The organism is Streptomyces sp. NPDC031111 (assembly GCF_055570675.1).
The window spans coordinates 55,177-112,847 of sequence record NZ_JBVIGS010000020.1 but is presented as its reverse complement, the minus strand read 5'-3'; the positions used below and the strand labels follow the sequence as shown (position 1 = coordinate 112,847).

Annotated in this window: 51 protein-coding genes, 1 pseudogene and 1 riboswitch (1 of these 53 running past the window's edge); of the genes and pseudogenes, 22 read left to right on the top strand and 30 right to left on the bottom strand. The window is 72.3% G+C overall.

The features are described from left to right. The 9 genes from ACZ470_RS32810 to ACZ470_RS32770 form a co-directional block, all read left to right on the top strand. Positions 1-176 carry the 3' end of a carbohydrate ABC transporter permease gene (locus ACZ470_RS32810; protein WP_468433156.1) on the top strand. It extends 721 nt beyond the left edge of the window, so only the last 176 of its 897 coding nucleotides appear in the window; its start codon lies beyond the left edge, outside the window; the stop codon is at positions 174-176. Further along, a complete protein-coding gene (locus ACZ470_RS32805; RefSeq protein WP_468433154.1) occupies positions 173-1,354 on the top strand; it encodes a Gfo/Idh/MocA family protein in 1,182 nt (393 codons plus the stop codon). The genes ACZ470_RS32810 and ACZ470_RS32805 overlap by 4 nt, the downstream gene beginning before the upstream one ends. After that, a complete protein-coding gene (locus tag ACZ470_RS32800) occupies positions 1,351-2,196 on the top strand; it encodes a DUF6807 domain-containing protein (protein WP_468433152.1) in 846 nt (281 codons plus the stop codon). Before ACZ470_RS32805 ends, ACZ470_RS32800 begins: the two co-directional genes overlap by 4 nt. Further along, positions 2,193-3,719, top strand: a complete 1,527-nt coding sequence (locus ACZ470_RS32795) for a glycoside hydrolase family 43 protein (RefSeq protein ID WP_468433150.1) — start codon at positions 2,193-2,195, stop codon at positions 3,717-3,719. Before ACZ470_RS32800 ends, ACZ470_RS32795 begins: the two co-directional genes overlap by 4 nt. Positions 3,720-3,792: 73 nt before the next feature. Next, a complete protein-coding gene (locus ACZ470_RS32790; protein ID WP_468433148.1) occupies positions 3,793-5,154 on the top strand; it encodes an ABC transporter substrate-binding protein in 1,362 nt (453 codons plus the stop codon). 123 nt (positions 5,155-5,277) lie between these two features. Next, complete coding sequence (locus ACZ470_RS32785; RefSeq protein WP_468433146.1) at positions 5,278-6,072, top strand: rhamnogalacturonan acetylesterase; 795 nt, start codon at positions 5,278-5,280, stop codon at positions 6,070-6,072. 33 nt (positions 6,073-6,105) lie between these two features. Beyond that, positions 6,106-7,440, top strand: a complete 1,335-nt coding sequence (locus tag ACZ470_RS32780) for a pectate lyase family protein (protein WP_468433145.1) — start codon at positions 6,106-6,108, stop codon at positions 7,438-7,440. Positions 7,441-7,520: 80 nt separating this feature from the next. Beyond that, positions 7,521-8,633, top strand: coding sequence for a pectinesterase family protein (locus tag ACZ470_RS32775; RefSeq protein WP_468433144.1), 1,113 nt, complete (start codon positions 7,521-7,523; stop codon positions 8,631-8,633). Continuing rightward, a complete protein-coding gene (locus ACZ470_RS32770; protein ID WP_468433142.1) occupies positions 8,630-9,706 on the top strand; it encodes a dienelactone hydrolase family protein in 1,077 nt (358 codons plus the stop codon). The genes ACZ470_RS32775 and ACZ470_RS32770 overlap by 4 nt, the downstream gene beginning before the upstream one ends. A gap of 7 nt (positions 9,707-9,713) precedes the next feature. Here the strand turns inward: ACZ470_RS32770 and ACZ470_RS32765 are convergent. From ACZ470_RS32765 to ACZ470_RS32750, 4 genes and pseudogenes are all read right to left on the bottom strand, one after another. Further along, positions 9,714-10,778, bottom strand: a pseudogene (locus ACZ470_RS32765) (glycoside hydrolase family 43 protein); the annotation flags it as partial. Between the two features lie 310 nt (positions 10,779-11,088). Continuing rightward, entirely contained in the window at positions 11,089-11,919 is an 831-nt protein-coding gene (locus ACZ470_RS32760) for a pectate lyase (RefSeq protein WP_468433140.1), read from the bottom strand. Positions 11,920-12,004: 85 nt separating this feature from the next. Beyond that, positions 12,005-12,862: a hypothetical protein gene (locus tag ACZ470_RS32755; RefSeq protein WP_468433138.1), complete on the bottom strand. Its 858-nt coding sequence runs from the start codon at positions 12,860-12,862 to the stop codon at positions 12,005-12,007. Continuing rightward, a complete protein-coding gene (locus tag ACZ470_RS32750; RefSeq protein ID WP_468433136.1) occupies positions 12,859-13,464 on the bottom strand; it encodes a SigE family RNA polymerase sigma factor in 606 nt (201 codons plus the stop codon). The genes ACZ470_RS32755 and ACZ470_RS32750 overlap by 4 nt, the downstream gene beginning before the upstream one ends. 268 nt (positions 13,465-13,732) lie before the next feature. Here ACZ470_RS32750 and ACZ470_RS32745 point away from each other — a divergent pair, with 268 nt between their 5' ends. Continuing rightward, the gene (locus tag ACZ470_RS32745) at positions 13,733-15,184 is read left to right on the top strand and encodes an NCS2 family permease (protein ID WP_468433135.1); all 1,452 of its coding nucleotides are present in this window, start codon (positions 13,733-13,735) and stop codon (positions 15,182-15,184) included. Between the two features lie 80 nt (positions 15,185-15,264). Here ACZ470_RS32745 and ACZ470_RS32740 read toward each other — a convergent pair whose 3' ends face one another. The 6 genes from ACZ470_RS32740 to ACZ470_RS32715 form a co-directional block, all read right to left on the bottom strand. Further along, positions 15,265-16,722: a peptidoglycan D,D-transpeptidase FtsI family protein gene (locus tag ACZ470_RS32740; protein WP_468433133.1), complete on the bottom strand. Its 1,458-nt coding sequence runs from the start codon at positions 16,720-16,722 to the stop codon at positions 15,265-15,267. Positions 16,723-16,817: 95 nt separating this feature from the next. Beyond that, positions 16,818-17,480 carry a response regulator gene (locus ACZ470_RS32735; protein ID WP_468433131.1) on the bottom strand — a complete coding sequence of 221 codons (663 nt, stop codon included), beginning with the start codon at positions 17,478-17,480 and terminating at the stop codon, positions 16,818-16,820. 41 nt (positions 17,481-17,521) lie between these two features. Further along, entirely contained in the window at positions 17,522-18,772 is a 1,251-nt protein-coding gene (locus ACZ470_RS32730) for a sensor histidine kinase (RefSeq protein WP_468433129.1), read from the bottom strand. After that, entirely contained in the window at positions 18,769-19,797 is a 1,029-nt protein-coding gene (locus ACZ470_RS32725) for a hypothetical protein (protein ID WP_468433127.1), read from the bottom strand. The genes ACZ470_RS32730 and ACZ470_RS32725 overlap by 4 nt, the downstream gene beginning before the upstream one ends. Positions 19,798-19,878: 81 nt before the next feature. Then, positions 19,879-20,352 carry a GNAT family N-acetyltransferase gene (locus tag ACZ470_RS32720; RefSeq protein ID WP_468433125.1) on the bottom strand — a complete coding sequence of 158 codons (474 nt, stop codon included), beginning with the start codon at positions 20,350-20,352 and terminating at the stop codon, positions 19,879-19,881. A 3-nt stretch (positions 20,353-20,355) separates the two neighbouring features. Beyond that, a complete protein-coding gene (locus ACZ470_RS32715; protein ID WP_190161842.1) occupies positions 20,356-21,129 on the bottom strand; it encodes an IclR family transcriptional regulator in 774 nt (257 codons plus the stop codon). Between the two features lie 142 nt (positions 21,130-21,271). On the opposite strand from ACZ470_RS32715, the gene ACZ470_RS32710 reads away from it, so the two are divergent. The 4 genes from ACZ470_RS32710 to ACZ470_RS32695 all read left to right on the top strand — a co-directional run bounded on the left by ACZ470_RS32710 (position 21,272) and on the right by ACZ470_RS32695 (position 25,459). Further along, complete coding sequence (locus ACZ470_RS32710; RefSeq protein WP_468433123.1) at positions 21,272-22,801, top strand: aldehyde dehydrogenase (NADP(+)); 1,530 nt, start codon at positions 21,272-21,274, stop codon at positions 22,799-22,801. A gap of 108 nt (positions 22,802-22,909) precedes the next feature. After that, positions 22,910-23,518 carry a DUF1349 domain-containing protein gene (locus ACZ470_RS32705; protein ID WP_468433121.1) on the top strand — a complete coding sequence of 203 codons (609 nt, stop codon included), beginning with the start codon at positions 22,910-22,912 and terminating at the stop codon, positions 23,516-23,518. Between the two features lie 82 nt (positions 23,519-23,600). After that, complete coding sequence (locus ACZ470_RS32700) at positions 23,601-24,311, top strand: DsbA family oxidoreductase (protein WP_468433120.1); 711 nt, start codon at positions 23,601-23,603, stop codon at positions 24,309-24,311. 95 nt (positions 24,312-24,406) lie between these two features. Then, on the top strand, positions 24,407-25,459 hold the full coding sequence (locus tag ACZ470_RS32695; protein ID WP_468433118.1) for an aminotransferase class V-fold PLP-dependent enzyme: 1,053 nt from the start codon (positions 24,407-24,409) through the stop codon (positions 25,457-25,459). Between the two features lie 74 nt (positions 25,460-25,533). Here ACZ470_RS32695 and thpD read toward each other — a convergent pair whose 3' ends face one another. The 5 genes from thpD to ACZ470_RS32670 all read right to left on the bottom strand — a co-directional run bounded on the left by thpD (position 25,534) and on the right by ACZ470_RS32670 (position 30,288). Further along, positions 25,534-26,430, bottom strand: coding sequence for an ectoine hydroxylase (thpD, locus tag ACZ470_RS32690; RefSeq protein ID WP_468433116.1), 897 nt, complete (start codon positions 26,428-26,430; stop codon positions 25,534-25,536). A 6-nt stretch (positions 26,431-26,436) separates the two neighbouring features. After that, positions 26,437-26,835 carry an ectoine synthase gene (locus ACZ470_RS32685; RefSeq protein ID WP_468433114.1) on the bottom strand — a complete coding sequence of 133 codons (399 nt, stop codon included), beginning with the start codon at positions 26,833-26,835 and terminating at the stop codon, positions 26,437-26,439. Between the two features lie 35 nt (positions 26,836-26,870). Further along, positions 26,871-28,142, bottom strand: a complete 1,272-nt coding sequence (gene ectB, locus ACZ470_RS32680) for a diaminobutyrate--2-oxoglutarate transaminase (protein ID WP_468433112.1) — start codon at positions 28,140-28,142, stop codon at positions 26,871-26,873. A 68-nt stretch (positions 28,143-28,210) separates the two neighbouring features. Continuing rightward, positions 28,211-28,717, bottom strand: coding sequence for a diaminobutyrate acetyltransferase (gene ectA, locus ACZ470_RS32675; RefSeq protein ID WP_468433110.1), 507 nt, complete (start codon positions 28,715-28,717; stop codon positions 28,211-28,213). A 470-nt stretch (positions 28,718-29,187) separates the two neighbouring features. Further along, positions 29,188-30,288, bottom strand: coding sequence for a pyridoxal-phosphate-dependent aminotransferase family protein (locus ACZ470_RS32670; protein WP_468433109.1), 1,101 nt, complete (start codon positions 30,286-30,288; stop codon positions 29,188-29,190). A 182-nt stretch (positions 30,289-30,470) separates the two neighbouring features. Between ACZ470_RS32670 and ACZ470_RS32665 the strand changes: the two genes are divergently transcribed. From ACZ470_RS32665 to ACZ470_RS32645, 5 genes are all read left to right on the top strand, one after another. After that, positions 30,471-31,322 carry a transporter substrate-binding domain-containing protein gene (locus ACZ470_RS32665; protein ID WP_468433107.1) on the top strand — a complete coding sequence of 284 codons (852 nt, stop codon included), beginning with the start codon at positions 30,471-30,473 and terminating at the stop codon, positions 31,320-31,322. A gap of 4 nt (positions 31,323-31,326) precedes the next feature. Then, a complete protein-coding gene (locus tag ACZ470_RS32660) occupies positions 31,327-32,163 on the top strand; it encodes an amino acid ABC transporter permease (RefSeq protein WP_468433105.1) in 837 nt (278 codons plus the stop codon). Next, positions 32,160-32,951 (top strand): amino acid ABC transporter ATP-binding protein, encoded by a 792-nt coding sequence (locus tag ACZ470_RS32655; RefSeq protein ID WP_468433103.1) that lies wholly within the window; start codon positions 32,160-32,162, stop codon positions 32,949-32,951. Before ACZ470_RS32660 ends, ACZ470_RS32655 begins: the two co-directional genes overlap by 4 nt. A 21-nt stretch (positions 32,952-32,972) precedes the next feature. Further along, the gene (locus ACZ470_RS32650) at positions 32,973-34,064 is read left to right on the top strand and encodes an amidohydrolase family protein (protein WP_468433101.1); all 1,092 of its coding nucleotides are present in this window, start codon (positions 32,973-32,975) and stop codon (positions 34,062-34,064) included. Between the two features lie 154 nt (positions 34,065-34,218). Further along, positions 34,219-35,136 carry an SCO1860 family LAETG-anchored protein gene (locus ACZ470_RS32645; RefSeq protein WP_468433099.1) on the top strand — a complete coding sequence of 306 codons (918 nt, stop codon included), beginning with the start codon at positions 34,219-34,221 and terminating at the stop codon, positions 35,134-35,136. A 213-nt stretch (positions 35,137-35,349) separates the two neighbouring features. On the opposite strand, the gene cobC is transcribed toward ACZ470_RS32645, so the two are convergent. The 6 genes from cobC to cobM are packed head-to-tail and all read right to left on the bottom strand — an operon-like array spanning position 35,350 to position 41,607. Next, entirely contained in the window at positions 35,350-36,417 is a 1,068-nt protein-coding gene (cobC, locus tag ACZ470_RS32640) for an Rv2231c family pyridoxal phosphate-dependent protein CobC (RefSeq protein WP_468433097.1), read from the bottom strand. After that, a complete protein-coding gene (locus tag ACZ470_RS32635; RefSeq protein WP_468433095.1) occupies positions 36,407-37,312 on the bottom strand; it encodes a sirohydrochlorin chelatase in 906 nt (301 codons plus the stop codon). Before ACZ470_RS32635 ends, cobC begins: the two co-directional genes overlap by 11 nt. Then, complete coding sequence (locus tag ACZ470_RS32630) at positions 37,309-37,896, bottom strand: precorrin-8X methylmutase (RefSeq protein WP_468433093.1); 588 nt, start codon at positions 37,894-37,896, stop codon at positions 37,309-37,311. Before ACZ470_RS32630 ends, ACZ470_RS32635 begins: the two co-directional genes overlap by 4 nt. Beyond that, positions 37,893-39,575 carry a precorrin-3B C(17)-methyltransferase gene (gene cobJ / locus ACZ470_RS32625; protein WP_468433091.1) on the bottom strand — a complete coding sequence of 561 codons (1,683 nt, stop codon included), beginning with the start codon at positions 39,573-39,575 and terminating at the stop codon, positions 37,893-37,895. The genes ACZ470_RS32630 and cobJ overlap by 4 nt, the downstream gene beginning before the upstream one ends. Beyond that, a complete protein-coding gene (cbiE, locus tag ACZ470_RS32620) occupies positions 39,572-40,792 on the bottom strand; it encodes a precorrin-6y C5,15-methyltransferase (decarboxylating) subunit CbiE (RefSeq protein WP_468433089.1) in 1,221 nt (406 codons plus the stop codon). Before cbiE ends, cobJ begins: the two co-directional genes overlap by 4 nt. Then, positions 40,789-41,607, bottom strand: a complete 819-nt coding sequence (gene cobM, locus ACZ470_RS32615; RefSeq protein ID WP_468433087.1) for a precorrin-4 C(11)-methyltransferase — start codon at positions 41,605-41,607, stop codon at positions 40,789-40,791. The genes cbiE and cobM overlap by 4 nt, the downstream gene beginning before the upstream one ends. A 96-nt stretch (positions 41,608-41,703) precedes the next feature. On the opposite strand from cobM, the gene ACZ470_RS32610 reads away from it, so the two are divergent. Further along, complete coding sequence (locus ACZ470_RS32610; RefSeq protein WP_468433085.1) at positions 41,704-42,432, top strand: ZIP family metal transporter; 729 nt, start codon at positions 41,704-41,706, stop codon at positions 42,430-42,432. Positions 42,433-42,449: 17 nt separating this feature from the next. On the opposite strand, the gene cobI is transcribed toward ACZ470_RS32610, so the two are convergent. The 9 genes from cobI to ACZ470_RS32565 all read right to left on the bottom strand — a co-directional run bounded on the left by cobI (position 42,450) and on the right by ACZ470_RS32565 (position 55,264). Continuing rightward, positions 42,450-43,181, bottom strand: coding sequence for a precorrin-2 C(20)-methyltransferase (gene cobI, locus ACZ470_RS32605; RefSeq protein WP_468433083.1), 732 nt, complete (start codon positions 43,179-43,181; stop codon positions 42,450-42,452). Then, entirely contained in the window at positions 43,178-44,614 is a 1,437-nt protein-coding gene (locus tag ACZ470_RS32600; RefSeq protein WP_468433081.1) for a cobyrinate a,c-diamide synthase, read from the bottom strand. Before ACZ470_RS32600 ends, cobI begins: the two co-directional genes overlap by 4 nt. Further along, positions 44,608-45,207 (bottom strand): cob(I)yrinic acid a,c-diamide adenosyltransferase, encoded by a 600-nt coding sequence (gene cobO / locus ACZ470_RS32595; RefSeq protein ID WP_468433079.1) that lies wholly within the window; start codon positions 45,205-45,207, stop codon positions 44,608-44,610. The genes ACZ470_RS32600 and cobO overlap by 7 nt, the downstream gene beginning before the upstream one ends. After that, positions 45,207-47,210 carry a putative cobaltochelatase gene (locus tag ACZ470_RS32590; RefSeq protein WP_468433077.1) on the bottom strand — a complete coding sequence of 668 codons (2,004 nt, stop codon included), beginning with the start codon at positions 47,208-47,210 and terminating at the stop codon, positions 45,207-45,209. Before ACZ470_RS32590 ends, cobO begins: the two co-directional genes overlap by 1 nt. Further along, complete coding sequence (cobN, locus tag ACZ470_RS32585; protein ID WP_468433075.1) at positions 47,207-50,860, bottom strand: cobaltochelatase subunit CobN; 3,654 nt, start codon at positions 50,858-50,860, stop codon at positions 47,207-47,209. Before cobN ends, ACZ470_RS32590 begins: the two co-directional genes overlap by 4 nt. After that, positions 50,857-52,368: a cobyric acid synthase gene (locus ACZ470_RS32580; RefSeq protein ID WP_468433074.1), complete on the bottom strand. Its 1,512-nt coding sequence runs from the start codon at positions 52,366-52,368 to the stop codon at positions 50,857-50,859. Before ACZ470_RS32580 ends, cobN begins: the two co-directional genes overlap by 4 nt. Then, the gene (locus ACZ470_RS32575) at positions 52,365-53,306 is read right to left on the bottom strand and encodes a cobalamin biosynthesis protein (protein ID WP_468433073.1); all 942 of its coding nucleotides are present in this window, start codon (positions 53,304-53,306) and stop codon (positions 52,365-52,367) included. The genes ACZ470_RS32580 and ACZ470_RS32575 overlap by 4 nt, the downstream gene beginning before the upstream one ends. Before the next feature lie 122 nt (positions 53,307-53,428). After that, positions 53,429-53,566, bottom strand: a riboswitch (cobalamin riboswitch). Between the two features lie 181 nt (positions 53,567-53,747). After that, positions 53,748-53,969 (bottom strand): hypothetical protein, encoded by a 222-nt coding sequence (locus ACZ470_RS32570; protein WP_468433071.1) that lies wholly within the window; start codon positions 53,967-53,969, stop codon positions 53,748-53,750. Positions 53,970-54,010: 41 nt separating this feature from the next. Further along, positions 54,011-55,264, bottom strand: a complete 1,254-nt coding sequence (locus tag ACZ470_RS32565; protein ID WP_468433069.1) for an inorganic phosphate transporter — start codon at positions 55,262-55,264, stop codon at positions 54,011-54,013. A 264-nt stretch (positions 55,265-55,528) separates the two neighbouring features. On the opposite strand from ACZ470_RS32565, the gene ACZ470_RS32560 reads away from it, so the two are divergent. Next, positions 55,529-56,245, top strand: a complete 717-nt coding sequence (locus tag ACZ470_RS32560) for a class II aldolase/adducin family protein (RefSeq protein ID WP_468433068.1) — start codon at positions 55,529-55,531, stop codon at positions 56,243-56,245. Positions 56,246-56,424: 179 nt separating this feature from the next. Then, positions 56,425-57,552 carry an alpha/beta hydrolase gene (locus ACZ470_RS32555; protein ID WP_468433066.1) on the top strand — a complete coding sequence of 376 codons (1,128 nt, stop codon included), beginning with the start codon at positions 56,425-56,427 and terminating at the stop codon, positions 57,550-57,552. Positions 57,553-57,671 lie beyond the last annotated feature (119 nt).

The following is a 57,671-nucleotide window of genomic DNA, read 5'->3' as shown; positions in this document are numbered from 1 at the left end:
ACCAGGAGAAGCAGACCATCCCGGTCGGCCTCAACACCCTGATGAGCGCGGACAGCGTCGACCTCGGCGCCCTCGCCGCGGGCGGCATCATCGCGGCCGTCCCCGTCGTGATCGTCTTCGCCTTCATCCAGAAGTGGCTGATCACCGGATTCAGCGCGGGGGCGGTGAAGGGATGACGGAACCTCGGACCGCCCCCGGCACACCGCTCCCCGTCGTCCTCGCCGGCGCCCGCGGCCACGGCCGCTGGCACGTCGAGAACATCCGCCGGCTCCAGGAGAGGGGACTCGTACGGCTCGTCGGAATCTGCGAGCTCACCCCGCTCACCGAGGACGAGTTCGGCGGCGAACTCCCCGAGCAGTCCGCCGACTTCGGCGCGCTGCTGGACTCCACCGGCGCCCGGATCGCGGCGATCTGCACCCCGATCCCGACCCATACCGACCTCGCCCTCGCGGCGGCCGAACGCGGCGTGCACATCCTGCTGGAGAAGCCGCCGGCGCCGTCGTACGCCGAGTACCGGCGGATGGCCGACGGGGTCGCCGCGGCCGGGGTCGCCTGCCAGATCGGCTTCCAGTCGCTCGGCTCGCACGCCCTGCCGGCGATCCGCGAGCTGGTCGCCGAGGGCGCCGTCGGCCGGGTCGTGGGGATCGGCGGGGCCGGTGCCTGGGTGCGGCCCGAGGAGTACTTCCGGCGGGCGCCCTGGGCGGGCCGGCGCCGGCTGAACGGCGTCGACGTCGTCGACGGGGCGCTCACCAACCCCCTCGCCCACGCCGTCGCCACCGCGCTCGCGCTCGCCGACAGCACCCGCGCCGAGGACGTCGCCGGCATCGAGACCGAGCTGCTGCGCGCCAACGACATCGAGTCCGACGACACCTCCTGCGTACGGATCACCACCGCACGCGGCGGATCGGTCACCGTGGCCGCCACCCTGTGCGCCGAACGGGCCGACGAGCCGTACGTCCTGGTGCACGGCACCAGCGGGCGCATCACCTTCTGGTACAAGCAGGACCGCGTACTGCTCCAGCGCGCGGACCACGGCCCGGAGGAGACGCTGTTCGACCGCACCGACCTGCTGGAGAACCTAGTCGCCCACCTCACCGACGGGACCCCCCTGCTGGTCACCCCCGAGGACACCGGCGCCTTCATGCAGGTCGTCGAGGCGATCCGCGAGGCCCCCGACCCGGCCCCGCTGCCCGCCGGCGCCTGGCGGCGCGTCCCCGGGGAGAACCGCCGCGTCGTGCCCGGCATCGACGGCCTGGTCGCGGCCTCCGCCGACACCCTGTCCCTCTACTCCGAGCTGGGCGCCCCCTGGGCCCCGCCCGCCCACCACCTGCCGAAAGAGGTGAGCACCCGATGACCGGCAACGACTCCCTGGTCCTGCGCGTCGCGGGCCGGCCCGTCGGCCGGTACGTCACCCGGCCCGAACTGCCGGCCCGGCTCTCCCCGCGGCCGTACCTGCACCCCGTCACCACCCTGGCCGGCACGGCGGTCACCGAGCTGAGCCCCGCCGACCACACACACCACCTCGGCGTCGGTGTCGCCGTTCCCGACGTCGAGGGGCACAACTTCTGGGGCGGACGCACCTACGTCCGCGACCAGGGACCCACCGAGCTCGACAACCACGGCTCCCAGCGGCACACCGCGTTCCAGCTGCGCGACCCCGACGGCTTCGTCGAGGAGCTGCGCTGGGTCGCCGCGCCGGGCGAGCTGCTGCGCGAGCGCCGCACCGTCGCCGCCACCGAACTCACCGACACCGCCTGGGCGCTGGACTTCACCTTCTCCCTCACCAACGTCACCGAGGGCCCGCTGTCCATCGGCAGCCCCGCCACCAACGGCCGCCCCGGAGCCGCCTACGGGGGCTTCTTCTGGCGGGCCCGCAAGGAGGACACGGCACCGGACGTCTTCACCGCCGGCACCGAGGGCGAGAGCGGGGTCCACGGCCACCGCGCCGACTGGCTGGCGCTGGCCGGGTCCACCTGGACCCTGGTCTTCGCCGGGGCCACGGAACCCACCAGGCAGGACCCCTGGTTCGTCCGCACCGCCGAGTACCCGGGCGTCGGCTCCTCCCTCGCCCACGACGCGCGGCTGCCCCTCCCGCCCGGCGAGACCGTCGTCCGCCGCGTCGTCACCGTCGTCGCCGACGGCCGCCTCGGCCGGACCGAGGCCGCCGCCCTGGTCCGCAAGGCGGTGAGCCCGTGACCGCCGAACAGACCGACCTCACCTACCGCAACCCGGTCCTGAACGCCGACTGGTCCGACCCGGACGTGATCCGCGTCGGCGACGACTTCTACCTGACCGCCTCCAGCTTCGGCCGCGCCCCCGGACTGCCCCTGCTGCACTCCCGCGACCTGGTCAACTGGACCCTCGTCGGCCACGCCCTGGAACGCCTCGAACCCGAGGCCGAGTTCGCCGTGCCCCGGCACGACTGCGGCGTCTGGGCCCCGTCCCTGCGCCACCACGACGACCGGTTCTGGATCTTCTGGGGCGACCCCGACCAGGGCATCTTCCAGGTCAACGCCCCCGGGATCCGCGGCCCCTGGACCCGGCCGCACCTGGTGAAGGCCGGCAAGGGCCTGATCGACCCGTGCCCGCTGTGGGACGACGAGACCGGCGAGGCGTACCTCGTGCACGCCTGGGCCAAGTCCCGCAGCGGCGTCAAGAACCGCCTCACCGGCCACCGGATGCACCCCCACGGCACCGAACTCCTCGACGAGGGCAAGGTGATCGTCGACGCCGACCGCATCCCCGGCTGGTTCACCCTGGAAGGACCGAAGCTCTACCGGCACGACGGCTGGTTCTGGATCCTCGCCCCCGCCGGGGGAGTGGAGACCGGCTGGCAGGGCGCCTTCCGCTCACGCGGCTTCTTCGGGCCGTACGAGGAGAAGGTCGTCCTGGAGCAGAAGGACACCGACGTCAACGGCCCCCACCAGGGCGGCTGGGTGCGCACCCCGTCCGGCGAGGACTGGTTCCTGCACTTCCAGCAGCGCGGCGCGTACGGCCGTGTCGTCCACCTCCAGCCGATGAGCTGGGGCCCGGAGGGCTGGCCGGTGCTCGGCGAGGACGGCGCCCCCGTCAGCGGGCACCGCCGCCCGGAGCTGCCGCCGCAGCGGTCCGCCGCGCCCGCCACCGACGACGACTTCCCCGGCGGACGGTTCGGCCGCCAGTGGTCGTGGACGGCCAACCCGCAGGAGGGCTGGGCCACCCAGCACTCCGCCGACGGGCTGCGGCTGACCTGCGTCCGCTCCGCCGGCGCGCACGACCTGCGCACCCTGCCCCATGTGCTCACCCAGCGGCTGCCCGGCCTCCCGTGCACCGTCGAGGTGGAGCTGCGGCTCGACAGCGAGGAACCCGGGGCACGCGCCGGGCTCGCGGTCCTCGGGGACGCGTACCGCTGGATCGGGCTCCAGCGCGGCGCGGACGGCACGGCGCACCTGGTGCACCGGTTCGCCGAGACGGTCGCGGAGCACGAACGGGACGCCGACCACCCGAGGCCCGCCCCCGACGGCCGGGCCCGGCTGCGGGTCGACATCGGCGCCGGGGCGCGCTGCCGCTTCTCGTACGACACCGGGGACGGCTTCCGCCCCTCCGGTCAGGTCTTCGCCGCCACCCCCTGGCGCTGGGTCGGAGCCCTGCTCGGCCTGGTCGCCGTGGCGCCCACCGGCCATGGACACGCCGGTACGGCCACGTTCACGCGGTTCCGAATCAGTCCGGTGCACGGCTGAACACCGCCGGACGGCCACGACAGACCCCCCACAACTTCATAGTCCGTTGGATCCCAAAGAAGAGAGCCGACCAATGAAGATCAGCATTCGCAGAAGCAGCACAGGCAGGCGCCGGACGTCGGCCGCCGTCGCCCTGGGGGCCGTGCTCGCCCTGACCGCCACCGCCTGCGGCGACGACGGCAGCGGCGCGGGCGGCGACGACGGCGCCGAGGGCAGCGGCAAGGGCAAGATCGTCTTCTGGGACAACAACGGCGGTGTCCGCACCGACATCTGGAAGGAGATCATCGCCGACTTCGAGAAGGCGAACCCGGACATCGACGTCCAGTACGTCGGGATCGCCTCCACCGAGTACCAGTCCAAGGTCGACACCGCCATCCAGGGCGGCGGCCTGCCGGACGTCGGCGGCATCAGCGCGTCGATGCTCGCGGGCTTCGCCGCCCAGGGCGCGCTCGACACGCTGGACTTCCGCCTGGCCAAGTCCCCGCTGAACGGCAAGCTCAACAAGGACATGATCGAGTCGCTGCGTGCCGCGGGCGGCGGGGACGACAAGCTGTACTCGATCCCGACCTCGGCGAACAACGGCGTCCTGTACTACCGCACCGACCTTTTCGAGAAGGCGGGCCTGGAGGAGCCGACCACCTGGGACCGGTTCTACGAGGCCGCGGAGAAGCTGACGAACAAGGGCAAGAACGAGTTCGGCTACACCATCCGCGGTGGCGCCGGCTCCATCGCCCAGGCCCTGGACGCGATGTACGGGCAGTCCGGCATCACCTCGTTCTGGGACTCCAACGGCGAGAAGACCACGGTCAACGACCCGAAGAACGTCGAGGCCCTGGAGAAGTACGCGGCCCTGTTCAAGAAGGCCACCCCCGCCGCCGACCTGAACAACGACTTCACCAAGATGGTCGCGCAGTGGGACTCCGGCACGATCGGCATGCTGAACCACAACCTGGGTTCCTACCAGGACCACGTGAAGGCGCTCACCACCGAGAAGTTCCGGGGCATTCCGCAGCCGACCGGGCCCGGCGGAAAGCGTGTCCAGGTCTCCAACCCGGTGGACGGCGTCGGCCTGTTCAAGAGCTCCAAGAACAAGGAAGCCGCCTGGAAGTTCATCGAGTTCGCCACGTCGGCGGCGTCGAGCTCGAAGTTCAACGAGTCGGCCGGTCAGGTGCCGGCGCACACCGACGCGGCGAACGCCGAGTGGATCAGCAAGGCGGAGCCCACGAAGCTGGCGGCCGAGGCGTTGAACGATGGTTCCACCACCATTGTTCAGCTTCCGTACTACCTGCCGGACTGGAACACGATTTCCAAGGCGGACAATGAGCCGAACTTCCAGAAGGTTCTTCTCGGGGACATGGGTGCGAAGGAATTCCTGGACACGATGGCTGAGCAGTTGAATGAGGCTCAGGCCGAATGGAAGCAGCAGATGGGCTGACGCGGGTTTTTTTGCCGGGGGCGGCTCGGTTTTGATTCGGGTGCGGGCCGTCCCTGGTTTCTCGCGCAGTTCCCCGCGCCCCTTCGGGGCGCTTCCATCGCCCTCTGTTGAAAGGCACAGCCTGTGTCCATGACGCGTAGACAGGTTGCCGTTGCCGGGCTGAGTGTGCCCCTTGCCCTGGCCATGACCGAGACTGCGCAGGCCAATTCAAGGCGTCACCGGACGCTCTACATCGCCGGTGATTCCACCGCCGCTCAGAAGTACGCCGATGCCGCGCCCGAGACCGGGTGGGGAATGGCGTTGCCCTTTCTGGTCCACCGGCATCTCGCCGTCGCCAATCACGCCGTGAACGGGCGGAGTTCCAAGAGCTTTGTCGATGAGGGGCGGCTCGAGGTGATTCTCTCCTCGATTCGGCCCGGTGACCTTCTGCTCATCCAGTTCGCGCACAACGACGAGAAGACCGCCGATCCCGTTCGCTACACCGAGCCCTGGTCGACGTATCAGGAGTATCTGCGGATGTATGTCGACGGGGCCCGGGACCGTGGGGCCCGGCCCGTGCTGGCCACCGCCGTGGAGCGGCGGCGGTTCGACGCGGACGGGAACGCCCTGCCGAGCCACGGTGACTATCCCGCCGCGATGCGGGCGCTGGCGACCGAGGAGAAGGTCCCGTTGCTCGACGTCCAGGCGCTGTCGCTGGCCCTGTGGCAGGAGCTCGGGGTCGAGGAGACCAAGCAGTACTTCAACTGGACGGCGACCGAGCAGGACAACACGCACTTCAACCCGCCCGGCGCGATCGCCGTGGCGCGACTGGTGGCCCGGGAGCTGCTGCGCACCCGGGTGCTCGCGCCGAGCGACGTGCGGCGGCTGGACGAGGAGATCCCGCAGTCGTGGATCACCTGGCCGGAGGCCGCCGCGTAACACCCCCTGGACCATCAGAAGGAGAGCCGCACCATGAACAGATCTGGATGGCATGGGCATGCCGCAGTGAGAGCCGCCTCACTGGCCGGCTGCACCGCCCTCGTGCTGGGCCTGACCGGCACCGGCGCCCAGGCCCACTCCCCGTCGCACCACCCCCGGGACGCCGCCCGGCAGACGCTCGGTGCCGGTGACGGCTGGGGCTCCTACGGCACCGGCACCACCGGCGGCGCCGCGGCCGACGCCGAGCACGTCTACACCGTGACCGACTGGGCCGGGTTCAAGGCGGCCCTGGCGGACGGCGGCGACGCGCCGAAGATCATCAAGGTGAGGGGGACCATCGACGCCGTCTCCGAGGGCTGCGACTCGCTCGCCGCGCCCGGGTACGACTTCGACGCCTACCTCGAGAAGTACGCGCCGGAGACCTGGGGTCTGGAGCAGGACCTGAGCGCCGAGCCCGACGACAGTCCGGAGGGGCTGCGGAGGGCGTCCGCCGCCAACCAGGACGCCACCATCAAGGCCGACATCCCCGCCAACACCACGATCATCGGCGTCGGCCGGAACGCCGGCTTCAAGGGCGCCAGCCTCCAGATCAAGGGCGTGGACAACGTCATCGTCCGCAACCTCACCCTGGAGAGCCCGCTCGACTGCTTCCCGCAGTGGGACCCGACCGACGGCGACAAGGGCAACTGGAACTCCGAGTACGACACCGCCGTCGTCCACGGCTCCACCCACGTCTGGCTGGACCACAACACGTTCACCGACGGCGAGCACCCCGACAGCGCGGCCCCGACCCACTTCGGCATGCTGTACCAGCAGCACGACGGCGAGCTGGACATCGTCAGGGGCGCCAACTACGTCACCGCCTCCTGGAACGTCTTCACCGAGCACGACAAGACGATCCTGATCGGCAACAGCGACAGCGAGTCCACCGCCGTCGGCGACCGGGGCAAGCTGAAGGCGACCTTCCACCACAACCTGTTCTCCGGCCTGGTCGAGCGTGCGCCGCGCGTCCGCTTCGGACAGGTCGACGTGTACAACAACCACTTCGTGGCCACCGAGGGCTACTCCTACAGCTTCGGCATCGGCAAGGAGTCCCAGCTCGTCGCCGAGCACAACGCCTTCACCCTGGCGAAGGGCATCAGCCCGGCGAAGATCCTCAAGAAGTGGAGCGAGGCGCCGGTCACCGCCGCGCACAACGTGGTCAACGGCGAGCGCGTCGACCTGATCGCCGTGCACAACGCGGAGATCCCGGCCGAGACCCTCCAGTCCGGTGCCGGCTGGACCCCCACCCTGCGCGCCGCCGTCCACCCGGCCCGCGCCGTCCCGTTCCTGGTCCAGTTCGGCGCGGGCGCCGGCCGTCTCCGCTGATCCTCCCGACAGCCGGCCGGGGCGGTCCGTCCCCACTGCGGTCCGCCCCGGCCCGTCCCCGTCATCCAAGGAGCACCCGCATGCCCTCGCCCCTGTCCAGAAGGAACTTCCTGGCCGTCGGCGCCGCGGCCGGCACCGCCCTCGCCCTGTCCGCCGCGCCCGCGCGGGCCACGCACCGGCCCCGCGGCCCGTTCGGCCGGTACGGCTCACCGGCCGCCCGCCTCACCCCCGGAACCCTGTACGTCCACCCGGGCGGCGCCGGTGACTTCACCACCGTGCAGGCCGCGGTGACCGCCGCCACCGGGGTGGGACGCACCCTCGTCATCGCCCCGGGCACCTACCGCGAGACGGTCTCCGTCGACGCCGACCGCACCGGCATGACCTGGCTCGGCGCCTCGGAGAACCCCCGCGACGTGGTGATCGTCTACGACAACGCGGCCGGCACCCCCAAGCCGGACGGCTCCGGCACCTACGGCACCTCAGGCTCGGCCACCACCACCGTGCGCCCCGACGGATTCACCGCCCGCTGGATCACCTTCGCCAACGACTGGCTGCGCACCGACCTCCCCGGCACCAGCGGCACCCAGGCCGTCGCCCTCAAGGTGCAGGGCGACCGCAGCGCCTTCACCCACTGCCGCTTCCTCGGGCACCAGGACACCCTGTACGCCGACACGCTGTCCCTGGACACCTTCGCCCGCCAGTACTTCTCCCACTGCTACGCCGAGGGCGACGTCGACTTCGTCTTCGGCCGGGCCACCGCCGTCTTCGAGCACTGCCACTTCCGCACCCTGGTCCGCCCCGACCTGACGGCCGCGCCGTACGGCTTCGTCTTCGCGCCCTCCACCGCCGGCGCGAACCCGCGGGGGTATCTGGTCTCCCGGAGCAGGATCAGCAGCGAGGCCCCCGACGGCTACTACAAGCTGGCCCGGCCCTGGGTGCCCAGCTCCGACCGCACCGCCCGCCCGATGCTCACCGTCCGGGAGACCCACCTGGACGCGGGCATCGACGCGGTCGCGCCGTACACCAACATGTCGAGCGGTTACCCGTGGCAGGACCAGCGCTTCGCCGAGTACCGCAACAGCGGCCCCGGCGCCGTGATCACCGTCCCGGAGAACAGGCCGCAGCTCACCCGTTCGGAGGCCGCCTCGCACACCCGGGAGGCGTACCTCGGCGACTGGCGGCCCTGGCGGTGACCTCGGTCCCCGGCCCGCCCGGACTGCTCGAGGCCCTCAAGGACGACCTGCGGTTCCCGCTCGCCTGGGGCACCTCACCCGTCCGTGACCTCGAGCGGTGGCGCCGGGCGGCCCGGGCCAAGGTCGGGGAACTGCTCATCGTGCCGGATCAGGACGGCGTTCCGTACGCGCCCGAGTACACGACCGGCCCCGAAGGCGACGGGTACGCACGGGAGTTGGTGACCCTCTCGCTCACCGGCCGCACCCGGGCCCGCGGCGCCCTGCTCACCCCGCACGGCGCCGGGCCCTTCCCGGCCGTACTGCTGCTGCACGACCACGGCTCCCGGTTCGACATCGGCAAGGAGAAGTGCGTCCGGCCCTGGTACGACGCCACCCGCCTCGCCTCCGCCGAGGAGTGGGCGGACCGGTACTACGACGGACGCTTCGTCGGGGACGAACTCGCCCGGCGCGGCCATGTGGTGCTCTGTCTGGACGCGCTCGGCTGGGGCGAGCGCGGTCCCCTCGGTTACGAGCAGCAGCAGGCCCTGGCGAGCAACCTCTACCACCTCGGCTCCTCCCTCGCCGGGCTCCACGCCCGTGAGGACCAGCGGGCCGCGGCCTTCCTGGCCGGCCTGGACCGGGTGGACGCCCGCCGGGTCGCCGCCGTCGGCTTCTCCATGGGCGGCTACCGCGCCTGGCAGACCGCCGCGCTCAGCGACCACGTCGCGGCGGCGGTCAGCGTCTGCTGGATGACCGGCCTCAAGGAGATGATGGTGCCCGGCAACAACACGCTGCGCGGGCAGTCGGCGTTCCACATGCTCCACCCGGGGCTCGCCCGGTACCTCGACCTCCCCGATGTGGCGAGCATCGCCGCGCCCCGGCCGATGCTGTTCTTCCACGGCGGGCGCGACGCCCTGTTCCCCGCCGACGGGGTGCGGGTCGCGTACGACAAGCTGCGGGCGGTCTGGCGCGCCTGCGGTGCCGAGGAGCGGCTGCGGCTGAAGACGTGGCCGGAGTACGGCCACGTCTTCAACGCCGTGATGCAGGACGAGGTCTACGCGTGGCTGGAGTCCGTCACTCCCGCACCGGCCTGACCGTCCCGTACGCGGCCAGCAGCCTGGCGTACTCCGCCCGCGTCACCGGGATCACCGTGCCGTGCCGCGGGCTCGCGGGCAGCTGGTAGCCGGTCGACGGGGTCCACTGTCCCGAGTCGAGGTCCGTGGTCTCGAAGGGGAGGTAGCCCCGGCCGCCGTACTCGTCGATGAACAGGTACCACTTCTCCTCGGTGTTCGACTTGAACACCGTCGGCCCCTCGCCCCGCTCCATCGCGCCGCTGCCGATGCAGTCCGCGACGAAGTCGTACGAGGTGTCGGTCAGGGACGTGGACTTCTCGCCGGTGATGAACTTCGAGCAGGGCGAGCCGGAGGACGGGTCGCGCTCGTCCTTGGTGTAGCGGTAGTACGTGTCCTGGTGCCGGACGACCGTGGAGTCGATGACGGAGTAGCCCGGGTCGTTCCAGGCCCTCGGCTCGCTGAAGGAGCGGAAGTCCCTCGTGGTCGCGTACAGCATCCGGTTGTACGTCGAACCGGTGTGGTCCGGGTCGTCGTCGGCGTACAGCTTGGACGCCCAGAAGACGACGTACGCGTCGAGTTCGTCGTCCCAGTAGGCCTCCGGGGCCCAGGTGTTGCCCGCGTTGTCCGGGGCGACCCGCACCAGGCGCTGGTCGGTCCAGTGGATCAGGTCGGTGGACTCCCACACCATGATCGACTTGCTGCCGTGCCGCTGCACCTCGTCCCAGCTGCCGCTGCTGCCCTGGTACATCCGCAGATCGGTGGCGATCATGTAGAACCGGTCGCCCTCGGGGGAGCGGATCACGAACGGGTCGCGCAGCCCCTTCTCACCGATCGTCGACGTCAGCACCGGCTCGCCGGCGTTGAGTTCGCGCCAGCGCAGGGCGTCGTTGCCGCGGCTGAGGGCGTAGCGGATCTGCTCGCCGTCGGCGGTGCCCTCGCCGGTGAAGTAGGCGAAGAGATAACCGGCGTACGGGGGCTGCTTCTTCACGGGTGGTGCTCCGGACCGTGCGGTGCCCGGCGGGGTGGCGAGCAGGGCGAGGAGGAGGGCGAGGAACGGGACGAGAAGCGTGCGACGGGCGGTGTGGCGGCGCATGACACTTCCTGTCGGAGTCTGAGGGATTCTGTTGGATGCGCTGTTCTCGGAGTGTCACCAGTGGAGTTCGGGGCGTCAACCGATGCGGACGGGACGGGGAGCGCCGAAAGTTTTCGGGTGTTTTCGCCGTTCGGGGGCTCGGACAACGAGGAACGCCCCGCCGCGTGCGAAGCGGCGGGGCGTCCGTGCGGCGGTGCGGATGGGGGTCCGGACCGCCGGGGGGCCGGCCGCCCGAGGGGGGCTCGGGCGCTACCGGTCACCGGGCCGCCGGACGTCGGGACGGCGGCCCGGGGTCATGGGCCCGGCGGGATCACTTGTAGGTGATGTCCGACGCCGAGAACTTGCAGTACGTGCCGTCCGGGCCGGTGCCGAGTTCCTTCGGCTCCTTGCCGGTGTTGTTGCCCTGGTAGCGGATGCAGGTCTTGATCTTCTTGCCGCTGTCGCCGTGGATGCGGACGTTGCGCAGCGCGGCCGTGTCGCCGTAGCTCTGGTTGATGCCCACGATCGACTTGCCGGGGGCCGTGATGTCGACGTCGTTGATGATGATGGTCCGCTTGTACTGCGTGGAGCAGTTGCCGCAGGACCGCACCAGCTTGCCGAAGTTCTCGACCTGGAACTTGGTGACGACGAGCTTCCCGGCGCCGTTGAACTGGAGCACCTTGTCGTCGGCACCCTTGGCGCCGCCGCCGTACACCGTGTAGACGGAGTTCGCCGACTTGCCCTTGAAGCTGGCCGCGTCCTCGCCGACGTCCAGCCACCAGACGTTCTGGAGCGTGCAACTGCCCTTGCAGTGCACGCCGTCGGCGGCCGGGGTGCCGATGATGACGTTCTTCAGCGTGGCGCCGTCGGCCAGCTCGAAGATCGGGTCCTGGCCCTCGTCCTGGCTGTCGCCGCCCAGGGCGCCGGTGCCGTAGAACTTCTTCATGCCGCCGTCGTACGTTCCGGAGACCGGGACGGTCTTCGAGACCGGCTTGCTCCCGGTGTCGGAGGGCCAGGACGAGGCGGCGCCCGCGGTGGACAGCATCGACGTGGTGACGATCGCCGCCGCCGTGAGGCCGAGCGCGGAGGCACCGGCGATCACGGCCCGCCGCCTGGTGGTCCGGCGGCGGTGGGAGACCGGCTGTTCGGGACGTGCAGTCATGCGCGATTTCCTTGCGTGGGGAGGGTCTTTGCGTCTTCTGGTCGCCGCCGCCGCGCGAGGGGTTGCCGCGGTCCGCGATCTTTTTTCACGCGTCCCCGTCGTCCGCCGCGTCCTCGTCGTCCCGCGCCGCGAAGTCGCCGCCGACCCGCGCCTCTTCGGAGCCGGTGCGGGCCGTCGCCGTGTAGGTGTCGTCCCCGGCGTCCCGGCCGCCCCGTTCGTGGTCGTACTGCCCCGCGAAGACCCACTCGCCGGGCTCCACCGCACGGCCCTCCCTGAGCGTCCAGGTGTAGACGAGGAAGCCGTCCCGCTCGTCGACCGTGAGGGCGAAGTCGTCCTCCGGCAGGGAGCGCCAGGCGCCCGTGGAGGTCACCCCGCCGGTCTGCGCGATCCGCAGTTCCACCGTGAGCTCGGTCAGCCGGGCCTTCGTCTTGAGGGTGACGTTGCTCTGCGCCCAGAACTCGTTGCTGTGCGGGTCCACCGAACCGTCCGACCACAGCGGCCCGTCCTCGACCCCGGCCGGCGGCCGTTCCGACCGGCCGGACGAACTCGGCGTCCCCTCGGGCGGGGTGACCGTGTTCCGGGGCCGCTCCGGGGCGTCCGGCGCGGGGTTCACCGGCGGCTCGGGCGCCCGGCTCGTGGCCTCCGGGGACGGTGTGGGGGTCGGCGAGACGGCCACCTGCCGCTGCGGCGGAGCCTCCTCCTTCACCGCGGACGCGACCGCGAACCCGCCCACCGCCAGCACGCCGGCGACCGCGGCCGTCGCACCCGCCACCCGGACCCAGCCGAACACCGGCGGACGCGCGGCCCGGTGCTCCGGGCGGGCCGGTCCGGCCATGCCGCGCTCCACCCGGGCCAGCATCCGCTCCCGGTCGGGCTCGTGCGCCCCGGCCGCCTCGTGCAGCCGGGCGCGCAGCTCCTCGTGCACGTCCCGCCGCATGGTCACCGGTCCCTTCCCGTCGCCCCGTCGGGGCGTTTCCGTACGCTCCCGGCCGCTTCCCCGCCGGCGGTGGCCGCCACCGCGGCGTGCACCCGGCGGGGTACCTCCCGCGTGCCCAGCAGCCGCTGAAGTTCGGCCATCCCCTTCGAGGTCTGGCTCTTCACCGTACCGACCGATATGCCGAGGGCCAGCGCGGTGTCCTTCTCCGACAGGTCGAAGGCGTGCCGCAGCACCACGCACGCCCGCTTGCGGAACGGCAGCCGGCGCAGCGCCTCCTGCACATCCACCACGCCCGGTACGTCGGGGTTCTCGGCCCGTTCCTCGCGCGGCGAACAGAACAGCGCGATCCGCCGCCGCTCGCGCACCGCGCTGCGGATCCGGGTACGGGCCAGATTGGCCACCACGCCCCGGGCGTACGCCGCCGGATGGTCGGCGGCGCGCACCCGGTCCCAGCGGTGCCACAGCGCCAGCAGCGCGTCCGCCGCCAGATCGTCGGCGGTGTCCGCCTCACCCGTCAGCAGATGGGCCAGCCGGGACAGTTCGGCGTAGTGGCGTTCGAAGAACGCGTGGAACTCCACGGAGGCGGCGTCGTCGACGACGGTGCCCACGGGCGACCTCCCCTCGCAAACGGCGTCGGGCGCCCCTGGCGGCGCACCCGGTGTGTGTCATGTAGATGACATGTGAAAGTCCGGAGTCGACCGGCGTGAGTTCCGGAGCGTAGCAGTGATCATTCACGGGATCGTGCGGAGGGTCGAACGGTGTCTGGCCGGTCGGCATTCGAATCCGTAACACGAAGCACACCTGAACGAGGTTCAGCGCGGGCACAATCCAGCCAGCATCCGCAGATCGATCTCCAGGCACCGAGGAGTAGTTGTCATGTCCGAGGCACAGAAGACGGCCGATCGCCAGGGGGCCGAACCCTCCCCGGTGAACAGCCTCGACCGGTTCTTCCGGATATCCGAGCGGGGGTCCACCGTCGGCCGGGAGATACGCGGCGGCTTCGCCACGTTCTTCACCATGGCCTACATCCTTGTCCTGAATCCCATCATCCTGGGCAGCGCCGAGGACAAGTTCGGCGAGCGGCTCGACCCCGTCCAACTCACCACCGCCACCGCCCTGGTGGCCGCCGTGATGACCGTCATCATGGGCGTCGGCGGCAATCTGCCGCTCGCGCTCGCCGCCGGACTCGGCCTGAACGCCGTCGTCGCCTTCCAGATCGCCCCGCTGATGAGCTGGGACGACGCGATGGGCCTCATCGTCCTGGAGGGCCTGCTCCTCTGCGTGTTGGTGGTGACCGGGCTGCGCGAGGCCGTCATGCACGCCATCCCGCAGCCGCTCAAGCAGGCGATCAGCGTGGGCATCGGCCTGTTCATCGCGTTCATCGGCTTCGTCGACGCCGGGTTCGTCAGCCGCATCCCCGACGCCGCCAACACCACCGTGCCGGTCCAGCTGGGCGGCACCGGCACTCTCACCGGCTGGCCGATGCTGGTGTTCTGCCTGGGCGTGCTGCTCACCGTCGCCCTGCTCGCCCGCAAGGTGCGTGGTGCCATCCTCATCAGCATCGTCACCATGACCCTGGTGGCGATCGCCGTCAACGCGGTCGCCGACGTCCGTACCTGGGGATTGACCACACCCGAGTGGCCGGACAAGGTGGTCGACGCCCCCGACTTCGGCCTCCTCGGCGAGTTCAGCCTGTTCGGCGCGTTCGGGCAGGTGAGCGCCGTCACCGTGGTCCTGCTGGTGTTCACCCTGCTGCTGTCCGACTTCTTCGACACCATGGGCACCGTCGTCGGCGTCAGCGCCGAGGCCGGGCTGCTGGACGAGCGGGGCAAGGTGCCGAACCTCGGCAGGGTGCTGCTCATCGACAGCGCCGCTGCCGTCGCCGGGGGCGCCTCCTCCGCCTCGTCGGCGACCTCGTACATCGAGTCGGCGGCGGGGGTCGGCGAGGGCGCCCGCACCGGCTTCGCCAACCTGGTCACCGGCGCACTCTTCGGCCTGGCCCTGTTCCTGACGCCGCTGCTGACCATCGTCCCGCTCCAGGCGGCGGCGCCCGCGCTGGTGGCCGTCGGCTTCCTGATGATGACCCAGGTCAAGCACATCGAGTGGGACCGCTACGAGATCGCCATCCCGGCGTTCCTGACCATCGCCGTGATGCCGTTCACCTACTCCATCACCAACGGCATCGGCGCCGGCTTCGTCGCCTACGTCGTCATCAAGACGGTGCTCGGCCGGGCCAAGGAGGTCCACTGGCTGCTGTGGGGCGCCTCGGCGCTGTTCCTGGTGTACTTCGCGATCGACCCCATCGAGCAGGTCCTCGGCGTCAAGTAGCCCCGCACACAAGGCGAAGGGCCGCCCCCGGGGGGAAGGGGGCGGCCCGCCCGTGAAGACGCCTCAAGGACCGGGAAGGTTCAGTCCCGCAGCGCCGCTTCCATCGCCGCCTTGGCGATCGGGGCCGCCAGACCGTTGCCGCTGACCTCCGAGCGGGCCGCGTCGGACTGCTCCACCACGACCGCCACGGCGACCTCCTCGCCGGAGGAGTCCGACTGGGCGTACGAGGTGAACCAGGCGTACGGCGTCTCGCTGTTGTTCTCGCCGTGCTGCGCGGTGCCCGTCTTGCCCCCCACCGTGGCGCCGGGGATCCGCGCGTTGGACCCGGTGCCGTCGTCGACGACGGTCCGCATCGCCGACCGGAGCTGCTCGGCGGTCGAGGCGCTGACGACGCGCTTCGTCCCGCTGTCGTCGTCGTAGTCCTTCAGCACGTCGCCGCCGCTGTCCGTGACCCGGCTGACCATGTGCGGCGACACCAGCTCCCCGTCGTTCGCGATCGCCGCCGACACCATCGCCATCTGGAGCGGCGTGGCGGTCACGTCGAACTGGCCGATACCGGTGAGCGCGGTCTGCGACGGCTCCATGTCCGAGGGGTAGACGCTCGGGTAGGCGCGGACCGGCACGTCCTGCGTCTCGTCGTTGAAGCCGAACTTCTCGGCCATCGCCCGCACCTTGTCCTGGCCCAGGTCGACGGCCATCTTCGCGAAGACGTTGTTGCAGGAGTACTGGAGCCCGACCCGGATCGAGGCGTTCTCACAGGGCGCGGCCGGGTTCTCGTTGGTGAGGTCGGTGACCGTGCCCGGCAGGGTGTACGGGTCAGGGCTGTCGGTCCTCTCGTCCACCGACGCGTACAGCCCGTCCTCCAGCGCGGCGGCCGCCACGACCAGCTTGAACGTCGAGCCCGGCGGCAGCGGCTGGCGCAGCGCCCGGTTGGTGAGGGGCTTCTCCGGGTCCCCGGTGAGCTTCTTCCACGCCTCGCCCGCGGTGTTGGCGTCGGTCAGCTTCGTCGGGTCGTACGACGGGGTCGACACCGCCGCGAGGATCCGCCCGGTCCTCGGGTCGATCGCGACCGCCGCGCCCTTCTTGTCGCCGAGCGCCTCGTACGCCGCCTTCTGCACCGCGGGGTCGACGGTCGTCACCACGTTGCCCGGTTCGGCGCGCTGGTTCGTGACGGTGTCCATCACCGTCTTCAGGCGGTTGTCCGTGCCGTTGAGCAGGTCCTCGTAGATGCCCTCCAACTGCGTCGGCGCGTACGCCTGCGAGGCGTAGCCCGTCACCGCCGCGTACAGCGGGCCGTCCTTGTACGTGCGCTTGTACGCGAGGTCGCCCCCCTTCGTCCGCGCCGAGCCGGTGACCGACTCGCCGGCCACGATGATGTTCCCGAGCGGCTCCGCGTACGTCTCGATCGCGTTGCGCCGGTTGTCACTGTCGTCCGCGAGTGCCCGGCCCTCGTAGAACTGCACCCAGGTCGCCCTGACCAGCAGGGCGAACACCAGGAGCAGGGTGAAGACCGAGGCACGCCTGATCGTCTTGTTCATTGCGTTCGGACAGACGAACGGGACGGGCCGGATCGTTCCCTTCCGCCCGGTTTCTCATCGGGTGTTCATAAAGCCGCCCCCGCGTCGGGCGCGGCTCATGTGCCGCGCAGGAAGCCCGCCTCGTACGCCGCGATCACGGCCTGGGTGCGGTCCCGGGCGCCCGTCTTGGCCAGCACCGACGCCACATGCGTCTTCACCGTCGCGGCGCCGACCTCCATCCGCCGGGCGATCTCCGCGTTGGTCAGCCCGCCCGCCATGTGCCGCAGCACCTCGCTCTCCCGCGCCGTCAGCCGCGCCACCCACGCGGGAGGCGCGGGGTGGGCGCGCGCGTGCTCGGCGGCGAGCGCCCGGACGGCCGCCGGGAACAGCAGGGTGTCGCTGCGGGCCACCAGCCGCACCGCCCCGACGAGCGCGTCGGCGTCCGCCCGCTTGAGGAGGAAACCGGCGGCTCCGACGCGCAGGGCGTCGTACACGTAGGAGTCGTTCTCGAAGGTCGTGACGACGACGATCCGGGGCGGATCGTCGTCGGCGGCGAGGATCCGCTCGGTGGCGCGAATGCCGTCGATCTCCGGCATTCGCACATCCATCAGTACGACATCGGGCCGCAGCCGGCCCACCACGGTCACCGCCTCCGTCCCCGTGGCCGCCTCCCCGACCACCTCCAGATCCGGCTCGGCGGACAGGATGGCCCGCAGCGCGGTGCGCACCATGCGCTCGTCGTCGGCGAGCACGACACGGATCGGGGCGGGGCCGGTCATGGGGGATTCCTCGGTTCCTCGGGGTGGTGACGTGGTCGGGTTCATGGCGTTGTCCGGATCGGGAGGCGTACGCGCAGGCGCCAGGTGTCCCGCGTCGGGCCCGCCTGCGTGGTGCCGCCGAGGAGGCGGGCGCGGGACTCGATGCCGGGCAGCCCGTGGCCGCCGCCGGGGCGGGGGGCGGGGACGGCGGTGAGGGGGTTCTCCACGGTGATCTCCAGATGCCCGTCCCGCGCCTCGACCCGGAGGCTGACGGCCGCCCCCTCACCGGCGTGCTTCAGGGCGTTGCTCAGCCCTTCCTGCACGATGCGGTAGGCCTCGCGGGACAGCACGGGCGGCAGGGACTGCGGCGGGGTCGCGACGACCGCCGTCACCGTCAGCCCGCCCGCCCGGGTGCGGCGCAGCAGACCGTCCAGGTCGGCGGCGAGCGTGGGCGCCGGGGACGTACCGGGCGCGTCGCCGTCCCGCAGCACCCCGAGCACCGCGTCGAGTTCGCCGACCGTGCGCCGCGTGGTGTCCTCGATCGCGGCGAGCGCCTCGCGGACGAACTCCGGGTCGCTGTCGAGGACCCGGCGGGCCGCGCTCGCCTGGAGGGTCACCGCGCTCAGCGCGTGGCCCACGGAGTCGTGCAGCTCGCGCGCCAGCCGGTTGCGTACGGCGAGGTCCGCGGCGCGTGCCTCGGCGGCCGCGAGCCGGTCCTCGGGGGTGGGGCCGAGCAGCACCGGCGCCCAGCGGGCCAGCAGCGCGCCCGCCCCCGCCGCACAGGCCGCCAGCGCGAGCAGCGACGCCACGCCCGCGACCGGCGCGAGCGCCCACGCCCAGGTGTGGCCGAACACCTCCGGCAGGCCCAGTCGCGAGTCCCACAGCCCGGCCGCGAGCGGCAGCACGATCAGCACGGCCGCGAACGGCGGCAGCGCCAGCGATATCCCCGCGACGATCCCGCCGAGCCCCAGGTGCAGCGTGAACCACAGCGCCGTACGGCCCTTGGCGGCCCGGCCCCGGGCGGGCCCGTCGGCGAGCCGGTCCGCGTCCACCCCGCACAGCCAGCGCACGGCGGCGCTCTCCAGCGGCCGGGTCAGCGGGAACAGGGAGGTGACGGCGGCCAGCGGCAGCCCGACGCCGAACGCGGCGAGCTGGAGGGCGATCGAGGTGAAGACGGCGGTGCCGCCGGCCAACGGCCCGACGACGACCGAGCCGACGAAGACGTACGGCATGGCGAGAGCCCCGCCGAGGATCAGATGGATCCACCGCAGCCGCGCCCGCCGCCCGAACAGCGGCCGCGCGAACTCCCTCACGACACCGGGCGGTTCACGGGCCTCGCGGAGGCGGACCGGGCCGTGAGGAAGCGGGTGCCGACGGTGGCGACGAGAAGACCGACGATCATCTGGCCAGCGTAGGTCAGCAGCATCGGGCCCGTCGGGCGGTCGGCGGGATCGCCCCCGGAGAGCAGGGCCGCCAGCGCCATCCAGCCGCCCCAGCAGGCCACGGCGGCGGAACAGACCCCGGCGAGGGCGAGCGGCACCCGCACCGGGAGAGCCGGGAACCGCCGGAAGGCCAGCAGCATCCCGCCGGTGACCGCGGCCGGCAGGAAGACCGCGTACAGGGACTCCAGGACGTGGAAGTCGCTGCCCCGGTCCGCGACGACACCCGCGCTCAGCCCGGTCGTGCCCCCGCAGGCCCACACGATCCGCATCGTCAGCGGGTACAGCGCGAACACGGCGGCCGCCACCGCGGTGACCCGCTGCGCCGTCCCCGCCGGCGCGGCCGGCAGGTCCCGCATCCGGCCCCGCCACAGATGGCCCCAGCGGTCCCGGGCGTACAGCGCGAACAGGGCGCCCAGCGCCAGGCCCTGGACGATGAAACCGGTGTAGACGACGGCGAACACCCACTCCCGCAGGAAGGGTTCGTCCGTGCCGCCGGAGGTGCCCGCGGGGCTCCCGCCGAGGGCGCGGACCAGCAGCTGGAGCGGAAACCCGGCCATGATCGGCGCCAGCAGCCCCGTCGCCACCCACATCGGTGCCGCGAGCAGCCACGCCGGGACCGAGCGGCCCCACGGCCGGGTCAGCACCAGCACGAGAGCGATCACCGCGCCGTCCATCAGGATCGTCAGGACGTTGGCGACGGCCGTGGCGGTGGGGTGGTCGAGGAGCGGGCTGCCCTCCGGCACGCCGAGGTGACTGCCCGCCACCCAGGCCGTCTTGAGGGCGAGGTACGGCAGGCAGGCCACGACGGCGACGGCGCGCAGCAGCCTGTGGGAGCGGGGGAGCGCGGGGCCGTCGGCGGACCGCGGACCCACGGGGGAAGCGAGTGACTGGGACATGCCCTCAGCCTGTCGCCCGGCCGTCCCCGCGCACCTCCCGCACGAAGACGATCCGCCTCCGCCGCGCGGGGGAGTGCCGGGTCATCCGCCCAGCGTGAGCACCAGTTCGTCGATCTCCGCCCCGCGCGCGGGGGCGTACCCCGTGGTCCGCGCGGAGACCTCGAAGCCGCAGCGCTCCAGCACCCGCCGCGACCCTGCGTTGTCCGCGGCCACCCGCGCGTACAGCGGGCGTTCGGTCACCTCGGCCAGCAGCCCGCGCAGCGCGGCCGTGGCGATGCCCCGGCCCCAATGGGCGCGGTCGACCCAGTACGTCACCTCGCGCTCGCCGGGCTCCCCGTAGACCGACACGTGCCCCACCACGTCACCGTCGGCCAGCACCGTGCGCAGCACGACCTCCGGGGAGGTGCGGATGCGCGCCCAGTGGGCGTCGAAGCGGTCCTGGTCGGACGGGTCCTCGGGGGTGAAGGCGGCCATGCGCAGCGCCTCCGGGTCGTTCAACTGCCGGAAGAAGACCGGCAGATCGCTGTCGTGCACCGGGCGCAGGTCGATGTCCACGGGTCAGAGCCTCCGGGTGGCCAGGGTCAGCCGGTCGCGTGCGTCGAACAGGGCGTCCTTCACCATCTGCTCGTGCGCGGGCGTCAGCCGGGCCACCGGCACCGAGCAGCTGATCGCGTCCCGCGCGGGAGTGCGGTACGGGATCGCCACACCGAAGCAGCGCAGCCCCAGCGTGTTCTCCTCGCGGTCCACGGCGAAGCCCTGCTCGCGCACCAGGTGCAGCTCCTCGATGAGCTTCTCCCGGTCGGTGATGGTGTTCTCGGTCAGCGCGGGCAGCGTCTCCGGGAGCATCTTGCGCACCTGCTCGTCCGAGTACGTGCTCAGCAGCGCCTTGCCCAGCGACGTCGAGTGCGCGGGCAGCCGGCGGCCGACCCGGGTGAACGGGCGCAGATAGTGCTGCGACTGGCGGGTGGCCAGATAGACCACGTTGGTGCCGTCCAGCCGGGCGAGGTGGATGGTCTCCGTGGTGTCGTCCGAGAGCCGGTCCAGCGTCGGCCGGGCCGCCGCGACCACCTCGTCGCCGTCGATGTACGACGTGCCCACCAGCAGCGCCCGGACGCCGATGCCGTACCGGGTGCCCGTCGCGTCCGTCTCCACCCAGCCGAGTTCCACGAGCGTGCGCAGCAGCATGTACAGGCTCGACTTGGGATAGCCGACGGCCTCCTGGACCGCCGCCAGGGAATGCATACCGGGGCGCCCGGCGAAGTATTCGAGCAGTTCAACGGTCCGCACCGCGGACTTGACCTGCGCCCCGCCGCCTGTCTCGCCAGCCGACATCGCCCTTGACCCCTTCGTTCGCCGGGAAATAGTCTCCCAAGCACATTCACCCATAGAGACAGTGTTCAGTATATCGAACACCCTCGAGGGATGACGTACATACTGCGGCATTGCATGCGGCAATCAAGTGGAGGGACCCGCGGTGGCAGCAGCACCAGTCTGGAGTGTCGACCCCCGAACCGGGAAGCAGCGTGAACAGGTTGCGGTGGAGGCCACAGCCCAGGAGGTGGACGCCGCCGTCCGCGCCGCACAGGAGACGCGGGGCGCGCTGACGGACCGCACCGTCCGCGCCGCCTTCCTGCGCACCGCCGCCGACGAGCTCGAGGCGGCCAGGGACCAGCTCGTCGAGGCCGCCGACGCCGAGACCGCGCTCGGCCCGGTCCGGCTCACCGGCGAACTCGCCCGCACCTGCTACCAGCTGCGGGCCTTCGCGGGCATCGTCGAGGAGGGCGCCTTCCTCGACGTCGTCATCAACCACCCCGACGACACCGCGACCCCGCCCATCCCGGACCTGCGCCGCTACAAGATCCCGCTGGGCGTCGTCGCCGTCTACTCCGCCTCCAACTTCCCCTTCGCCTTCTCCGTGGCCGGCGGCGACACCGCGAGCGCGCTCGCGGCCGGCTGCCCGGTCGTCGTCAAGGCCCACCCCGACCACCCCGGGCTCTCCGAGCTGGTCGCCAAGGTGCTGCGCCGGGCCGCTGCCCGCCACGACATCCCCGAGGGCGTGCTCGGCCTGGTACACGGCTTCGAGGCCGGCATCGAGCTGATCAAGCACCCGCTGGTCTCGGCGGCCGGTTTCACCGGGTCTATCCGCGGGGGCCGCGCCCTCTTCGACGCGGCCGCCGCCCGGCCCGTCCCCATCCCCTTCCACGGCGAGCTGGGCTCCCTGAACCCGGTCGTCGTCACCGAGGCCGCCGCCGCCGAGCGCGGCGAGGCGATCGGCGCCGGGCTGGCCGGTTCGATGACGCTGGGCGTCGGCCAGTTCTGTGTGAAGCCGGGTCTGGTGCTCGCCCCGGCCGGTCCCGCCGGTGACGCGCTGCTGAAGTCCCTGACCGACGCCGTCAGCGACACCGACGCGGGTGTCCTGCTCGACCACCGCATGCGCGACAACTTCGTCGCCGGAGTCGCCGAGCGTGCCCAGCTGCCCGACGTGGAGTCCCCGGTGACCCCGGGCGCGGGCGGCGAGCACACGGTCAGCGCGGGGTTCCTCACGGTTCCGGCGAGCCGGCTGGCCGAGGAGGGGGAGCACGACCTGCTGCTCGAGGAGTGCTTCGGGCCGGTCACTGTCGTGGCCCGCTATGAGGACGAGGCCGAGGTTCAGGGTGTGCTGTCGCGGCTGCCGGGGAACCTGACCGCGACGGTTCAGCTGTCCGCCGGGGAGGCGGCCGGGGAGGGCCGCGGGGCGGAGCTGGTGCGGGAGCTGACGCCGTTGGCGGGGCGTGTGCTGGTGAATGGCTGGCCGACGGGGGTGGCGGTCGCGCCCGCGCAGCATCACGGGGGGCCGTATCCGGCGACCACCTCGACGTCCACGTCGGTGGGGGGTACGGCCATCGAGCGGTGGCTGCGGCCGGTTGTCTATCAGGGGACGCCTGAGGCGCTGCTTCCTCCGGAGCTCCGGGACGACAATCCGTTGGGGCTGCCGCGCCGGTTCAACGGGGTTCTTGAGCGTTAGCGCTCCGAGTTGCGCCGTGGGGCGCGGGGTTGTGTGTCGGCTGCGGCGGCGTGGTCCTTCGCGCAGTTCCCCGCGCCCCTTTGTATCCGCATCGGAGATAATCAGCTGATGGACATAGAGCTTCCTGAACTGCCCTTTCCCCTGCGTACGTACGGCCCCGACGGGCACTGGTCCTATGAGGACGGGGTTCTCACCGGGTGGGCCGGGGCCCGGCAGGATCGGTTCGTGCCGCCGACCGGGGAGGGGCTGGAGCCCGCTGCCGACGCGCCCCGGCTGCTCGGGGCGCCCGAGGGGGACTTCCAGCTGATCGCCCGGGTCACCGTCGGGTTCGCCGGGTCCTTCGACGCCGGGGTGCTGTACGCGCATGTCGGTGAGCGGGCGTGGGCCAAGCTCTGTCTGGAGTACTCACCCGATGTGCCGACCGTCTGCACGGTGGTCACCCGGGGGCACTCCGACGACGCCAACTCCTTCACCGTCGACGGCAGTTCGGTCTGGCTGCGGGTGAGTCGCACCGGTCGTGCCTTCGCCTTCCACGCGTCCCGGGACGGTGAGCGCTGGACCTTCGTCCGGCTCTTCACCCTCGGCGACGAGAAGGAGACCGGAGCCGCGCTGGTCGGCTTCATGACCCAGTCGCCGATGGGGGAGGGCTGTGTGGTGACGTACGACCACATCGAGTACCGGCCCCACTGGCCGAGTGATCTGCGCGACGGCAGTTGAGGGAATGACGGCGGCTGCTTGAAGGTTCATCCAGTTACGGAGGGAGTCTCCGCAGCCGCACGACCCTGGAGAGAGCCGACTCATGCGCGTCGAGATCTGGAGCGACATCGCCTGCCCCTGGTGCTATGTCGGAAAGGCCCGCTTCGAGAAGGCGCTGGCCGCCTTCCCGCACCGTGAGCAGGTCGAGGTCGTGCACCGCTCCTTCGAGCTGGACCCGGGCCGCGCCAAGGACGACATCCAGCCGGTGATCTCGATGCTCACCAGGAAGTACGGCATGAGCGAGGCGCAGGCCGAGGCCGGTGAGGACAACCTGGGCACCCAGGCCGCCGCCGAGGGCCTGCCCTACCGCACCCGGGGCCGCGACCACGGCAGCACCTTCGACATGCACCGCCTGCTGCACTTCGCCCGTGAGCAGGGCCGCCAGGTGGAGCTGCTCGACCTGCTGTACAAGGCGAACTTCGCCGAGGAGCGGTCCGTCTTCAACGACGACGAACGGCTCGTCGAGCTCGCCGGTGCCGCCGGTCTCGACGCCGACGCCGTGCGCCAGGTTCTCGCCGACCCGGCGGCGTACGCGGACGAGGTCCGCGCCGACGAGCGCGAGGCGGCGGAGCTCGGCGCGAACGGTGTGCCGTTCTTCGTGCTCGACCGCAAGTACGGTGTCTCCGGTGCCCAGCCCGCCGAGGTGTTCACCCAGGCGCTGACCCGGGCCTGGGGCGAGCGCCCGCCGCTGCGGCTGATCGAGGGTGACGCGGAGGCCTGTGGCCCGGACGGATGCGCGGTGCCGCAGCAGTAGACGCGCAGGTCAGGGCGTATGCATAAGCCCTCCTTTGCGATATCGCGCAGAATCCGGCAATGGACGGGGAGAACCCGGGGCCGCACAGTGGTCCCATGGAGACCTTCGAGAACCTCGTCCGTGCCGAGTTCGCCCCGAAGAACACCTATCTGAACACCGCGAGCAACGCTCTCCTGCCCGCCCGTACCGTGGCCGCGCTCCAGAACGCCGTGCGGCTCCGGGCGGAGGGCCGTTCGCTCGATCCGCTGTTCGCCGACGTCGAGGCCTGCCGTGCCGCGTACGCCCGGCTGGCCGGTGTCCCGGCCGAGCGGGTGGCGGCCGGGGCCACGGTCGCGCTGCACACCTCGCTGGTCGCGGCCTCCCTGCCGCCCGGCGCCGAAGTCCTCACCGCGGAGGCCGACTTCACCTCCGTGATGAACCCCTTCCACACCCGCGGCGACCTCAAGGTGCGGGCCGTGCCGCTGGAGCGGCTCGCCGACTCCGTCCGGCCCGGCACCGCGCTGGTCGCGGTCAGCGCCGCGCAGTCCGCCGACGGCCGGATCGCTGACCTGGCCGCGCTGCGCGAGGCGGCCCGGGAGCACGGGGCGCGCACCTACGTCGACTTCTCCCAGGCGGCCGGCTGGCTGCCGGTGACGGCCGACGCGTACGACTACAGCGTCTCCATCACCTTCAAGTGGCTGCTCGGCCCGCACGGCGCGGCCTTCCTCGTCGTGCCCGAGGACTTCGGCGACCTGACGCCGGTGCAGGCGGGGTGGGTGGCGGGGGAGAACCCGTGGGACAGCTGCTACGGCCCCGTCACCGAACTCGCCCACTCCGCCCGGCGCTTCGACTCCAGCCCCGCCCTGCTGGACTACGCGGGACTGCGTGCCTCCCTCGAACTGGTCGAGGAGATCGGAGTGGACGCCATCCGCGCCCACGACCTGGCCCTCGCCGACCGCTTCCGCGCGGGGCTCGCCGCACTGGGCCACACGCCCGTGCCCTCGCCGGGTTCGCCCATCGTGTCCGTTCCCGGCCTCGGCCGGCTCCAGCCCGAGCTGGCCGAGGCGGGCATCCAGGTGTCCTCCCGCGCGGGCAACCTGCGCGCGTCCTTCCACCTGTACAACACGGCCGCCGACGTGGACCGGCTGCTGGACGCCCTGCCCGGCTGACCGGGCGCACGGCAGCGGGCCGGTGCCTCCTTGTCCCACACGAGGAGGCCCGGCCCGCGGTCTGTGCTACGCGCCTACCGCACCGGAGTGAAGTCCCGGGCGCCAATGAACTCGGGCCGCCGGATCGGGGCCGCGAACGGCTCGACCGCCGTGTTCTCCACGCTGTTGAACACGATGAACACGTTGCTGCGCGGGAACGGCGTGATGTTGTCCCCGGAGCCGTGCATGCAGTTGCAGTCGAACCAGGTCGCCGAGCCGGCCTTGCCGGTGAACAGCTTGATGCCGTACTCCGAGGCCATCTTCGTCAGCGCCTCGTCGGACGGCGTCCCCGCGTCCTGCATCTGGAGGGACTTCTTGTAGTTGTCCTTCGGCGTGGCCCCCGCGCACCCGAGGAACGTCTTGTGCGACCCCGGCATGATCATGAGACCGCCGTTGGTGTCGTAGTTCTCGGTGAGCGCGATCGAGACCGAGATCGTGCGCATGTTCGGCAGGCCGTCCTCGGCGTGCCAGGTCTCGAAGTCCGAGTGCCAGTAGAAGCCACTGGCCCCGAAGCCCGGCTTGACGTTGATCCGCGACTGGTGGACGTAGACGTCCGAGCCGAGGATCTGGCGGGCGCGCCCGACCACCCGCTCGTCGCGCACCAGATTCGCGAAGACCTCGCTGATCTTGTGCACCTCGAAGACGGACCGGATCTCCTTGGACTGCGGCTCGACGATCGAGCGCTCGTCCGCGCGGATGGCCGGGTCGGTGGTGAGCCGCTCCAGCTCGCGCTGGTACACGCCGACCTCGTCCGGCCCGATCAGCTGGTCGATGGCGAGGAACCCGTCGCGCTCCAGGGACTGGAGGTCACCCTGGGAAACGGGACCGGGCGTGTCCGGGGAGCCCCAGACGACCGGGTCCTGCCGGGGGGTTGCCACCTCGGTGGCGCCGCGGGTGGGATAGAGATCAGTGACGTTCGTGGTCGTGGTCACGGTGACTCACACCTCCTCGGTGAGCAGCGGGTAGACGCCGTTCTCGTCGTGGTCCTCCCGTCCGGTCACGGGCGGGTTGAAGACACAGATGCAGTGGAAGTCCTCCTTGACCTTGAGCGTGTGCCGCTCGTGGCCGTTGAGGAGGTACATGGTGCCGGGCGTGATGGTGTACGTCTTCCCGGTCTCGCGGTCGGTCAGTTCGGCCTCGCCCTGGGTGCAGACGACGGCCTCGATGTGGTTCGCGTACCACATCGACGTCTCCGTACCCGCGTACAGGATCGTCTCGTGCAGGGAGAAGCCGACCTTCTCCTTGGCGAGGACGATGCGCTTGCTCTCCCAGGTGCCGGACGCCGATTTCACGTGCCGGTCGGTGCCTTCGAGCTCCTTGAACGAACGGACGATCACGGTGTTGCGATGCCTCCTCGGCTCGGATGCGTGTTTCAGGCGGTTTCGCGGACGGCGCGGGCCAGGGTCCTGAGGCCCTCGTCCAGCTCGTCCGGGGTGATGGTCAGTGACGGCAGCAGCTTGACGACCTCGCTCTCGGGGCCGGACGTCTCGATCAGCAGGCCCAGCTCGAAGGCGCGCTTGGCGATCCGGCCCGCGCGGTCCTTGTCGTGGAACTCCATGCCCCACACCAGGCCGCGGCCGCGGTACTCCTTGACGTCGGAGAGGTTCTCCTCGGTGATGGCGATCAGCGCCTGCTCGACCTGCTCGCCGCGCGAACGGGTCTGCTTCTCCATCGCGGACCCGTCGGCCCAGTACGCCTCCAGAGCGGCGGTCGCCGTCACGAACGCGGGGTTGTTGCCGCGGAAGGTGCCGTTGTGCTCGCCCGGCTCCCAGACGTCCAGTTCGGGCTTGAACAGGGTCAGCGCCATCGGCAGCCCGTAGCCGCTGATCGACTTGGACACGGTGACGATGTCGGGCGTGATGCCGGCCTCCTCGAAGGAGAAGAAGGCGCCGGTACGGCCGCAGCCCATCTGGATGTCGTCGACGATCAGCAGCATGTCCTGGCGTTCGCACAGCTCGGCCAGGGCACGCAGCCACTCGGGCCGGGCGACGTTGATGCCGCCCTCGCCCTGCACGGTCTCGACGATCACGGCCGCGGGCTTGTTGAGGCCGGAGCCCTGGTCCTCCAGGATCCGCTCGAACCACAGGAAGTCCGGGACCTGGCCGTCGAAGTAGTTGTCGAACGGCATCGGCGTGCCGTGCACCAGCGGGATGCCGGCGCCGGCCCGTTTGAAGGCGTTGCCGGTCACGGCGAGCGAACCCAGGGACATGCCGTGGAACGCGTTGGTGAACGACACGATCGCCTCGCGCCCCTTCACCTTCCGCGCCAGCTTCAGCGCGGACTCCACGGCGTTGGTGCCCGTCGGCCCCGGGAACATGACCTTGTACGGCAGGTCGCGGGGGCGCAGGATCCAGTTCTGGAAGGACTCCAGGAAGGCGCGCTTGGCCGTCGTCGACATGTCGAGGCCGTGGGTGACGCCGTCCCGCTCCAGGTAGTCGATCAGCGCGCGTTTCAGGACCGGGTTGTTGTGCCCGTAGTTGAGTGAGCCGGCCCCGGCGAAGAAGTCGAGGTACTCGTGGCCGTCCTCGTCGTACATGCGGCTGCCGTGCGCACGGTCGAAGACGGTGGGCCAGCCGCGGCAGTAGCTGCGCACCTCGGACTCGAGGGTCTCGAAGACACTGAGGTCGGGCTGGGTGATGGTCACGACGAATCGCTCCTCGGTGGCGTGGGAGGTCAGAGGGAGTCGGAAGATCAGGGGGTCGGGCCGCGCGGTCAGCGGGTGAGAGGCCCGATGCGGTACAGCACCTCGGGGTCGTGCGGCCCGTCGGGGAACTGGCCGGTCTCGAACAGCACCTCGCGCTCCAGCAGGGCGCCGTGGCGCTCCGCGAACGCGGTGAACAGGCGCTCGGACGCGGTGTTGTCCGGCGTGATGGTGGTCTCCACGGTGTCGACGCCGTGCTCCTCGGCGGTCCGGGCGGCCAGTCCGTCGAGCAGGGCGGCGGCGACACCGCGTCCGCGGTACGACGCGTCGACCGCGACCTGCCAGACGAACAGGGTGCGTGGGCCGGCCGGCCGCAGATATCCGCTGACGAAGCCGATCGGCTCTCCGCGCTCGTCGCGGGCGACGGCCGAGGTGGCGGCGAAGTCGCGGCACCACAGCAGATAGCTGTACGACGAGTTCAGGTCGAGGACCTTCGAGTCCCTCGCTATCCGCCACAGCACGGCTCCGTCCGCCACGGTGGGGCGGTCGATTTGCAGGTCTGCTTGTGCGGCAGTCATGCGAATTGAACTTACCCAGGTAAATTCAAAATTGCATCGTCTGACGGGGTTACGTGACGGCTTCATCTGTGTTATCGCGCGGGCGGGCGTGTCCGCGCGAGAACCCGGCCGGATGCACCATTTGTCCTGGTGGATAAGGTGCAAATCGGTCAGGTTGTGAAGCCGGTCACAACTGCGTAACTCCGGTAACGCCCCGCTCCCCGTTCACGAAATCGTGGCGTTTAGGAGCGAAGAAAGCGGGCAGAAGAAGACGGGAAGCTGCTCCGCAGAATAATCGAAAAATAAGCCAAAGAATGCCGCTGAAGAATGCCAGAATTAGCGCCCTGTTAACAGCCTGCGGGCTGGTTCAAGCCCGTCCGGCGTTTGAGGACGAGGCCCGAAGGGCCGAAAGGGGGGTCTGGGGGCGCAGCCCCCAGGGACGGGACGGGAACGGGCGGCGGGGGCGAAAAAACCGAACCCCCGCCCAGCACTCAGCCCCAGGCCTTCTCTGCCGCACGCAACGCCGCCGCCAGATCCACGACCACACCCGCCTCCGCCAGCGCGGCCCCCACCCCCGTCAGACACGCCCGCACCGCCCCCACCGTCGCGTCGCGACCATAGTGGTTCACCCGGATCATCTCCGCGGCGAGCGCACCCCCACCCGCGGCCAGCGGAAGCGAAGGGTCGGCGGCCAGCGCCCGCCCCACCAGCTCCGCCGCCACCGTGCCGGCCGGCACCCGCAGCGTCGTGGCGACCGGCGCCGCCTCCGCCGCGTCCCGCACATACGGCTCCAGCCCCCCGCCCAGCGCGACCGCACCCGCCCGCGTCGCCGCCGCGGCCGCCGCGTGCCGGGCCATCACGGCGTCCAGTCCCGCCGCCTCGATGCGCTCCACGCACGCTTCCAGCGCCAGCATCTCCAGCTGCGCCGGAGCGTGCGGCAGCGCCTTGCGCCCGCTGTCGATCCAGCGTTCCTTCCAGTCCAGCAGGGACAGATAGGAGCGGCGCGGCGCCTTCGGGTTCGCCGCCATCCGCGCCCACGCGCGCTCGCTCACCGACACCGCCGACACCCCGGCCGGACCGCCCATCGCCTTCTGCGCCCCGATCACGCACAGGTCGACGCCCCACGCGTCCGGCAGCACCGGCTCCGCCCCGATCGACGCGACCGCGTCCAGGTAGAACAGGGCCCCGTGGTCCCGTACCACCTCGCCGATCTCCGCGACCGGGTTGGTGTTCCCGGTCGCCGCCTCCGCGTGCACCAGGGACACGAAGTCGATCTCCGGGTGCTCCGCGAGAGCGGATCGGATCTGCTCGGCCGTCACCGCCGTGTGGAACGGCACCGCCAGATCGACGACCGTGGCGCCGCAGTCCCGCAGCCAGTCGCCGAAGGTCTGCCCGTAGGGGCCGGTGATGACGTTCAACGCCGTCGTGCCGGGGCCGGCGGTCGCCCGGATCGCGCCCTCCAGCGGCAGCAGCGCCTCCCCCTGCATGATCACGACGTCCTGCTCGGTGCTCAGCAGCCGTGCCACCCGGTCCTCGATCGAGGCGAAGTGCGCGGCGCCCAGCGGGGGCAGATCGAGGAGAAGGTGGGTCACGGCGGTGCTCTCTCTGCTTCGCGACGGCACGGATATGGACGGAGTCGAGGGTAACTGCCCCTCCGGGCGCCGCTCGACCGGAGGGTTCTCAGGTCCTGAGGCCTCGCAGCCATCGTTTTGGTTTGAGCGGCTCAAACCTCTCCTTATAATCGGAACCCACAGTTCCCTGACAGGAGGCTCCCGTGAAGACGCTCCTCGGCCGCCGGACCCGTGTTCTGGCCGCCACCACCGCGACGGCCGGGCTGGTTCTCCTGACCGCCTGCACCTCCAGCGACGACGGAGGCAGCGGTTCCAAGACCGCCGCCGGCGGGGTCGAGCTCGTCAAGGCGGGCCAGCTCACCACCTGCACCCATCTCCCGTACCCGCCCTTCCAGTCCGAGATCGACGGCAAGGTGCAGGGCTTCGACGTCGCGCTGATCGACCTGGTCGCCGACGACCTCGGGGTGAAGCAGCAGATCCTCGACACGCCGTTCGAGAACTTCAAGACCGGCGCCTTCCTCAACTCCGGCGAGTGCGACCTGGCCGCCGCCGGCATGACCATCACCGACGAGCGCAAGAAGAACGTCGACTTCTCCGACCCGTACTTCAACGCCACCCAGGCCGTCCTGGTCGACAAGGACAGCGGGGTCACCTCCCTCGCCGACGTGAAGTCGAAGAACGTGAAGCTCGGCGCGCAGGCCCAGACCACCGGCGAGGACTACGCCAAGGGCCAGGGCTTCGACCCGGTCTCCTTCGAGTCCTCCGACGCCGTCCTCAACGGCCTGCGCACCGGCCAGGTCAAGGCCGTTGTCATCGACTACCCCGTCGTCCAGGGCTGGCTGAAGGACAAGGCCAACGCCGACGCCTTCGAGGTCGCCGAGCAGATCGACACCGGTGAGCAGTACGGCTTCACGGTGAAGAAGGGCAACACGGCGCTGCGCGAGGCGATCAACAAGGCGCTCGCGGACGCCAAGGCCGACGGCACGTACAAGGAGCTGTACGAGCAGTGGATCGGCCCGTACGACGAGTCCGCCGCCTCGCCGGCCGCATCCTGATTCCATGACCGACACGGAGAAGCCGCCGCTCCAGCCGAAGAAGAAGGGCCTGACGCGGCGCCAGAAGCGCAGCCTGTCGCGCGGCGCCCAGTACGCCGTCTTCGTCGCGGCCGTGATCGCCTTCGCGGTCACGGCCGACTGGGGACGGCTGAAGAACCAGTTCGCGCAGGCCGACATCGCCGAGCGGATGTTCCCCGACGTCATCACGCTGGCGCTGAAGAACACCGTGCTCTACACGGTCACCGGCTTCGCCGTCGGGCTCGCCCTCGGCATGGTGATCGCGCTGATGCGGCTGTCGTCCGTCGGGCCCTACCGCTGGCTGGCCGGCGTCTACATCGAGATCTTCCGCGGCCTGCCCGCCCTGCTGATCTTCATCTTCATCGGTGTCGCCGTGCCGCTCGCCTTCCCCGGCACGGAGATCATCGGCGGCACCTACGGCAAGGTCGCCCTCGCGCTCGGCCTGGTGGCCGCCGCGTACATGGCGGAGACGATCCGGGCCGGCATCCAGGCCGTGCCCAAGGGGCAGATGGAGGCCGCCCGTTCGCTGGGCTTCTCGCCCGTCCGCGCCATGGTCTCGATCATCATCCCGCAGGCCTTCCGGATCATCCTCCCGCCGCTCACCAACGAACTCGTCCTGCTCTTCAAGGACTCCTCGCTGGTGCTGTTCCTCGGCGTCACCCTGGAGGAGCGGGAGCTGTCCAAGTACGGCCGCGACCTGGCCAGCCAGACCGCCAACTCCACACCCATCCTGGTGGCCGGTCTGTGCTACCTGCTGATCACCATCCCGCTCGGCTTCGTCGTGCGCCGCATGGAGGCCAAGGCCCAGGAGGCCGTGAAATGAGCCGACCGGAGATCCGCGTCAGCGGACTGCACAAGTCCTTCGGCAGCAACGAGGTGCTGCGCGGCATCGACCTGGAGATCCGCCAGGGCGAGGTCGTCTGCGTCATCGGCCCCTCCGGCTCCGGCAAGTCGACCCTGCTGCGGTGCGTGAACCTGCTGGAGGAGCCCACCAAGGGCCAGGTCTTCGTCGGCGGTACGGAACTCACCGACCCGGACGTCGACATCGATGCCGTACGCCGCCGTATCGGCATGGTCTTCCAGCAGTTCAACCTGTTCCCGCACCTCACGGTGACCGAGAACCTCACGCTGCCGCAGCGCAGGGTGCTCCGACGGGACAAGGCGCAGGCGGCGAGGGTGGCCGCCGAGAACCTGCGGCGGGTGGGCCTCGCCGAGAAGGCGGACGCCTACCCGTCCTCCCTCTCCGGCGGCCAGCAGCAGCGCGTCGCCATCGCCCGCTCGCTGGCGATGGGCCCCGAGGTGATGCTGTTCGACGAGCCGACCTCGGCGCTCGACCCCGAGCTGGTCGGCGACGTGCTCGCGGTGATGCGGATGCTGGCGACCGAGGGCATGACGATGATGGTGGTCACCCACGAGATGACCTTCGCCCGCGAGGTCGCCGACCGGGTCGTCTTCATGGACGGCGGAGTGATCGTCGAGGACGGCACCCCCGAGCAGGTCATCGGCAACCCCCGGCACGACCGCACCCGCCACTTCCTCTCCCGCCTCCTCGACCCCGCCATGGCGGACGTGGAGGAGGAGACTTCCGACCAGGTGGGCAAGTCCGAGTAGCGCCTGACTAGGGTGCGGTACATGAGCGAACGCGCGGTGCTGCACGTGAAGGGGCGGATCCTCGTCGGCCCGGACGAGGTCCGCGACGAGCTGTGGGTGATCGACGGCCGGATCTCGTACGACCGTCCCGTCGGCGCCCGTGACATCCGCACCGTCGACGGCTGGGCGCTGCCCGGGCTGGTCGACGCCCACTGCCATGTGGGCCTCGACCGGCACGGCGCCGTCCCCGAGGACGTCGCGGAGAAGCAGGCGCTCACCGACCGCGACGCCGGCGCCCTGCTGCTGCGCGACGCGGGCTCGCCCTCCGACACCCGCTGGATCGACGACCGCGACGACCTCCCGAAGATCATCCGGGCCGGCCGGCACATCGCCCGCACCCGCAGGTACATCCGCAACTACGCCTGGGAGATCGAGCCCGAGGACCTCGTCGCGTACGTCGCCCAGGAGGCCCGGCGCGGCGACGGCTGGGTCAAGCTGGTCGGCGACTGGATCGACCGCGACCTGGGGGATCTGTCGGCCTGCTGGCCGCGCGGGGCGGTCGAGGCGGCGATCGCCGAGGCGCACCGGCTGGGTGCCCGCGTCACCGCGCACTGCTTCGCCGAGGACTCCCTGCGGGACCTGGTCGAGGCCGGCATCGACTGCGTCGAGCACGCCACCGGCCTCACCGACGACACCATCCCGCTCTTCGCCGAACGGGGTGTCGCGATCGTCCCCACCCTCGTCAACATCGCCACCTTCCCGGCACTCGCCGACGGCGGCGAGTCCCGGTTCCCGCGCTGGTCGGCCCATATGCGCCGACTCCACGAACGCCGCTACGACACCGTGCGCTCCGCCTACGACGCCGGCATCCCCGTGTTCGTCGGCACGGACGCCGGCGGCACCCTCCCGCACGGCCTGGCGGCCGACGAGGTCGCGGAACTGGCCAAGGCCGGGATCCCGCCGGTCGAGGCGCTGGCCGCCGGCACCTGGGCGGCCCGGAAGTGGCTCGGCCGGCCCGGACTTGAGGAGGGCGCACCGGCGGACCTGGTGGTCTACGACTCCGACCCGCGCGCGGACGTCCGCACACTCACGGATCCGCGCCGGGTGGTACTCAACGGGCGTGTGGTGGCGTAGGAGTGCCCGCCCGGTGGGGCGTACGTGGGTGACGGCGACGAACAGTCGTACCCCGCGATTCGAACGCGCCCTCCAAACCTCCTCCAAGGAGTGAAGTGTCGGCGGATTGCTGACGGCTCGCCGTTCGCGCGGACATTCTTTCCGGGTCCCAGTCATGTCTCATGGGGGTCCCAGCACCTTGTACACCATCAACGTCCGTACGCCCGCACGCCGTTGGGCCGCCATCGCCGCGGCCACCGCTCTCGCCGCGGGGCCCGTCGCCCTGGCCGGCGCGGGCTCCGCGCACGCCACCGAGGGCCACGGCAGCGCGAGCGCCGCCGTGCTGCGCACCGGGCTCGACGTGTCCCTGCTCAACAAGACCGTCCACGCCCCGCTCACCGTGACCCTCAACGAGGTCCGGGCACCCGAGAGTGCGCGGAAGACGGCCCTCACCGCCACCCTGGACGGCGTGAACGGCGGCAAGCCCTTCAGCGTGCTGCGGGCGGACGTGGCCGACGCGAAGGCGACGGTGGACGGCGGCCGGGCCGAGGCGTCCACCACCCTCTCCAGGGCCCGGCTCCACGTCCCCGGTCTGCCGCTGCTGTCGGTCGTCGAACTCGAGGCGGTGAGCTCCAAGGCGGTCTGCGAGGCCGGGAAGACCCCGCACGCCTCGGCGACGCTGCCCGCGTCGGTGACCGTCCTCGGCAAACGCGTCACGCTGACCGCGGGCGGTCCCACGCATGTCGAGGTGCCGGGGGTCGGGTCGGTCCGGCTGGACCTGTCGAAGACCGAGACCACGTCGACGACGGCCGCGGCGACCGCCCTTCGGCTCAAGGTCTCCGTCAACCCGCTGAAGCTGAATGTCGCCGAGGTGGAGGGCACGGTGACCCTGGCGGAGGCCAAGTGCGAGGCGCCTGCCGTCGGCGAGGTGCAGCCGCAGGGGGCGCGGGCGGAGCAGGCTGCGCCGGCGGGGGCGAACCTGGCCGAGACGGGTGGCGACTCGATGACGCCGTACATCGCGGGCGGCGCGGTCGCCCTGCTGGCGGCGGGAGGGGGAGCGGTGCTGCTGTCGCGCCGACGCCGCGGCAACTGACTTGACTCGCCCCCGCCGCCCCTTCCCATTCCCGTTCCCTGGGGGCTGCGCCCCCGGACCCCCCTTTCGGCCCTTCGGGCCTCGTCCTCAAACACCGGACGGGCTGAATTCAGCCGACCGGGGTGAAAATCAGCCCCTCCGGCGTTTGAGGAGCGGGGGTCCGGGGGCAGCGCCCCCGGGGGACGGGGACGGGAAGGGGCGGCGGGGGCGAAATCAGGCTGCTTCCAGTACCCGGCCCAGCGCGCGCAGGAAACCCTCCGTCGTCTCCCGGTCCCGTACCGCCAACCGCAGCCACTCCTCGTCCAGACCAGGGAACGTGTCCCCGCGACGAACCGCGTAGCCAAGGCCCCGCAGCCGGCTGCGCACGTCCGCCGCGCCCGGCATCCGCACCAGCACGAAGGGCCCCTCCGCGGGCCCCACGACCCGAACCCCGCGCCCGGAGAAGGCCCGCAACCCCGCGACCAGATGCGCCCGGTCCACCGCCACCCGGCGCGCCGCACGATCCGCCTCCACCAGCGCCCGCGCCCCCACACACGCCTCCGCAGCCACCAGCGCCGGCGTGGACACCGGCCACAACGGCTGGACCCGCTCCAGTTCCGCCACGATCTCCGGCGCCGCCAGCACATAGCCGATCCGCAGCCCCGCCAGCCCCCACGTCTTGGTGAGGCTGCGCAGCACCACCAGCCCCGGCACATCGGTCCGCCCGGCCAGCGCCTCGCGCTCGCCCGGCACCGCGTCCATGAACGCCTCGTCCACCACCAGCGTCCGCCCGGGACGCGCCAGCCGGGCGATGTCCGCGGCCGGGTGCAGCACCGACGTCGGGTTGGTCGGGTTGCCGATCACCACCAGGTCGGCGTCCTCCGGCACCGCCGCCGGGTCCAGCCGGAAGCTGTCCACCTCCCGCAGCAGGACCCGGTCCACGGTGTGCCCGGCGTCCCGCAGCGCCGCCTCCGGCTCCGTGAACTGCGGATGCACCACCACCGGCCGGCTCACCTTCAGCGCCCGCGCCAGCAGCACGAACGCCTCCGCCGCACCGGCCGTCAGCAGCACCCGCTCCACCGGCAGCCCGTGCCGCGCAGCCACCGCCGCCCGGGCCGCCCGCCCGTCCGGATAGGCGGCCAGCCCGGACAGCGACCCGGCGATGCGCTCCCGCAGCCACGCCGGCGGCGTGTCCGCGCGGACGTTCACCGCCAGGTCGACCAGCCCGGAGCCGTCGTCCCGGAGCTCGGCGTCGCCGTGATGCCGCAGATCGTGCCCGCCGGCCGTCGGCTCAGTGCGCATGGGAGTGCGCGTGGCCGTGCCCGTGATGGTGGTGGCCGTCGTCGTCCGGGTGGAAGTGCGGCTGCTGCGGCAGCCCCACCTTGTCCTCGAACCCCGGCAGCGCGATCCGGTACACACACGAGTCGCAGTTCATCCGGAGATCACCCTTCACCGCCTCCTCGTACCGCTCCATCACCAGATCCAGCAGCTCCGGCTCCGGACCGATGACGTCCGCCGACCGCACCTCGGTCCCCGGATTCGCCGCCGCCCACTCCTCCGTCTGCCGCCGCACCCGGTCCGGCAGGATCCCGGTGAACAGGAAGTACGGCAGGACGACGACCCGGCGGGCGCCCAGCCGCGCGCACCTCTCCAGCCCGCTCGGCACGTCCGGTGCCGCCAGCGACACGAACGCCGTCTCCACGCCCGCCCAGCCGCGCCCCTCCCACAGCAGCCGCGCCGCCTTGAACACCTCCGCGTTGGCGTCCGGGTCCGTCGACCCGCGCCCCACCAGCAGCACGGTCACCTCGGACGGGTCCCAGGACGGATCCACCGCCTCCGCCAGCCGCCGCTCCAGCACGCCCAGCAGCGCCGGGTGCGGGCCCAGGGGACGGCCGTACGTGTACGAGATCCCGGGGTGGCGTTCCTTCTCGCGGGCCAGCGCGGCCGGGATGTCGCCCTTGGCGTGCCCGGCGGACACCAGCATCAGCGGCACCGCCGCGAACCGCCGCACCCCCCGCTCCACCAGCTCGGCGACGGCCTCGCCCAGCGGCGGCGGGGACAGCTCGATGAACCCGCCGGCGACGGGCAGTTCGGGATGGCGGCGCCCCAGCGCCCGCACGAAGTCGCGGAACGCCTCCGCTCCGGCGTCGTCCCGGGTGCCGTGGCCGGCGATGAGCAGGGCGGGCGGGGTGGTCACAGGTTCTCCTCGGATGGGATCGGGTGGTACAGCAGGGCGTTGAGCGCGGCGGCGGCCACCGCCGACCCGCCCTTCTCGGACACGTTGCTCACGGCGGGCAGCCCGCTCGCCCGCAACGCGGCCTTGGACTCGGCCGCCCCGACGAAACCGACGGGCAGCCCGATGACGAGCGCGGGGGAGGCGTCCAGGGTGAGCAGTTCCTCCAGGGCGGTCGGCGCGCAGCCGATCACCCACAGGGCACCGGGCCCGACCTCCTCGTACGCCAGCCGCACGGCGTGCGCCGAACGCGTCAGACCGGGCCCGGACCGCGCGCCGCTCAGCCGGCACACGGTCTCGCGGCGGGTGATCCCGGCCGCGACCATCTCCACGTCCACCACGACCGGCGCCCCGGCGTGCAGCGCGGCGTGGGCCCTCGCCAACTCGCCCTCGTCCATGACGAGATCGGACGCGTACTCCAGGTCGGCGGCCGAGTGGATGACCCGCTCGACCACCGCCCGGGTCAGCGGCGGGAAGTGCGAGGTGTCGAGGCGGGCGCGCAGCCGCCGGAAGGACTCCTGCTCGATGGGGTGCACCACACGGTTCACCGCGACTCCTCCTGCCAGCGGTAGCCGCGCGGGGTGACCATGCGCCCCGCGATCTCCCGGGTCGCCGTGTTGCCCACGGTCACGACCGTCATCATGTCGACCGTCGCCGGATCCAGCGCGGCCAGCGTGGTCAGCCGGCTCGACTCGTCCGCGCGGGACGCGTTGCGCACGACCCCGACGGGAGTCGCCGGCTCCCGGTGCTCCGCGAGGATCGCGAGGGCCTTCGGCAGCTGCCAGTCACGGCCCCGGCTGCGCGGGTTGTAGAACGTCACCACGAGGTCGGCCTCGGCCGCCGCCCGCACCCGCCGTTCGATGACCTCCCACGGCGTGTGCAGGTCGGACAGGCTGATCGACACATGGTCGTGGCCCAGCGGCGCGCCCAGGATCGCCCCGGCCGCCAGCGCCGCCGTCACGCCCGGCACCCCGACCACGTCGATGTCGTCGGACGCCTCCGCGAGCGCCGGCGAGGCCATGGCGTACACGCCCGCGTCGCCGCTGCCGATCAACGCGACCGCCTGCCCGCGCCGGGCCTCCGCGACGGCCGTGCGCGCCCGCTCCTCCTCCGCCCCGAGACCGGACTCCAGCACCCGCGTGCCCGGCCGCAGCAGATCGCGGATCTGGTCGACGTACTGGTCCAGACCCACCAGCACGGACGCGCGCCGCAACTCCGCCTTCGCCCGGGGGGTGAGCAGATCCCGGGCGCCGGGACCGAGCCCGACCACGGCGAGTCGCCCGCGCCCCGGACGGCGTACGACGGCACAGGTCGCCATGGCGGGACGGGCCCCGGACTTCTTCTTGGGTACGAGCAGGTCGCCCCCGCCGATCAGCGCCGCCGCCTCCGCGACGGACGGCGTGCCCACGGCGGCGAGCGGCGCGTCGGAGGGGTTGGGCACGTCGACGCCCGCCAGTTCCTCGGCGGAGTACGTCACCACGGGCACCCCGAGCCGCGCGGCGGCCCCCACGATGCCGGGCTCCCGCGACTTGGCGTCGACGGTGGCGAGTTCGGCGACGGCACGAGGGGACAGACCTGCCTTGCGCAAGGTCTCCGCGATCAGTTCCAGGACCTCCTCGACCGGCGCCCCCTTGGACGCGCCGACCCCGACCACCAGCGTCGGCGGACGCAACCACACCTCCCCGTCACCGGGGTCACCGGCACGGTCGGTCACCCGGACCCTGCGGTCCCCCGCGGAGCCGAACGGCAGCGGCGGCAGCGGCCACGCCACCTCCGTCTCCAGCGCGACCGGCTCACCGTCCAGCAGGGCCCGCGTCACCCCGGCGACATCGCCCTCATAGGGCAGCCCGAGGGTGTCCAGGCCGGGGATGCCGACCGCGTCCGTCGCCGTGGTCACCACGGGCTCGGCGTCCAGCAACTCGCCCACCGCGCGGGCGAGTTCGTTGGCACCGCCACCGTGCCCGCCGAGCAGGGCGACGGCGTGGCGCCCGCCCTCGTCGACGCACACCACGCCCGGGTCGCCCGCCTTGTCGCCCAGCAGGGGCGCGACGAGCCGTACGACCGCTCCCGTGGCCAGGAAGCACACCAGCTGCTCGCACTCGGCGAACGCCCGCCGCACGGCGTCGGCGACGGGGCCGTCGTACACCCGCGTCCGCTCCGGCCACGCCGCGGCCAGCCGGTCGCGCGCCGCCGCCCCCGCCGCGGTGGCGGAAATGAGGCCGATCACTGGGTATCTCCTTCGCTACGGGCCGGAGGGCGCACGCCCCACAGCAGGAAAACGGGATTGGTCGCCGCCAGCCGGGTCACGTCACCCGGCAGCGGCGCCAGCCGGGACGAATGGAGCAGCACGCCGTCGCAGTCGAACCCGGCACCTTCCAGGGCCGCGCGGGCCGCCGGGACCCGGTCGAGCGCGGCCATGGCGACGACCACCGCGCGCCGCGCCCGCCGCGCGCACGCGGTGACGACGGCCGGCAGCTCGCGCCCCCCGCCGCCCACGAACACGGCGTCGGGGTCGTCGAGATCGGACAGCACGGCCGGCGCCGCCCCGTGCACCACGTGCACGTCGACACCGTGCGCGGCGGCGTTGGCGCGCACCCGCTCCACACCGTCCGCGGTCTTCTCCACCGCCGTCACCGCGGCACCGAGCCGCGCGCACTCCACGGCCACCGAACCGGAGCCCGCGCCGACGTCCCACACCAGGTCGCCGGGGCGGGGCCCCAGCCGGGCGAGCGCCAGCGCCCGCACCTCGAACTTGGTGATCATCGAATCGCGGTGGGCGAACTCGTTATCGTCCAGCGCCCATCCGGCGGGCGGCAGCGGCAGCCCGGCGTGTGCGCGCACGGGCCCCAGCGCCCGCTTCTCGTCCAGGCTGATCACGACGCTGACCGCCGTCCCCCAGTCGCGGGCCGCGGCCTCGGCGGCCGTGACCCGCTCCAGGCGCTCCTCGGAGGTGCCCAGAGCGGTGGCGACGACCAGGACACGGCCGTACGACCGCAGCGCGGCCCCCAGCTCGGCGGGCCCGGCGCCGGGCCCGGTGAGCACCGCGACCTTCGGGTACGCCCGGCAGACGTTGACCGCCGTACGCGCGTCACGCCCGTGCGCGCTGACCACCACGGCGTCCTCCCACGGCAGCCCGGCCCGCGCGAACGCGGTCGCCACCGAGGACACCCCGGGGCGTACGTCCAGCCGCTGCGGGCCGAACCGCTCGGCCAGCGCCCGCACGATCCCGAAGAACCCGGGGTCGCCCGAGGCCAGTACGACGACGGAACGGTCCTTCGCCACGTACTCCGCGATCGTGTCGAGAGCGGGCGCCAGAGGCCCGAGCACGATCCGCTCGGCTGTCCCGGGAAGCGCCACGGCCTCCAGGTGCCGCCGCCCGCCCACGACGAGCTCCGCACCGGCCAGGACGCCCACCGGGACCGGCTGCCCGACGACCGTGATCACGTGGAGGCACCCCGTTCGCGCAGGGCCCTGCGGGCCTCGGGGTCGGCCTTGCGGAAGCCGTGGAAGTGACCCGGGTGGTACAGGTGGGAGCGGGTGCCGTGCGCGTCGAGCGCCGGGCCGACCAGGAACAGCGTGTGCTTCCAGAGCTTGTGCTCCTTGACCGTCTCCTCCAGCGTGCCGATCGTGCACTTCACGACCAGTTCCTCCGGCCAGGTCGCCTGATACGCGACGACGACCGGGGTGTTCGTCGGGTAGCCGCCCTCCAGCAGCTCCCGCACCAGCTGCCCGCTGCGGGCGGCCGACAGGAAGACCGCCATGGTGGTGCCGTGCTTGGCGAACTCCCGCACCTCCTCGCCGGGCGGCATCGGCGTCTTGCCGCCGCCGAGCCGGGTCAGCACGACCGACTGCGCCACCTCGGGGATGGTCAGCTCCCGCTGCGCGAGCGCCGCGACGGCGGAGAACGACGACACACCGGGCACGATCTCGGTCGCGATGCCGAGCTCCGCGCACCGGTCGACCTGCTCCTGCGTCCCGCCCCACAGCGCGGGGTCGCCCGAGTGGATCCGCGCGACCTTCAGCCCCCGCGCGCGGGCCCGCTCGTACACGGCCACCACGTCCTCCAGGGACATCGTGGCCGAGTCGAGGATCTCGGCACCCTCACGCGCGTGCTGAAGGACCTCCTCCTGCACCAGGCTGGCGGCCCAGATCACGATGTCGGCCTCGGCGATGGCCCGCGCGGCCCGGAACGTCAGCAGATCGGCGGCGCCGGGACCGGCCCCGACGAAGGTCACCTTGCCGGTGGGGGCGTCGGCCATGGAAATGGGTCCTCTCCTGCGAGTGGTCGGAAGTCGTTGGGTGGTGAGCGGCTGTCACGCGTGCGCGACCGGCCGCCGATCGGATACGAAGAGCACATGGCGGTCCTCGTCGCGCTCGGCGCGTTCCTGATGACGCTGGCCGGCGGCTGGTCGGCACACCGCGTGACCGACCGCCGCCACCTGGTGCTGGGCCTGGCCGGCGGGCTGATGCTCGGCGTCGTCGGCCTCGAACTCCTGCCGGAGTCCCTGGAGGCGGCCGGCGCCGAGGTGTACGGCGTCCCCGCGGCCCTGCTGCTCTTCGTCACCGGCTTCCTGCTGGCCCATCTGGTGGAACGCCTGCTGGCCCACCGTCAGGCGGCGCACGGCGCCGAGGAGAGGAACGGCCGCACGCCCGAGGTGGGCCTCACGGCCGCCGCCGCGATGGTCGGTCACAGCGCCATGGACGGCATCGCGATCGGCGCCGCGTTCCAGGTCGACGGCGGCATGGGAGCCGCCGTCGCGGTGGCCGTGATCGCCCACGACTTCGCGGACGGCTTCAACACGTACACCCTCACCCGCGCCTACGGGAACGCCCGCCGCCGCGCGCTGATGATGCTGTTCGCGGACGCGGCGGCACCGGTCGCCGGCGCCGCGTCGACGCTGTTCCTCACCATCCCGGAACCCCTGCTCGGCGGCTACCTCGGCCTGTTCGGCGGCGCGCTGCTCTACCTGGCGGCGGCCGAGATCCTGCCCGAGGCCCACCACCAGCACCCCGCCCGCTCCACACTCCTGTGCACGATCGTGGGAGCGCTGTTCATCTGGCTGGTGGTGGGCGCCGCGCACTGAGCACGACCCGGCGGGGCTCACAGCTTCCCGCCCCGCCCGCCGTCGCGCCGGGGCGGCGCGATGAGCGTCGAGAGATACGGCAGGGGCGTCCCGTCCAGCTCCTCGGCCGACCGGACCGACTCCTCCGGCAGCCCGAGCGCCGACCCCCACACCGCGTCACCGATCCGCCCGGTCTCCCGCAGTGCCTCGGCGACCTCACCGGCCTGCCGCCCGAACTTGTACGCGACGACGGTCCCGGGCCCGGCCAGCGCGTCCTTCAGCACGGCGGCCCCGGCGGTCACCGGCACCAGCGTGAGCGGTTCGGTCCCCTCGGTCAGCACGGCCCCGGAACGCGCCGCGAGATCCTGCATGGCGGTGATCCCCGGAACGGTCTCCACGACCGTCCCCGGCACCGACTCGGCGACGGTCTGCGCGAGATACGTGAACGTCGAGTACACATTGGGGTCCCCGATGGTCGCGAAGGCGACGACCGCGTGCTCCCGCAGCAGCCCGGCCACCCGCTCCCCGGCGGCGTCCCAGGCCGCCTCGCGCCGCGCCCGGTCGGTCCGCTCGTTCAACGCGAACACCACCCGGACGATCTTCCCGGCGGGCACGTAGTGCAGCACGGTCGCCTCGGCCCGCCCGCGTTCACCGGTGTCCATGACGGGTACGACGACGACATCGGCGGCCCGCAGCGCGTTGACCCCCTTGACGGTCACCAGCTCCGGATCCCCGGGACCGACCCCGACCCCGATCAGCCTGTTGCTCATGACGTCCGGCACCTCTCCACGAACCGACGGGCGACACCGGGCTCGGACGCCCAGTGCGTGTGCAGATAGCTCGCGTGCACACCGCGCTGTACGAATCCCTCGACACGCCGCTCGGGCGTCCGCATCCCCCAGGCGGGCGCGGCACCGGCGCCCGGCTCGACCACGGTCCGGTGGAACTCGTGCCCCCGCATCCGCGTCCCGGCGCCGGCCAGCACGCTGTCACTCACGGCCACGGCGTCCCGATACCCCAGGGTCAGCCGCTCGGACATCCGCGCGGAGGCGTCCAGCACCCCGCACATGGGCAGCCCGTCCAGCTCCCGGCACAGATACAGCAACCCCGCACACTCGGCCGCCACAGGAGCCCCGCTCTCCGCGAGGGCTGCGACGGACTTCCTGAGCCGCTCGTTGGCGGACAACTCGGCGGCGTACACCTCGGGAAACCCGCCCCCGATGACGAGCCCGGCGGTCCTCTCGGGCAGCTCCTCGTCCCGCAGGGGATCAAAGGTGACGACTTCGGCCCCGGCAGCGGAGAGCAACTCGGCATGCTCGGCATAGGAAAACGTGAACGCGGCACCCCCGGCGACCGCGACAACCAGCCCGTCCGGCGCTTGAGGACGAGGCCCGAAGGGCCGACGGGGGTCTGGGGGCGCAGCCCCCAGGGACGGGACGGGAAGGGGCGGCGGGGGCGAGAAACGCAAAGCCTCACCCGCATCCCACCCGACACCCGCCAACGCCCCCGCACTCCGTGCCAGCGTGAGCAACGCCGACAGATCACACCCGTCGGCCACCTGCGCGGCCATCGCGTCAACAGCCTCGACAGCCAAGGAACCCCGCTCGGCAACCGGCACCAACCCCAGATGCCGACCCGGCGTCTCCACACGCGCGGCCCGCCGCAACACCCCCATCACAGGAACCCCGACGGAGTCCAACGCCTCCCGCAACAACCCCTCATGCCGATCCGAGGCAACCTTGTTGAGGATCACGCCCCCGACCCGCACCTCGGGATCCCAGCTCACGAACCCGTGCACCAGCGCCGCCACCGACCGGGACTGCGACGACGCGTCGACCACCAGCACCACCGGCGCCCGAAGCAACTTCGCCACCTGCGCGGTCGACGCCAGCTCTCCCTCGCCCGCGGCCCCGTCGTACAGCCCCATCACACCCTCGACGACGGCGACGTCACACCCCCGCGCACCATGCGCGAACAGCGGCGCGACCAGGTCGGGCCCGCACAGATACGCGTCGAGATTCCGCCCGACCCGCCCGGTGGCGAGCGAGTGATACCCGGGATCGATGTAGTCGGGCCCCACCTTGTGCGGAGACACGGCGAGCCCCCGCGCGGACAGCGCGGCCATCAACCCCGTGGCAACGGTGGTCTTCCCGCTCCCCGACGAGGGCGCGGCGATCACCAGCCGCGGAACGGAGCTCACCACTCGATGCCCCTCTGCCCCTTCTGCCCGGCATCCATGGGGTGCTTGACCTTGGACATGTCGGTGACGAGATCGGCGAATTCGACGAGCTTCTCGGGCGCGTTCCGCCCCGTGATCACCACGTGCTGCGTCCCCGGCCGCTCCCGCAGCACGGACACCACCTCGTCGGTGTCCACCCACCCCCAGTGCATCGGGTAGGCGAACTCGTCCAGCACGTACAGCTTGTACGTCTCGGCGGCGAGATCCCGCTTGACCTGCTCCCAGCCCTCCCGGGCCTTCTCCTCGTTGTCCATCTGATCGTCCCGCTGCACCCAGGACCAGCCCTCGCCCATCTTGTGCCAGTCCACGGTCCCGCCCTCACCGGAGGCACCGAGCACCCGCAGGGCGTTCTCCTCGCCGACCTTCCACTTCGCCGACTTGACGAACTGGAACACCCCGATCGGCCACCCCTGGTTCCAGGCCCGCAACGCCAGCCCGAACGCGGCCGTCGACTTGCCCTTCCCGACGCCCGTGTGCACGACGACCAGCGGCCGATTACGCCGCTGACGCGTCGTCAGCCCGTCCTCGGGTACGACACTCGGCTGCCCCTTCGGCATTACGCGGCCCTCCTCGAAGTCCCCTGCACGTCCTTCACCAGCCCGGCGATCGAGTCGGCCCGCAACTCGTCCAGCGTCGCGGCGGTCCCGCCCAGCTCACCGGCCAGCTGCCCCGCGAGCCCCAACCGCACCGGCCCCGACTCGCAGTCCACGACCACCGACGCGACCCCGTCGGCGGCGAACAGCCGCGCCGCCCGCCCCGCCAGCGCGACCGGCTCCGGACCACCCGTCGCACGCCCGTCGGTCACCACCACGACCAGCGCACGCCGCGCCGGGTCCCGCAGCCGCTCCACCCGCAGCACGTCATGCGCCTTGAGCAGCCCCGCCGCGAGCGGGGTCCGCCCACCGGTGGGCAGCGACTCCAGCCGCGCCGCCGCGGCGTCCACCGACGAGGTGGGCGGCAGTGCCACATCGGCCGCCGAGCCCCGGAAGGTCACCAGCCCCACCTTGTCCCGCCGCTGATAGGCGTCGAGGAGCAGCGACAGCACGGCACCCTTCACGGCACTCATCCGCTGCCGTGCGGCCATCGACCCGGAGGCGTCCACGACGAACAGCACGAGGTTGCCCTCCCGCCCTTCGCGCACCGCCTGCCGCAGATCGTCCCGCCGCACCACGAGTCCCGTCCCGGACCGCCCCCGGGCCCGCTGATGCGGTGCCGCCGCCCGCACGGTCGCCGCCAGGTGCAGCTTGGTCAGCGCACCGTCCGGCCGCCGCGCACCCGTCGTACGCCCGTGCTGGGTCCGCGCCCGCGACCGCCGCCCGGCGGACCCCTCACCGATCCCGGGGACGCTCAGCACCTTGGTGCGGAACGGCTCGGCGGCACCCACCGGGGACCGCTCACCGGAGCCGGCACCCGCGGGCTGCTCGGCCTCCCCGGCGTCCCCGGCCGGAGCCTCCGCGTCACCGCCGCCCTCCGGCCCGTCCGGACCTTCCGCGGGCGGCTGCCCGCCACCCCCGTCGGGCCCGTCAGGATCGGTGTCGGGACCGTCGTCGTCCCCGAACTGCTCCAGCGTCTCGTCGAGCTTGTCCTCGTCCAGGCCGGGCGCGTCGAACGGATTCCTCCTCCGCCGGTGCGGCAGCGCCAGCAGCGCCGCCTGCCGCACGTCCTCGGCGAGCACCTCGTCCCGCCCCGCCCAGGCCGCCAGCGCCGTCGCCGTGCGCGCCATCACGATGTCGGCCCGCATGCCGTCCACCTCGAACGCCGCACAGGTCGCCGCGATCTGGCGCAGCGCCCCGTCCCCGAGCCGCACCGACGGCAACAGCTCCCGCGCCGCGACGATCCGCGCCCGTACGGACGCCTCCTCGTCGGCCCACCGCGCGGCGAACCCGGCGGGGTCGTCGTCGTAGGCGAGCCGCCGCCGTACGACCTCCACGCGCTGGTCGGGCTCCCGCGAGGCGGCCACCTCCACGGTCAGCCCGAACCGGTCGAGGAGCTGCGGCCGCAGCTCGCCCTCCTCGGGATTCATGGTCCCGACGAGCAGGAACCGCGCGGCGTGCCGTACGGAGACACCCTCGCGCTCGACGTACGAGGCACCCATCGCGGCCGCGTCCAGCAGCAGATCGACCAGGTGGTCATGGAGGAGGTTGACCTCGTCCACGTACAGGATTCCCCGGTGCGCGTCGGCGAGCAGCCCCGGCTCGAAGGCCTTGACGCCCTCCGCCAGCGCCCGCTCGATGTCGAGCGCGCCGACCAGCCGGTCCTCGGAGGCCCCGACGGGCAACTCGACCATGCGCGCGGGCCGTACGGCACCGCCGCCGCTCTCGTGCGGCCCGTCAGGACACGCGGGGTCCGGGGCCGAGGGATCGCAGGAGAACCGGCACCCGGGCACCACGGCCACCTCCGGCAGCAGCGCCGAAAGCGCCCGCACCGCCGTCGACTTGGCGGTGCCCTTCTCGCCGCGCACCAGCACCCCGCCGACCGCCGGCGAGACGGCGTTCAGCAGCAGCGCGAGCCGTAGATCGTCCTGGCCGACGACGGCCGTGAACGGAAAGGGGGTGGTCACTGGTCGTCGCCCTCCAGATCGCCTTCGAGTTCCAGATAGGTCGCGCGCAGCCGCTCCAGCGTGTCCGTGTCCGGCTCGGCCCACAGCCCCCGGTCGGCGGCCTCGAGCAGCCGCTCCGTGATGCCCCGCAGCGCCCACGGGTTGGACTGCTTCATGAAGTCCCGGTTCTCCGGGTCGAAGACGTACTCCGCGCTGAGCTTCTCGTACATCCAGTCGTCGACGACGCCCGCGGTGGCGTCGTAGCCGAAGAGATAGTCCACGGTGGCCGCCATCTCGAAGGCGCCCTTGTAGCCGTGCCGCCGCATCGCCGCCATCCAGCGCGGGTTGACCACGCGGGCGCGGAAGACGCGGTGGGTCTCCTCGCCCAGCGTCCTCGTCTTCACCTGGTCCGGTACGGCCGAGTCGCCGACGTACGCCTCCGGGCTCGCGCCCGTCAGGTGCCGCACCATGGCCACCATGCCGCCGTGGTACTGGAAGTAGTCGTCCGCGTCGACCAGATCGTGCTCGCGGGTGTCGACGTTCTTCGCCGCCACCGCGATCCGCCGGAACGCCGTCTCCATGTCCCCGCGCGCCGCCCGTCCGTCGAGCCCGCGCCCGTAGGCGTAGCCGCCCCAGACGGCGTACACCTCGGCGAGGTCCGCGTCCGACCGCCAGTTCCGCGCGTCGATCAGGGGGAGCAGCCCCGCCCCGTACGCGCCCGGCTTCGAGCCGAAGACGCGTGCCGTGGCCCGCCGCCGGTCGCCGTGCTCGGCGGTGTCCTCGTCGGCGTGTGCCCGTACGTAGTTGGACTCGGCGGGCTCGTCCAGCTCCGCCACCGCCCGCACCGCGTCGTCGATCAGCCCGACGACGTGCGGGAACGCGTCCCGGAAGAACCCGGAGATACGGACCGTGACGTCGATGCGCGGCCGGCCCAGCTCCTCCAGGCCGACGACCTCGAACCCGGTCACGCGCCTCGACGCGTCGTCCCACACCGGACGGCAGCCCAGCAGCGCGAGGATCTCGGCGATGTCGTCGCCCTGCGTGCGCATCGCCGACGTCCCCCACACCGTGAGCCCGACGGACTTCGGATACTCACCCGTGTCCTGGAGATACCGCTGCACCAGCGAGTCGGCGAGCGACTGCCCGACCTCCCAGCTCAGCCGCGACGGAATCGCCTTGGGGTCGACGGAGTAGAAGTTCCGTCCCGTCGGCAGCACGTTGACCAGGCCGCGCGTGGGCGAACCCGACGGGCCCGCCGGGACGTAACCGCCGTCCAGCGCCCGCAGGACGTGCCCGATCTCGTCCGTCGTCCGGGCCAGCCGGGGCACGACCTCCTCGCACGCGAACCGCACCACGGCCACCGCGTCCGGGAGTTCCGTGCCCAGCACGTCCCGCACGAGAGCACCGCCCTCACCGGCCGCCCAGCCGCGCTCCTCCATGCCCTCCGCGATCCGCCGGCACAGCTGCTCCAGCAGGTCGATCGCGTCGGCGCCGGTACGCGCCGGGCCGTCCACCAGATCCGTCAGCTCCACCGGCACCTTCACCGGCGCCCCCGGCTCGGCCAGCAGCTCCTTCTCCACGAGCCCGAAGTGCGCGGCCAACGCGGCCCGCAGCCCCGGCAGCGCGTTCGCCTGCCCGCCCCACACCTGCGAGGCGCGCAGCACCGCCAGGACGAGGTTCACGCGCGGCTCGCCGACCGGGCCGCCGCCCAGGATGTGCAGGCCGTCACGGATCTGCACGTCCTTGATCTCGCACAGATAGCCGTCGATGTGCATGACGAACTCGTCGAAGTCGTCGTCGTCCGGCTGGTCGTCCACATGCAGGTCGTGGTGGAGCTCGGCGGCCTTCACCAGCGTCCAGATCTGCGCCCGCACCGCCGGTGCCTTCGCCGGGTCCAGATCGGAGACCAGCGCGTACTCGTCGAGCAGCTGCTCCAGCTTCGCCAGATCGCCGTAGGTGTCGGCCCGCGCCATCGGCGGCACCAGGTGGTCGACGACCGTCGCGTGCCCGCGCCGCTTGGCCTGCGTGCCCTCGCCGGGGTCGTTGACGATGAAGGGGTAGATCAGCGGCAGTTCACCGAGCACCGCGTCCGGCGCGCACCCGGCGCTCAGCCCCAGCCCCTTGCCCGGCAGCCACTCCATCGTGCCGTGCTTGCCCATGTGCACGATCGCGTCGGCGCCGAAACTGTTCTCCAGCCACCGGTAGGCCGCCATGTAGTGGTGGGAGGGCGGCATGTCGGGGTCGTGGTAGATCGCGATCGGGTTCTCGCCGAAACCGCGCGGCGGCTGGATCATCACCACGACGTTCCCGAACCGCAGCGAGGCGAGGACGATGTCCTCCCCGTCGACGTACAGCGAACCCGGCGGCTCGCCCCACGCCTCCCGCATCCCGTCCCGCAGCTCCGGGTCCAGCTTCTCGAACCACGCCCGGTAGTCCGCCAGCGGCACCCGGGCGGGTGCGGCGGCCAGCTGCTCCTCGGTGAGCCACTCCACGTCGTGCCCGCCGGCCTCGATCAGCCGGTGGATCAACTCGTCCCCATTGTCCGGGTATTCGGTCAGTGCGTACCCGGCGTCCCGCAGCGCGTCCAGCACCCGCACCGCCGACGCGGGCGTGTCCAGGCCGACCGCGTTGCCGACGCGCGAGTGCTTCGTCGGGTACGCGGTGAAGACGAGCGCGAGCTTCTTCTCGGCGTTCGGCTTGTGCGCCAGCCGGGCGTGCCGTACGGCGATGCCGGCCACCCGCGAGGCCCGTTCCGGGTCGGCGACGTACACGGGCACGTCGTCCGGGCCCTGCTCCTTGAAGGAGAACGGCACGGTGATCAGGCGCCCGTCGAACTCGGGGATCGCCACCTGCATCGCCGCGTCCATCGGGGACAACGCGGCGTCCGACTCGTCCCACGCGGCCCGCGAGGACGTCAGACAGAGCCCTTGCAGCACGGGCACGTTCAGGTCGGCGAGCGCGCCGATGTCCCACGCCTCCTCGTCGCCGCCCGCCGAGGCCCCCGAGGCGTGCGTGCCACCGGCGGCGAGGACGGTCGCGACGAGTGCGTCGGTCCGGCCGAGGATCTCGTACAGTCCCGCGTCGGCGCCGCGCAGCGAACCGCAGTACACGGGGAGGGCGTTGGCGCCCCGCGCCTCGATCGCGTCGCACAGGGTGTCCACGAAGGCGGTGTTGCCGCTCAGTTCGTGCGCGCGGTAGAAGAGCACGCCGACCGTCGGACGGTCCTCCCGCACGGCGCGGGCGCCGTGGACGCCGTACTCCGGCATCTTCCGGGGCTCCTCGAACCCCTCACCGGTCAGCAGCACCGTGTCCGACAGGAACCGGGCCAGCTCGGTCAGGTTGTCCGGACCGCCCTCGACGAGGTACCGCAGCGCCTCCGCCACCACACCGGCCGGCACCGTCGACTCGGCCATCAGCTCCGCGTCCGGCACGGCCTCCCCGCCGAGCAGCACCGCCGGGATGCCGGACGCCTTGAGCGCCGCGAGCCCGTCCTCCCAGGCGCGCTTGCCGCCCAGCAGGCGTACGACGGCGAGGTCCGCCCCGTCGAGCAGCGCGGGCAGCTCGTCCGTGACGTCCACGCGGGTCGGGTTGCCGATCCGGTAGGCGGCGCCGGAGGCACGGGCCGCCAGCAGGTCCGTGTCGGCGGTCGACAACAACAACACTGTGCTCATGCGGGCGCTCCCGGTGGAATGAAGGGCAGTCCTCGTGGCGCGCCGGACTCGATGAGCCGCCACAGCGCGTCCGTGTCCGCGTGCTGTTCGATCAGGTCGCCGAGCCGGTCGAGCTGCTCCTCGCGCAGCGCGGCGAACGAGGTGTCGGGGGCCGGCACGAAGCGGCGTCCCGCGGCGGCGGCCACCTCGCGCAGGAAGGCGCGCCGGAAGCCGTCGGACTCCAGCGAGCCGTGCCAGTGGGTGCCCCAGGTCTGTCCGACCCGGCAGCCGTCCAGGAAGGCCTCGCCACCGGTGACGTCGGCGACCCCGTGATGGATCTCGTACCCCTCGACCCGCTCCCCGAGGGCCCGGCCGACGGGACGCGTGAGCGTCTTCTCGCGGGCGAACCGCACCCGCACGGGCAGCAGTCCGAGCCCGTCCACGTGCCCGGCGCGGGACTCCACGTCGTCCTCGATGTGCTCGCCGAGCACCTGGAAGCCGCCGCAGATCCCGAGGACCGGCCGCCCCTCGGCCGCCCGCCGCGCCAGCGCGTCCGCCAGTCCGCGCTCCCGCAGCCACTCCAGCGCCCGGACGGTCCCGCGGGTCCCGGGTACGACCACGAGGTCGGCGTCGGCCAGCTCCTCGGGACGGTCCACGAACCGCACCACCACACCCGGTTCGGCGGCGAGGGCGTCCACGTCGGTGAAGTTGGACATCAGCGGCACCGCGCACACTGCGACCCGCAGCACGTCCTCGCCGACGGGCGGTGCCACCACCGACTCCCGCACGGCGCCGCGCAGCGAAACCCTCAGCCCGTCCTCCTCGTCGATGCCGAGCCCGTGCCGGAAGGGCAGCACGCCGTACGTACGCCGTCCCGTCAGGCCGTGCAGCATGTCCAGGCCCGGTTCCAGCAGCGACACATCGCCCCGGAACTTGTTCACCAGGAACCCGGCGACCAGGTCCTGGTCCTCGCGGGACAGCAGCGCGACCGTGCCGAAGAACGACGCGAAGACGCCACCACGGTCGATGTCGCCCACCACGAGAACCGGCAGCCCGGCGCCCCGGGCGATCCCCATGTTCACGATGTCGGTGCGCCGCAGATTGATCTCGGCCGGGCTTCCGGCACCTTCACAGATCACCGCGTCATACGTGCCCCGCAACTGCTCCAGACAGTCCAGCACCGTGCCCAGCAACCGTTGTTGGCGCCCGCCGTGGTAGCCGCGCGCGCTCAACTCGCCGACCGGCTTGCCCAGCAGCACCACCTGGCTGGACTGCTCGCCGCCCGGCTTGAGCAGCACCGGGTTCATCAGCGCGGTCGGCTCCACCCGGCAGGCCTGGGCCTGCATGGCCTGCGCCCGCCCGATCTCGGCGCCCTCCCGGGTCACGAACGAGTTCAACGACATGTTCTGCGCCTTGAACGGGGCCACCTTGACGCCCTGCCGCGCCAGCCACCGGCAGATCCCGGCGGTCACCACGCTCTTGCCGGCGTCCGAGGTGGTCCCGGCGACCAGCAGACCCCCACCGCTCATGACGTACGTCCCTTCACGACGCTCCGTGCGGCGGCAGCGACCCCGAGCGCGAGCCAGCCGACCCGCCGCGAGAGCCGTACCGCCCGGTCGATGTCGGCGACGGCCACGGCACGCCCGCCGCCGTTGAGGACGGGCCGGTGCTCGACCCGCCCGCCGTAGGAGAGGGTTCCGCCGAGCCGCACCCCGAGCGCGCCCGCGAAGGACGCCTCCACGGGTCCGGCGTTGGGGCTCGGATGCTTCGCGGCATCGGCGCGCCACGCCCGCACAGCCCCGCGCGGGTCGGATCCCGCGAGCGCGGCGAGTACGGCGGTCAGCCGCGCCCCCGGCCATCCGGCGACGTCGTCGAGGCGGGCGGAGGCCCAGCCGTAGCGGCGGTGGCGGGGGGACTTGTGGCCGACCATCGCGTCCAGCGTGTTGACGGCCCGGAAGCCGAGCAGTCCCGGCACCCCGGCGACGGCACCCCACACCAGCGCGCCCACCACGGCGTCGGAGGTGTTCTCGGCGACGGACTCCACCACCGCGCGGGCGATGCCGTCGGCGTCCAGGGCCTGCGGGTCCCGGCCGCACAGGTGCGGCAGCCGCGCCCGGGCCGCCTCGACGTCCCCGGCCTCCAGCGCCCGCTCGATGGCGCGGGCCTCCCGGGCCAGCGAGGTCCCGCCGACGACGGCCCAGGTGGCCACGCCGGTCAGGGCGACGGAGGCGGCGGGGGAGGAGCGTACGCAGCGGGCGGCGAGGGCGCCCAGCGCCACGGTCCCGCCGACGCACACGGCGGCGTGCACCGCGCCCCGGCCCCGGTCGTCCCGCCACAGCACTCGTTCCACGGCAGCCGCGGCCCGCCCGAAAGCGGCGACCGGATGGCCCCGGCGGGGATCGCCGAGCAACAGGTCGCCGAGGAGGCCGGCGGCGGCGCCGTACGCGAACACGCGATCGGCACCCATGGGTTCAGCCGGTGACGGATCCGGAGGGAGCGGCCCCGAGGTGGGGCGGGGTCTCGCTGGTCGACCTCAACAGGCAGCCGCGCATGGCGATATGTCCTCACTCAGGGTGTCCACGCCCTGGTTCGACGAGACCGGCGGTGAGAGTTCCTGGCTCCCGGGGTGTTCACCCCGGTGACAGTGGCGGGACCGCGCCGGAATCGCACCGGCTTCCTCTCCTGCCGCCGTATTGGCTCAGGCAGTCCACCACGGCCCCGGAAGGGCCGTCAACTTGCCGTTGACCTGCGAGGCTGAAGTGTGCTGAGGCCCACAGAGGGGCTCCGGTGGGTGAACCGCGATCGGAGGTCCGCGGAGGCCGTGGAGGTCCGCACACGTCGGCGGGCGGTGCGGGCGCCGAGGCTCCCGCACCGCCCGCCGGACGAGTGCGATGTGTGACCGGGCCGATCAGGCCATGATCAGGTAGATGCCGTATGCCACCGCCGCCGCGCACGCCGCGAAGCAGGCGTAGGCGCCGGTGACCGCCAGGGCCGCGGACTGGCCCTGGGCGGCGGCCCGCTCACGGCGGGACAGGCCGTTGATGCCGAGGGTGAACAGGGCCACCAGGGCCACGGTGACCACGAGGCTGACGCCGAAGACGGAACCGAGGGCCGCCCAGTCGATCTTCATGGTGCTTCTTCTTCCTTCGTACCGGGGTTACCGCGTCGCGGTCAGACGGTGGTCTTGGCCGAGGGGGCCGCCGGGTCGGTGGCGGCGGGAGCGGCGATGGTGGCCGCGAGCTCCTCGGTCACGGTGCCCGCCGGGGGCGGGGTCACGGCGGCCATGGCCTGCGTCACCACGCCGGACGGCTCCTCGCCCGGGACCTGGTGGTCGTTGACGTTGGTGTGGTCGATGACCTCACGCCGGGAGATCTTCCAGATCGCGGCGCTGGAGGCGACCAGGAAGACGGCCACGAGGGCGGTGCCCCAGTCGCCGAAGTCGCAGACCCACTCGGCGAGCGCCGCGACGAGGGCCGCCGCCGGCAGCGTCAGACCCCAGGCGACGAACATCCGGGTGGCCGTCGACCAGCGGACGACACCGCCCTTGCGGCCCAGGCCCGCGCCCATCACGGAACCGGAAACGGAATGCGTGGTGGAGAGGGAGAAGCCGAGGTGCGACGAGGCCAGGATGACCGTCGCGGCACTGGTCTGGGCGGCGAAGCCCTGCTGCGGCTGGAGGTCGGTCAGACCCTTGCCCATGGTGCGGATGATGCGCCAGCCGCCGAGGTAGGTGCCGAGCGCGATGGCGATGCCCGCGGAGAGGATGACCCACATGGGCGGGTCGGAGTCGGGGGCGAGGGTGCCGCCGGCGACCAGGGCCAGGGTGATGATGCCCATCGTCTTCTGGGCGTCGTTGGTGCCGTGGGCCAGGGAGACCAGGCCGGCGGAGGCGATCTGCCCGGCGCGGTAGCCCTTCTCGGAGGCCTTGCCGTCGGCCTTGCGGCCCAGGCGGTAGGTCAGCCGGGTCGCGAACATCGCGGCGAGGCCGGCCACCAGCGGGGCGGCGATCGCGGGGATCAGGACCTTGGTGACGAGGACGTCGCCGTGCACCGCGCCGAAGCCGGCGGAGGCGACGGTGGCGCCGATCAGACCGCCCATGAGGGCGTGCGACGAGCTGGACGGGAGACCGACCAGCCAGGTCAGGAGGTTCCAGAGGATCGCGCCGACCAACGCGGCGAAGATGACCTCGGGACGGATGCCGGCCTCGTCGACGAGGCCCTTGGAGATCGTGTTGGCGACCTCCACGGAGAGGAAGGCGCCTACAAGGTTCAGTACGGCGGACATGGCCACCGCGACCTTGGGCTTGAGCGCACCGGTCGAAATGGTCGTTGCCATCGCGTTCGCGGTGTCGTGGAAACCGTTCGTGAAATCGAACGCGAGTGCGGTTACCACCACAATCGCGAGGATCAGCGAGAAGCTTTCCATTTACCCAGGCAATCGTTCGAGGTCATTGGCTGGTCGAACGTAGGTAACCAGGGTGAACGGAAGATGAACTGGAATGGGCATCGTGGTGACCGTAAGAGGGGGTGGGCGCTCCGCCGGACGGCGGATCCGCCCCGGTCCCGCACGGGTCGGCCCACAACCGGAGGCTCGAGCCTCTCGGGCGGGCTTCTTCAGCCGGTCGAGTGAACCGCTGATGTGGTTCTGGTCACCCGGGAGAGTGCCGCGGCCGCCTGGCAGGATCACCGCATGGCTGAGCGGCGACGGGACGGGCGGGAAGCAGGGGGCGCGGGCGTGGGCGATCCGCGGGGGAGACGGGTGAGCGAGGAGGAGGCGAGGGCCTGGGCGGAGCTCGTCGAGACCGCGCGGCGGACCGTCGCCGACGGACTCGTCGTCGGCACCTCCGGCAACGTCTCCGCGCGGGTCGGCGGGACCGTCCTGGTCACGCCGTCGGGAGTGCCGTACGACCGGCTGACGCCGGACGACGTGACCGGTGTCGATCTCACCGGCCGGCGGGTTCTCGGCACGCTCGCCCCGACCAGCGAGCTGCCCATGCATCTGGCCGTTTACCGTTCGACCGGCGCGCGCGCCGTCGTGCACACGCACGCCGTGCACGCGACGGCCGTCTCCACGCTCGTCGACGAGCTCCCGCTGATCCACTACATGGCCGCGGCGCTCGGCGGACCCGTCCGGGTCGCCCGCTATGCGACGTACGGCACCGACGAGCTGGCCGAGAACATGCTCCGCGCGCTCGACGGCCGCACCGGCTGCCTCCTCCAGAACCACGGCACCGTCACCCACGGCACGACCCTCGCGCAGGCCTACGACCGCACGGCCCAACTCGAATGGATGTGCCACGTATGGCTGACGGCCTCCTCGATCCCGTCCCGCACCCCCCACCTGCTGACCCAGGACCAACTGACGCAGGTCCAAGAACGCCTACGGACGTACGGCCAAAGGAGCTGACCGCCCCCGCGTCCCTGCGGGCAGTCGTGCCGCTGGGGCGATGGGGGTACCTCCCGCTCGAGCGAAGCCGAGAGTGGGGGAGGGTGGGCGCAGACGGCACCCCGTTAGCGCCGGGCTGCGCGACACCCCCCGGCCACCCCCACTGGCCCCGACCGCCCTCCCCCAGGACACTGGAGAACGTGCGCACTGTCAGAGCGACGGCCGCTGCCGTCACCGCCGTGATGGGCGCCGGCGCCGCCGCAGTAGCCGCCGGCCGCTTCGCCAGCGACGCCGCCCTGCGGACGACCCCCGGCGCCCCCCTCCCCACCGAGCCGAAACTCACCGTGCACGCCACAGCCGCAGGCCGGATCAGCCTCACCCGGGACTTCGCCACGCTGCGCCCCGGCCGCCACGGACTCACCGGCGACGGCTTCCACGCGGTCGTCGGACCCGTACTGGCCGACCCCCCGGACTCCGCCGACACCGTCGTGCGCCGTCTCGAACGCGTCACCTACGGCACCCTGGAGCCCGGCGACCGCGCCTGGCTCACCCCGAGCCTCCACGTCGGCGACCCGAGCACCGCCCTCGGCCTGGACCACACCGACCTCGACATCCCCGGCGAACTCGGCCCCCTGCCCGCATGGTTCGTGCCGGGCGCCCGGGACACCTGGGTGGTCGCCGTCCACGGCCTCGGCACCACCCGGGAACACACCATGAACGTCATGGAGTTCCTGCACCGCCACCGCTTCCCGGTGCTCGCCGCCGCCCACCGGGGCGACCCCGGCGCACCGCGCTCCCCGGACGGCCTCAACCACCTCGGCGAGACCGAGTGGCGGGATCTCGACGCCGTACTCCACCACGCCGTGGACTCCGGCGCCCGGCAGGTCGTCCTGTACGGCTGGTCCACCGGCGCGACCATGGCGCTGCGCGCCGCCGCCCGCTCCGAGGTGCGCGCACGCGTCGCCGGTCTGATCCTCGACTCCCCGGTGCTCAGCTGGGAGGCGACCCTGCGCGCCCTCGCCGCGGCCCGGCACACCCCGGGGATCCTGCTGCCGCTCGCGGTCCGCGCCGCCCAGGGACGGACCGGCCTGTACGGCGACCGCAGGCCCGACGCCGTCCACCTGGGGCGGATCACGGTGCCCACCCAGATCTTCCACGGCCCCGACGACACGGTGGCCCCCTGGCGGTTCTCCCGCCGGCTCGCCGCCGACCACCCGAACACCATCACCCTGCACACGGTCGCGGGCGCCCCGCACGCCGCGATGTGGAACGCCGACCCCGGGCCCTACGAGGAGGCCCTGCGGCGCTTCCTCACGCCCCTCATGTGACAGCGGCGGGTGCGGGCCGGACGGCCGGTGGCGGTGATTCCGTTTAGGGGTGTACCAGTGGCCTGAATCCCTCCCTCCGACCCTGTCCGGGCCCGAGGCGCGGGCCCTCCCGCCGTCCC

Bases quoted from the DNA above. Each gene is read 5' to 3' on its own strand.
- ACZ470_RS32725 (WP_468433127.1), bottom strand. From the start codon at position 19,797: ATGTCCCAGTCACTCGCTTCCCCCGTGGGTCCGCGGTCCGCCGACGGC.
- ACZ470_RS32760 (WP_468433140.1), bottom strand. From the start codon at position 11,919: ATGACTGCACGTCCCGAACAGCCGGTCTCCCACCGCCGCCGGACCACC.
- ACZ470_RS32735 (WP_468433131.1), bottom strand. From the start codon at position 17,480: ATGACCGGCCCCGCCCCGATCCGTGTCGTGCTCGCCGACGACGAGCGC.
- ACZ470_RS32580 (WP_468433074.1), bottom strand. From the start codon at position 52,368: ATGAGCGGTGGGGGTCTGCTGGTCGCCGGGACCACCTCGGACGCCGGC.
- ACZ470_RS32575 (WP_468433073.1), bottom strand. From the start codon at position 53,306: ATGGGTGCCGATCGCGTGTTCGCGTACGGCGCCGCCGCCGGCCTCCTC.
- ACZ470_RS32790 (WP_468433148.1), top strand. From the start codon at position 3,793: ATGAAGATCAGCATTCGCAGAAGCAGCACAGGCAGGCGCCGGACGTCG.
- cobC (WP_468433097.1), bottom strand. From the start codon at position 36,417: ATGCGCACTGAGCCGACGGCCGGCGGGCACGATCTGCGGCATCACGGC.
- ACZ470_RS32805 (WP_468433154.1), top strand. From the start codon at position 173: ATGACGGAACCTCGGACCGCCCCCGGCACACCGCTCCCCGTCGTCCTC.
- ACZ470_RS32695 (WP_468433118.1), top strand. From the start codon at position 24,407: ATGGAGACCTTCGAGAACCTCGTCCGTGCCGAGTTCGCCCCGAAGAAC.
- ACZ470_RS32745 (WP_468433135.1), top strand. From the start codon at position 13,733: ATGTCCGAGGCACAGAAGACGGCCGATCGCCAGGGGGCCGAACCCTCC.
- ACZ470_RS32705 (WP_468433121.1), top strand. From the start codon at position 22,910: ATGGACATAGAGCTTCCTGAACTGCCCTTTCCCCTGCGTACGTACGGC.
- cobN (WP_468433075.1), bottom strand. From the start codon at position 50,860: ATGAGCACAGTGTTGTTGTTGTCGACCGCCGACACGGACCTGCTGGCG.
- ACZ470_RS32780 (WP_468433145.1), top strand. From the start codon at position 6,106: ATGAACAGATCTGGATGGCATGGGCATGCCGCAGTGAGAGCCGCCTCA.
- ACZ470_RS32715 (WP_190161842.1), bottom strand. From the start codon at position 21,129: ATGTCGGCTGGCGAGACAGGCGGCGGGGCGCAGGTCAAGTCCGCGGTG.
- ACZ470_RS32660 (WP_468433105.1), top strand. From the start codon at position 31,327: ATGACCGACACGGAGAAGCCGCCGCTCCAGCCGAAGAAGAAGGGCCTG.
- ACZ470_RS32800 (WP_468433152.1), top strand. From the start codon at position 1,351: ATGACCGGCAACGACTCCCTGGTCCTGCGCGTCGCGGGCCGGCCCGTC.
- ACZ470_RS32645 (WP_468433099.1), top strand. From the start codon at position 34,219: ATGTCTCATGGGGGTCCCAGCACCTTGTACACCATCAACGTCCGTACG.
- ACZ470_RS32775 (WP_468433144.1), top strand. From the start codon at position 7,521: ATGCCCTCGCCCCTGTCCAGAAGGAACTTCCTGGCCGTCGGCGCCGCG.
- ACZ470_RS32610 (WP_468433085.1), top strand. From the start codon at position 41,704: ATGGCGGTCCTCGTCGCGCTCGGCGCGTTCCTGATGACGCTGGCCGGC.
- cobO (WP_468433079.1), bottom strand. From the start codon at position 45,207: ATGCCGAAGGGGCAGCCGAGTGTCGTACCCGAGGACGGGCTGACGACG.
- cobM (WP_468433087.1), bottom strand. From the start codon at position 41,607: ATGGCCGACGCCCCCACCGGCAAGGTGACCTTCGTCGGGGCCGGTCCC.
- ACZ470_RS32650 (WP_468433101.1), top strand. From the start codon at position 32,973: ATGAGCGAACGCGCGGTGCTGCACGTGAAGGGGCGGATCCTCGTCGGC.
- ACZ470_RS32565 (WP_468433069.1), bottom strand. From the start codon at position 55,264: ATGGAAAGCTTCTCGCTGATCCTCGCGATTGTGGTGGTAACCGCACTC.
- ACZ470_RS32560 (WP_468433068.1), top strand. From the start codon at position 55,529: ATGGCTGAGCGGCGACGGGACGGGCGGGAAGCAGGGGGCGCGGGCGTG.
- ACZ470_RS32655 (WP_468433103.1), top strand. From the start codon at position 32,160: ATGAGCCGACCGGAGATCCGCGTCAGCGGACTGCACAAGTCCTTCGGC.
- ACZ470_RS32570 (WP_468433071.1), bottom strand. From the start codon at position 53,969: ATGAAGATCGACTGGGCGGCCCTCGGTTCCGTCTTCGGCGTCAGCCTC.
- ACZ470_RS32700 (WP_468433120.1), top strand. From the start codon at position 23,601: ATGCGCGTCGAGATCTGGAGCGACATCGCCTGCCCCTGGTGCTATGTC.
- cobI (WP_468433083.1), bottom strand. From the start codon at position 43,181: ATGAGCAACAGGCTGATCGGGGTCGGGGTCGGTCCCGGGGATCCGGAG.
- ACZ470_RS32740 (WP_468433133.1), bottom strand. From the start codon at position 16,722: ATGAACAAGACGATCAGGCGTGCCTCGGTCTTCACCCTGCTCCTGGTG.
- ectA (WP_468433110.1), bottom strand. From the start codon at position 28,717: ATGACTGCCGCACAAGCAGACCTGCAAATCGACCGCCCCACCGTGGCG.